We start from the raw sequence: 47,431 nt of genomic DNA on the forward strand, positions 1-47,431 counted from the left end.
TCTGCAGGATGAAGCCCGGCAGACCGATCAGCAGGTCGCCGTAGTCCGCGATGCCGCCCACTGCCAACCCGTAGGCGCCGCTCGCCTCCGAGCCGTAGCCCACCGCCGTCGCGAACGTCCCCGTCGCCGCGCTGAAGCTGCCCAGCGCGCTCGATCCGTCGGTCGCCGCCGTGCTGCTGTAGCCCAGCGCCGTCGCCTGCGTGCCCTCGGCCACGGCGTTCGCGCCGGTCGCCGTGCTGAACGCGCCCAGCGCCTGCGCGCCCGCGCCCACCGCGCTCGCGCCCACCGCGTCCGCCGTGGTGTAGCTGTCCAGCAGCACCTCGCCCGTCGTCTCGTCCTCGACGTACAGGTGCCCGCCCACCGCCGTCGCGCTGTCCTCCNTGCCCGTCGCCGCGGCGTTGTAGCCCGAGGCCGTGCTCGCGTCGCCGGTGGCGAAGGCGTTCACGCCGGTCGCCGTCGCGCCCGCGCCTTCCGCGAAGGCGTACGCGCCGGTCGCGGTGCTGTCGTCGCCCACCGCCTCGCTCGCTGCACCGGTCGCCGTCGCGTTCTCGCCGTGGGCGCTCGACCTCGCACCCGTCGCCGTCGCGTTGTCCGCCACGGCGCTGGCGTTGAAGCCGGTCGCCGTGCTGTGCTCGCCCAGCGCGAAAGCGCCGCTGCCCAGCGCCGTCGCGCCCTGCGCCAGCGCCAGGGCGTTGGCGCCGACGGCGGTCGAGCCGTCGCCCTCGGCGGAGGCGCCCGCACCCGCGGCGACGGCATCCTCGCCGTCGGCGGACGCCTCGCCCTCGCCCGTCGCGGTGAAGTGGCGCGCGGTCCGCTCCGCGATCTCGCCGACGGCGTTGAGCTGGGCGAGGTTCACCGCGTCGGTGTCCTCGGTGCCCGCGGCCACGTTGACGATCTGGCGCTCCGCGCCCGCCGCGCCCACCGACACCGTGTCCGCGCGGTCGGCGACCGAGCCGTGCCCGAGCGCGACGCCGCCGGCGGCCTCGACGCTGCTGCCGTGGCCGACGGCGGTGCCGCGGACGGCCGACACCGTCGCGCCGTTGCCGATGCCCACCGACTGGTTCGCGGTCACCGCGCTGTTGGTGCCGAGGGCGATCGCCGCGTTGCCCGAGGCCTCGCTCGCACGCCCGATGGCGATGGCGCCCGTGCCGGCGGCCACGCTGCCCGAGCCGACCGCGGTGCTGTTGTTGCCGTCGGCGCTGGCGAAGACGCCGAAGGCGACCCCGTTGTTGCCGAACACGCTCGCGCCGCGTCCCACCGCGGTGGCCGCCGAGGCCATCGCGGCGCTGCCGGCGCCGATGGCGGTCGCGTTGGTCTCCGTCGCCGACGCGCTGCGGCCCACGGCCGTGCTGTTGCCGCCGGTCGCGCGTGCGGCGCTGCCGTAGGCCGTGGCGCCGGCCGCCCCGGCCACCGCGCCCGTGCCGCAGGCGGTGCTGTTGTCGCCGGTCGCGCTGCCCACCGGGTTGCCGTCCGCGTCGTGGCAGACGACCTGCGCGGACGCCGGCGCCACCATGCCCGCGCCGGCGCCGAGCAGTACCGCCAGCGCCACGCCCGCCGCACTGCCCGCGCGCCGCGCGCCTGCGCCCTTGCCCGCGCTGCGCGCCAGCTCCGAGGCCACCACGATCGTGCCGAGCGACGCGTTCCAAACCTTGCTGTAGATCCTGTTCATCGGTGGTGTACCCCTTCGAAGTTCGTCGTTGCGCGGGCCGCCGTGGCTGCCGAGCTGCACGGTGTTGTTGGAGGCGGGATCGACTTGCGTGGCTGCCACGCCCACGCCGCGTCGGGCGTGCGGATGCGTGCGGCTGGTGACGGGCAACGTTGCATCGCCGTCAGAAAGCGGCGGTAGTCGCCGCGTGCCGGAATCCTTGTCAGCGCGAGCCAGACCGGACGGCGCGCGCGAAGGCCGCGCGCGGCGACGCGCCCGGCTCCGTGGGGCGGGGCCGGACGCGTGGATGGCGGGGGCGTCGGGAGGTCAGGCGGCCGTCGCGCCGCCTCCGGCGATCTCGCTCGGGCTCACCCCGAAGCGGCGCTTGAACAGCTTGCTGAAGGCCGGCAGGTCGGCGAAGCCGTGGGCGTAGGCGATGGCGCCGATGCGCACCTCGCGACCGCCGCCGCCGCGCTCGAGATCGCTGCGGCACTGCTGCAGGCGGACCTCGCGCAGATAGCCGGCGACCGTGAGCTGCTCCTTGCCGAAGATGCGATAGAGCTGGCGCCGCGAGCAGCCGACGGCGGCGGCCACGTCGTCCGGGTTCAGCTCGTGCGAGCGGTGGTGCCGCTCGATGTAGCGCTTGGCGGCGACCAGCAGGGCGTCGTGCGCCTCCTCGGGCGCTGCGTCCTCCCTGCGCAGGAAGCGGCGCAGCAGGAACAGGGCGAGCGCGCTCGCGTTCTGCAGGACCGAGGCGCAGTCCTCGGCGTCCATGCCCGTGCCGTGGCTGGCGAGCATGCGCATCTGGGTGGTGAGGAAGGGCGCGATGCCGCTGTTGGGCAGCATGCAGATCGGCGCGCCGCCCTTGAGCGGGTCGCTGCCGACCGCCTCGACCACGGCGCGACGCGGCAGCTTGAGGCAGAGGTCGTGGTGGGCGCTCCAGGTCGCGCGAGACACGGCGCCGGGATCGAGCAGGTAGAGCGAGCCCGCGCTCACGCAGTCGATGCCGGCGTCGGCGCGACGCTCGATCCGGGCCTGGCCTGCCGACATCAGGATCAGGCGCAGCTCGTCGCCGGCGTCGGCGGTGCGCGCCACGCGGCATTCGCCGCAGGACATGTCGACGAAGGACGCCTCGTCCCCCATCCAGTGGCGGAAGCGCGCCTGGAACCCGTTGCCCGGGTCGCGGCCCCGCAGGAGTTCCCAGTTGAAGTGCGCCCGGACGTGCTCGTGCCAGAACTCGTAGCGCTCGCGCCAGGGAACCGTGTCGGTCGACAACTCGGTGAAGACGCGTCGCTGCGCGCTGCGCGCTGCCGGAATCGCTTGTTCGATCACTACCCCACCCGTCCCGCTGGGGCCCGTCCGTCCTCCTTGACGGGCGAGCCATGACTGGATGGCTTCCCGCCTCGGGAAGCCGCCACGACCCTTCCGGATGCATCGGGCGTCCGCAGCACGCGCGGGAGCGACCCGATGAAGCGTGACCCGGTTCACCGAACCTGAGTCCTGGATGAATAACTACTCCAAAAAATTGACGCCTACAACAGCCGCAGTACGGTTCTGCGTGAAATCTGCGTCAATATGTGACGTTGCGCGTCACGCAAGCCGCTGACGCCGCTGGAAATTTGACGCTCGTCATCCGCCTGAAAAAGTTCCATGGCAGGCGCGCCCGTGCCGCGCCCCGGGAGGGGCGCGGCATCGTGGCGGTCGTGGAGAGGGGCCTTCGGGCGGCGCGTCCGCCCGGTGCGGTCAGCCGACCCAGCGCCTCGCGTTCCGGAACAGGCGCATCCAGGGCGAGTCCTCGCCCCAGTGGGCGGGATGCCAGCTGACCTGGACGCTGCGGAAGACCCGCTCCGGGTGGGGCATGAGCAGGGTGACCCTGCCGTCGGCGCTGGTCAGGCCGGCGATGCCCTCCGGCGAGCCGTTGGGATTGGCCGGGTACTGCGTCGCCGGCGCCCCCTGTCCGTCGACGAAGCGGAAGGCGACGTGCGCCCGCGCCGCGTCGGCGGGATCGGCGAAGGCGGCGCGGCCTTCCCCGTGCGCGACCGCCACCGGAATCCTGCTGCCGGCCATGCCCTGCAGCAGGACGGAGGGCGAATCCACCACCTCCAGCAGCGCCACGCGCGCCTCGTACTGCTCGCTGCGATTGCGCAGGAAGCGCGGCCAGGCCTCGGCGCCGGGGATGAGGTCCTTGAGCTGGCTGAGCATCTGGCAGCCGTTGCAGGCCCCCAGGCCGAAGGTGTCGCCGCGCTCGAAGAAGCGCGCGAACTGCTCGCGCAGCGCCGGGCGCTCGAGGATCGACAGCGCCCAGCCGCGCCCGGCGCCGAGCACGTCGCCGTAGGAGAAGCCGCCGCAGGCCGCGAGGCCGGTGAAGCCGTCGAGCCGGTGCCGGCCCTCGACGAGGTCGGTCATGTGCACGTCGACGGCCTCGAAGCCGGCGCGGGTGAAGGCCATGGCCATCTCGACCTGGCCGTTGATGCCCTGCTCGCGCAGGATCGCGACCCGCGGCCGGGCCCCGGCGTTGACGAAGGGCGCCGCGACGTCCTCGGCCGGATCGAAGGTCTCGACCGGCACCAGGCCCGGCGCCTCGAAGTCCAGGTGGGCCGCACGCTCCTCGTCGGCGCACTCGGGGTTGTCGCGCAGCCGCTGCATGGCGTGGCTGACCGACCACCAGGCCGAGAACGCCTCCTGCCAGGTCCACTCGACCACCGTGCGTTCGCCGTCCACCACGCGGATGCGCGGCGTGCGGGTGACGCGGCCGATGCGCTGCGCGCAGTGGGTCAGGTCGTAGCGGTTCACCAGGTCGGCGAACTCCGCCCGGTCCTCGCAGGCCACCTCGACCACCGCGCCCAGTTCCTCGGTGAACAGGGTGCGCACCGGGTCGTCGCCCCAGCTCCCGAGGTTCAGTTCGAGGCCGCGGTGCGAGGCGAAGGCCATCTCGCAGAGGGTGGCGAAGGCGCCGCCGTCGCTGCGGTCGTGGTAGGCCAGCAGCAGGTCCTGCGCGCGCGCGGCCTGGATCAGCTCGAACAGGTCGCGCAGCAGGCGCGGGTCGTCGAGGTCGGGCGACGGGCCGCCGAAGCAGCCGTAGCACTGCGCGACGATGGAGCCGCCCAGACGCCGCTGGCCCGCGCCGAGGCCGATCAGCCAGAGCTCGGTCCCGCCCTCGTGCTCGGCCTGGGACAGCAGCGGCGTCAGCGTGCGCCGCGCGTCCTCGACCCTGGCGAACGCGGAGACCACGAGCGACACCGGCGCGACCGAGGCCTGCTCGCCGTCCTCCGCCTGCCAGCGCGCCTGCATGGACAGCGAGTCCTTGCCGACGGGAATGCTCACCCCCAGCGCCGGGCACAGCTCCATGCCCACCGCCTGCACCGCCTCGAACAGGCGCGCGTCCTCGCCCGGCGTGCCGGCGGCGGCCATCCAGTTCGCGGAGAGCTTGACGTCGCCCAGGGACGCGACCGGCGCCGCGGCGAGGTTGGTCAGCGCCTCGCCGACCGCCATGCGCGCCGACGCCGCCGCATCCAGCAGCGCCAGGGGCGTGCGCTCGCCGATGGCCATGGCCTCGCCGGCATGGCCGTGGAAGTCGGCCAGGGTCACGGCGCAGTCGGCCACCGGGAGCTGCCAGGGCCCGACCATCTGGTCGCGCGCGTTGAGGCCGCCGACGGTGCGGTCGCCGATGGTGACCAGGAAGCTCTTCGAGGCGACGGTCGGATGCGCGAGCACGCGCAGGCCGGCCTCGTGCAGGTCGATGGCGGCGGTGTCGAGCACCGGCCAGCGCTCGGACGGCGTGCGCACCGCGTCGCGGTGCATCTTCGGCGGCTTGCCGAAGATCACGTCCATGGGAATGTCGATGGCGCGCGCGCCGCCGGGGCCGTCCTCCAGCACGAGGCGCTCCTCGGCGGTGGCGCGGCCGACCACGGCGAAGATGCAGCGCTCGCGGCGGCACAGCGCCTCGAAGGCCTCCAGCCGGTCCGCGGCCACGCCGAGCGCGTAGCGCTCCTGCGACTCGTTGCACCACAGCTGCATCGGCGACAGCGAGGGATCGTCGCTGGGGATGCGCCGCAGGTCGATCACGCCGCCGACCGCGGAGTCGTGCAGCAGCTCGGGAATGGCGTTGGACAGACCGCCGGCGCCGACGTCGTGCGCGGCGACGATGGGGTTGGCCTCGCCCATGGCCGCGCAGCGGTCGATGACCTCCTGGCAGCGCCGCTGCATCTCGGGGTTGTCGCGCTGCACCGAGGCGAAGTCCAGCGCCTCGGAGCTCTGGCCCGAGGCGACCGAACTCGCCGCGCCGCCGCCGAGGCCGATCAGCATCGCCGGCCCGCCCAGCACGACCACGGCGTCGCCCGGCGACAGCCGCAGCTTGGCGACCTGGCCGCGGTCGATGGCGCCCACGCCGCCGGCCAGCATGATCGGCTTGTCGTAGCCGCGCGTGGTGCCCGGGGTCGAGGTCGCCAGCTCGAAGCTGCGGAAATAGCCGGCCAGCGCCGGACGCCCGAACTCGTTGTTGAAGGCGGCCGCGCCGATCGGGCCGTCGAGCATGATCTCGAGCGCCGAGGCAGTGCGCGGGTTGAGGCTGCGCGGCCGTTCCCAGGGCTGCGGCAGGGTCGGGATGCGCAGGTGCGAGACCGAGAAGCCGGTGAGCCCGGCCTTGGGCTTGCCGCCGCGGCCGGTCGCGCCCTCGTCGCGGATCTCGCCGCCGGCACCGGTGGCCGCGCCGGGGAAGGGCGAGATCGCAGTGGGATGGTTGTGCGTCTCGACCTTGATCGCGAAGGCCGAGGGCTGCGGGTCCTCGGCGCGGTAGACGCCGTCGTCGCCGGGGCGGAAGCGGCGGGCCGTGTGCCCCTCGATCACCGCCGCGTTGTCGGCGTAGGCGGTGAGCGTGCCCTGCGGCGCCCTGGCGTGGGTGTTGCGGATCATCGCGAACAGGGAGCGCGGCTGCGCCGCGCCGTCGATGGTCCAGCTCGCGTTGAAGATCTTGTGCCGGCAGTGCTCGGAATTGGCCTGCGCGAACATCATCAGCTCGGCGTCGGACGGCGCGCGTCCGAGCGCGGCGTAGCGCTCGCGCAGGTAGGCGATCTCGTCCTCGGACAGCGCCAGGCCCAGGCGCGCGTTGGCCTCGTCCAGCGCGGCCAGCGGCACGAACTCGGTCTCGCCCTTGGCGGGGGTGGCGAACAGCGCCAGCGCGCCGTCGAGGTCGGGCAGCAGCGACTGCGTCATCGGGTCGTGCAGCGCGCGCAGCACGGCCTCGGCCTGCGCGCCGTCGAGCGCGTCGAGGCCGCTCAGGTCCAGGCGCAGGCCGCGCTCGACGCGGCGCACGCGCAGCCCGGCGCCGGCGAGGATGTCGGTGGCCTTGCTCGCCCAGGGCGACACCGTGCCCAGCCGCGGCACCACGAAGACGGTGCGGCCGCCCGCGGAGGGCGCGGACTCGAAGCCGGCGTCGAGGATGCGCGCGAGCGCCGCGCGGTCGATCTCCGCGCCGTTGCCGGCGTCGACGAAGTAGACGTGGTGGCCGTCGAGGATGCGGACCGCGGGCGCGATGCGGTCGAGACGGGCGTGGAGGCGGGCGATCTGGTGCGGCGAAAGGGCCGAGGGCCCCTCGAGGACGAGCATGTCCGGGACGTCTGTGCTGCGGGAGGTCGCCTATTGTAGCCGGCGCCGCCCCGGCCCTGCCCGGGGCGGCCCCACGGGCTCAGCCGGCGGAATCGCGCGACGCGGCCAGCGCGTCCAGGCGCTGGCGCATCTGCACGGGCGGGATGTAGCCGCCGATCTGGCGGCCGTCCTCGTTGAAGATGGCGGGCGTGCCCTCGACGCCGATGCGCTGCCCCGCGGCGAAGTCGTCCGCCACCGGGTTCTCGCAGGTGCGCTCGGGCACCGGCCGGCCAGCCTTGGCGGCAGTCATCGCCGCGCGGCGGTCGTCCGCGCACCACACCGACACCGCCTCGCGGTAGGCCTCGCCGTCGAGGCCGGAGCGCGGGAAGAACAGGTACTCCACCGCGATGCCCTGCGCGTTGTAGGCCTCGATCTCGCGATGGAGCTGGCGGCAGTAGCCGCACTCGATGTCGGTGAACACCGTCACCGTGTGCACCGGGTTCTCCGGCGCGAACACGATGCGCCGGTCGCGGTCCATGCCCGAGAGCACCTCGCGCCGCACCACGGCCTTGCTCGCCTCGGTGAGGTCGCGGCGCGCCTCGACGTCGAGCACGCTGCCCTGGATCAGGTACTTGCCGTCGTTCGAGACGTAGAGCAGCTGCCCGGCGATCATGACCTCCTGGAAGCCCGGCAGGGCGGCGTCGGCCACGCTGTCGACCGGCACCTGGGGCACCAGGCCCTCGACCACGGTACGCGCGCGCGCCGCGGCGTCGGCATCGCCGCCGGTCCGCGCCTGCGTCGTCCGGGCGGCGGCCGCGGGAGCATCGGCGGACGCCGGCTGCGGGCTGCGGTCTCCCTCGGCGGCACAGGCGGCGAGACTGAACACGCCGACCAGCGCGGCGACTACGGGACGACTCATGCGATGACCTCGTCGGAACAGGGAGGGAGCGGCCGCGCGCGGCCGCCTGGGGTCCATTCTACGGAAAGCGCCGGACCCGGCCCGCGCGCCGATCGGAGCGCGCGTTCAGCCACGGGGATGATGGGCCGCATGCAGGCGCTGGAGGCGGCCGCGGGCCACGTCGGTATAGATCTGGGTGGTGGACAGGCTGGCATGGCCGAGCAGCATCTGCAGGGCGCGCAGGTCGGCACCGTGGTTGAGCAGGTGGGTGGCGAAGCTGTGCCGCAGGCCGTGCGGGGTGACGCGCCTCGGATCGATGCCGGCGGCCGCGGCGCGACGCTTGACCAGCGTCCAGAAGCGCTGGCGGGTCAGGGCCCGGCCGCGTTCGTCCAGGAACAGGGCGAGCGCGGTCCCGCGCCGCGCCCGGGCGGCCTCGGCGAACAGCGGCCGCGCCTCGGTCAGGTAGCGTTGCAGCCAGTCCTGGGCGACCTCGCCGAGCGGCAGCAGGCGTTCCTTGCTGCCCTTGCCGGTCACCCGCAGCGTCCCCTGGCGCAGGTTCTGCGCACCGAACGGCAGGTCGACCAGCTCGCTCACGCGCAGGCCGGTGCCGTACATCAGCTCGAGCATGGCGCGGTCGCGCAGCCCGGCCGCGTCCGCGCCGTCGGCGGCCTGCAGCAGGGCCGCGACCTCGGATTCGGAGAGCGCCTTGGGCAGCGGCCTGCCCAGCCGCGGCTGCGCCAGGGCCGCGACCGGGTCCTGCGCCACTGCGCCGCGACGCACCTGCCAGGCATAGAAGGCCCGCAGGCTCGCAAGCAGCCGTGCGTCGCTGCGGGCGCTGTAGCCCAGCCGGCTGCGGGCGGCGAAGTGCGCGGACAGGTCCTCGCCGGACAGCCCCGACAGGCCGGGACAGGCGCGGGCGACGCCGACGAGGTCGCGGCGGTAGCTCGCCAGCGTGTGCCGCGCGAGCCCCAGTTCGGCCCAGGCGGCCTCGAGGAAGGCGTCGATCTGCGCGACGTCCTCGGGACGCGCCGGCGGCAGCGCCTGCGTGCGCAGGCGGCGGGCGGCGGCATCCGGCAGGGGCGCGGCCTGCGCTTCTCGGGCGTCGGACATGCGCCGCACTCTAAGTCGTCCGCGGTGCCAGCCGCTATCCTTGCCGGATGTCCGAAGAACAGCCCGTCGCCGCCAGCGCCCGTCCCGCCAACCTCCTGCTGCGGGTGCTCGCCCTGGTCTACGACCTCATGCCCGTGTTCGCCCTGTGGATGGTGGTCAGCCTGCTGGTGTACGCGCTGCACGGCGCCCGGCCGGTCGAGTCCGGCAGCCTCGGCGGCTGGCTCGAACTGCTGCTGATCGTGGCGGTCACCGGCCTCTACGCGGTCGAGTCCTGGCGCCGCGGCGGCCAGACCCTCGGCATGCGCGCCTGGCGCCTGCGGGTGGTCGACGCGACCGGCCGCACCGCCAGCCGCCGCGCGCTGTGGCTGCGCTTCGGGGTGAGCGTGGTCTCGCTCGCCGCCGTCGGGCTGGGCTTCCTGTGGTCGCTGATCGACCGGGAACGGCGCACCTGGCACGACATCGCGAGCGCCACGCTGATGGTGCGCCTGCCTGCCCCGCCGAAGCGGCGCGCCGCCGGGAAGTGAATGGGAGGAACGGGGAACGAGGCGTCGGCCGCCCTGGACGGCCCCTCGTTTCCCACGCATCCCACTCGCCCCCTCGCCCACGGTGACAGCCGTCATCCACCGCCGGTGACGTGCGCCCCTGGCGTGCGACGCTGCCGACCGGCACCTTTCGTGGGGCCATGAGCCGCGGCGATACTGCCGGCTCGACCAGGGGAACCGAGCCGAATCCGATGAGCGCATCGCCCGACCTGCTGAAGGAACTGCGCATCGAGCGACGTGCGCCCGCACCCGTCCCGCCGTCGCCGCGGCGCTGGCCGTGGCTGCTCGGCGCCGCCGTCGTCGTGCTGGCGGCGCTGTGGCTGGCGTTCGGGCGCGAGGCGCCCGTCACGGTGCGCACCGCCCAGGCCCAGGCGGTCTCGGCGCCGGGCGCGGCCGGCGGCGCGTCGGTCCTGGACGCGACCGGCTACGTCACCGCACGGCGCCAGGCGACGGTCTCGGCCAAGATCACCGGCAAGGTGGAGGACGTGCTGATCGAGGAAGGCCAGTACGTCGAGGAAGGCCAGATCCTCGCGCGCCTCGAACCCATCGATGCCGAGGCCCAGCAGGCGCTGGCGCGCGCCCAGCTCGCCTCGGCGCGCACCCAGGTGGACCAGGCCCGCGCCCAGCTCGCGCTGGCCGAGAAGACCCTGGTGCGCAGCCGCGACCTCGCCGGCCGCGGGCTGGTGGCGCAGGCGCAGCTCGACCAGGCCGAGGCCGAACGCGACGCGCTGGCGGCGCAGCTCGCCGCGGCCGAGCGCAACGTCGAGGTCGCGCAGGAATCCATGCGCGTGGCCGAGATCGGCGTCGAGAACACGGTGGTGCGCGCGCCCTTCTCCGGCGTGATCACGGTGAAGGCGGCGCAGCCCGGCGAGATCGTGTCGCCGATGTCGGCCGGCGGCGGCTTCACCCGGACCGGCATCGGCACGGTCGTGGACATGGACTCGCTCGAGGTGCAGGTGGACGTGGGCGAAGCCTTCATCGGCCGCGTGCAGCCGGAGCAGCGCGTCGCCGCCACGCTCAACGCCTACCCCGACTGGCGCATCCCGGGCTCGGTCATCGCCATCGTCCCGACCGCCGACCGCAGCAAGGCGACGGTGAAGGTGCGCATCCGCCTGGACGAGCGCGACGCGCGCATCGTGCCGGACATGGGCGTGCGCGTGTCCTTCCTGGAAGCCGAGCCCGCGGACGGCGCGGCCGAGGTGCCGCGCGGCGTGCGCGTGCCCGGCAACGCCATCGTCGGCCGCGACGGCCGCGAACTGGTCTACGTGGTGCGCGACGAGCGCGTCGCCGAGCGCGCGGTGCAGGCCGAGCCCGCCCGCGGCGGGCAGCGGGTGGTGACCTCCGGCCTGGCCATCGGGGAGCGCGTGGTCGTCGCGCCGCCGCAGGAACTGAGCGACGGCGCGCGCGTGCGCGAGGACGCGGGCGACAACTGAAACAAGCGATGCCGCGGCACCGCGGCGCTTCCATGGAGAGCACGACGATGTCCGACGTACTGGTGGAAATCCGCGGCCTGACCAAGGTCTACACCCGCGGCAAGCAGACGGTCGAGGTGCTGCACGGCATCGACCTGGACATCCCCGAGGGCGACTTCGTGGCGCTGATGGGCCCCTCTGGCTCGGGCAAGACCACGCTGCTCAACCTGATCGGCGGGCTCGACTCGCCGACCTCGGGCAGCCTCGCCATCGGCGGCCAGGCGATCGAGCGCTTCAACGACAAGGCGCTCGCGCGCTGGCGCGCCGAGCACGTCGGCTTCGTGTTCCAGTTCTACAACCTGCTGCCGGTGCTGTCGGCGCAGAAGAACGTCGAACTGCCCCTGCTGCTCAAGGACATGCCGGCCGCCGAGCGCACCCGCCGCGCCCGGATCGCGCTGGAACTGGTGGGGCTGGGCGAGCGCGGCAGCCACAAGCCGAAGGAACTCTCCGGCGGCCAGGAGCAACGCGTCGCCATCGCGCGCGCCCTGGTGTCCGATCCGACCCTCCTGGTCTGCGACGAACCCACCGGCGACCTCGACCGCGCCACGGCCGACGAGATCCTGACCCTGCTGCAGCGGCTCAACGCCGAGCACGGCAAGACCATCGTCATGGTCACGCACGATCCCAAGGCCGCCGAGTACGCGCGGCGCACCGTCCACCTGGACAAGGGCGTGCTGGTCGACGCCGCCAGCGCCCCCGCGCATTGACGACGCCCTCCGGCGCACGAGGAGCCTCGCGATGAAATACCTGCACCTGGTGTGGGCAAACCTGTTCCGCAGGAAGGTCCGCACGATCCTCACCCTGCTCTCGGTGGCCGTGGCCTTCCTGCTGTTCGGGCTGCTGCAGACCGTCAACCAGGCCTTCGCGGGCGCCGCCGACGCGGCGGCGGCCGACCGCCTGGTCACCTCCTCGCGCTACTCGCTGACCGAGCTGCTGCCGGTCAGCTACGAGCAGCGCATCCGCCAGGTGCCCGGCGTGCGCAACGTGGCGCACGCGACCTGGTTCGGCGGCGCCTACCGGGACACCCAGGCGGCCTTCGCGATCTTCCCGGTGGAGCCGGAGGCCTACCTGGACGTGGTCCCGGAGATCCGGCTCCCGCCCGAGCACATGGAGGCCTGGCGGCAGACCCGCACCGGCGCGGTGGTCGGGCAGTCGCTGGTCGACCGCCACGGCTGGAAGATCGGCGACCGCATCCCGGTGCAGGCCGACATCTGGCCGCTGCGCGACGGGTCCATGGCGTGGGAGTTCGACCTCGTCGGCGTGTACACCGACCCGGAGAACCCGGCCAACGAGAACTCCCTGATGTTCCGCTACGACTACTTCGACGAGGCGCGCCAGTTCGGCCAGGGCCGGGTCGGCTGGTTCTCGGTGGCGGTCGAGGACCCGGGGCAGGCGGACGCGGTCGCGCAGAGCATCGACGCGCTGTTCGCCAACTCCGAGTCCGAGACCAAGACCCAGACCGAGCGCGCCTTCACCCAGGGCTTCGTCAAGCAGTTCGGCGACATCGGCCTGATCGTGACCTCGATCCTCGGCGCGGTGTTCTTCACCCTGGTGGTGCTGACCGGCAACACGCTGGCGCAGGCGCTGCGCGAGCGCATTCCGGAGCTCGGCATCCTCAAGACCCTCGGCTTCCGCAACGAGGCGGTGCTGGGCTTCGTGCTCGCCGAATCGCTGCTCATGCTCCTGGTCGGCGGCCTCGTCGGCCTCGGCATCGCATGGCTGGCGCTGGAGGGGCTGAAGACCAGCATGAGCCAGTTCGGCATCACCGGCATGCAGCCGGCGGTGGTCCTGCAGGCGCTGGCGCTGATGGTGGGCGTCGGACTGCTGGTGGGCCTGATCCCGGCGCTGCAGGCCATGCGCCTGAAGATCGTCGACGCCCTCAACGCCTGATCGCACCGGAGCACCCACATGGCCCTGATCAAGCAGATCGTCGAAATCACCACCATGAACCTGCGCAACGTGCCGCAGCGCTGGGGCACCTCGATGGTGATCGTGGTGGGCATCGCCGGCGTCGTCGGCGTGCTGGTCTCCATCCTCGCGATGGGCGAGGGCTTCCGCGCCACGCTCGCCGGCACCGGCGGCGAGGACCGCGCCATCGTGCTGCGCGAGGGCGCCACCACGGAGCTCACCAGCGGCCTGTCGCGCGAGGCCGCCGACCTGGTCGCGGCCGCGCCGGGCATCGCCCGCGGCGCCGACGGCCGGCCGCTGGCCTCGCCGGAGCTGGGCGTGGTCGCGGACCTGGCGAAGGGCGGCACCGTGGCCAACGCGTCGATGCGGGGCGTCACGCCGGCGGCGTTCGCGGTGCGGCCGGAGGTCCGCATCGTCGAGGGGCGCATGTTCGAGTCCGGGCCGCGCGAGCTGATCGTGGGGCGCGGCGCGGCGGCGCAGTTCGACGACCTCGGCGTCGGCCGCCGCATCGCCTTCCGCGACAGCGACTGGACCGTCGTGGGCGTGTTCGAGGCAGGCGGCGGCGCCCACGAGTCCGAGCTGTGGGGCGATGCCGACACGGTGCAGTCGGCGTTCCGCCGCAACGGCTACTCGTCGATGACCGTGGTGCTGGAGACGCCCGGCGACACGGGCCCGCTCACCGAGGCCATCGCCGCCGACCCGCGGCTCACGCTCAAGGTGGAGACGCTCGCCGACTTCTACCGCAAGCAGTCGCAGGCGCTCACGACGCTGATCAACGTGGTCGGCTACTTCGTCGCGATCATCATGGCGATCGGCGCGGTGTTCGGTGCGCTGAACACCATGTACGCGGCGATCGGCACGCGCCAGCGCGAGATCGCGACCCTGCGCGCCATCGGCTTCGGCGGCCTGCCGGTGGTGGTCTCGGTCATGGTCGAGGCGATCGCGCTCGCCCTGCTGGGCGGCGTGCTGGGCGGGCTCGCGGCCTGGGCGATCTTCAACGGCTACACCGTGTCCACGCTCGGCGCGGGCTTCTCCCAGGTGGCCTTCGACTTCCGGGTCACCGGCAGCCTGCTCGCGCACGGCCTGCTGTGGGCGCTCCTCATCGGCCTGGTCGGCGGCCTCGTGCCCGCGCTGCGCGCGGCGCGCCTGCCGGTGACGACGGCCCTGCGCACGAGCTGACGTGCGCGCGCACCGGCCGCCCGCGGACGACACGCTGCGCCGCCTGTCCTCGCGCGCGCTCGCCGAGCGCTACCGCGCGCTGCACGCCGAGGCCCACCGGCTGTTCGCGGCGGCGGCGGAGATCGACGACGACGCGCGGCGCCAGCGTGCGCTCGCGCGGGCGGAGCGCGAGGCCGCGCCGCTGGTGGCTGAGGGCGCCGCGATCCAGCACGAGCGCGCGCGCCGGGCCCGGCGCTTCGCCGCCTGGATGCGCGGCTGCGCCCTCGCCGTCGCGCTCGCCGGCAGCGGCCTGGTGGCCTGGCTGGCGATGGGCCAGGGCTGATCCGCAACGCAGAAGTCCGCAAAGGGGGCAGGCGGGAGCGGCAGCAGGAGGCGTACCATTCCGGTCTTTCGCCGGACCGCCCGTGAGCTCTTCCTCCGCCCCCCTCGACCGCCGCGGCCTCGCCATCACCGCGGGCGCGTTCGTGATCTGGGGCCTGGTGCCCCTGTTCTGGGCGCTGCTCCAGCACGTCCCGCCCATGCAGATCCTCGGCCACCGGATGCTGTGGGGCGGCGTGCTGGTGATCGGCTGGCTGCTGCTGACCGGCGGCACCGCGTGGCTGCGCAACGTGTGGCGGCGGCCGCGGCTGGCGCTGATGCTCGCCGCGAGCGGGCTGTGCATCTCGGTGAACTGGGGCCTGTTCATCTGGGCCGTCACCAACGGCCACGTGGTGGAGACCAGCCTCGGCTACTTCATCAATCCGCTGATGAACGTCGTCATCGGCGTGCTCCTGCTGGGCGAGCGGCTGTCGCGGCCGCAGTGGCTCGCGGTCGGCGTCGCCGCCGCGGGGGTGGCGTGGTTGACCGTCGGCTACGGCGCGCTGCCGTGGATCGCGCTGACGCTGGCCTGCTCCTTCGCCCTCTACGGCCTGCTGCGCAAGCTGGCCGAGGTCGAGGCGGTGCAGGGGCTGGGCGTGGAGAGCCTCTACCTGTTCCTGCCGGCGCTGGCCCTGGTGCTCTGGGGCGAGGCCACCGGCAGCGGGCACTTCGTGGACGGCTGGGGCTGGCGCACCGACCTGCTGCTGGTGCTCGGCGGCGCGCTGACCGCCCTGCCCCTGATCGGCTTCGCCTACGGCGTACGCCGCATTCCCCTGGCCGTGGTCGGCCTGCTGCAGTACATCGCGCCGACGCTGTCGCTGGCCTGCGGCGTGTTCGTCTTCGGCGAGCCCTTCGGCATCGACCGCGCGATCGGCTTCGGCGCGATCTGGACGGCGCTGGCGATCTTCGCCGCCGACGGCCTGCACCGCAGCCGCCGCCGTGCCGCCGAGGAGGTCGCGAGCATGCCCGCGGAAGCGGCGCCGCTCTGCGACGAGGCGCCGCGGCGCTGACGGGGAACGGGAAGGCGCGCTGCCGCCCCCTGTGCCTCAGCCGCGCGCCCTGCCCCGCGCCAGGCTGATCGCCACGACGCCGGCGAGGATCACCGCCATCGCCGCGAGGTCGTGCATGCCGAAGCGCTCGCCGGCGAAGGCGGCGCCCAGCGCCACGGCGATCACCGGATTGACGTAGGCGTAGCTGCCCGCCAGCGCCGGGCGCACGTTGTGCAGCAGCCAGATGTAGGCGCTGAAGGCGAGGATCGACCCGAAGGCGGCGAGGTAGACCAGGGCCGCGGTCGCCTTCAGCGGCGGCACGCCGACGATGCGCTCGCCGAGGGCGAGCGCCAGCACCAGCAGGACCGCGCCGCCCGCCAGCATCTGGCCCGCCGCGGCCATGAAGGGCTGCGGCAGGTCGCGCCCGCGGCTCCAGACCGAGCCGAAGGCCCAGGCGATGGGCGCGATCAGCAGGGCGATCATCCCGCGCGGCGTGGCCGCGAGGCTGCTGCCGGCGTTGAGCCAGAGCACGCCGAGGAAGCCGATCGCCAGGCCGAACCACTCGCCGCGGCTCGGGCGCATGCCGCGCATCGCCGAGAACAGGCCGATCCACAGCGGCACCGAGGCCACCGCGACCGCGGCCAGACCGGAGGAGACGTCCTGCTCGGCCACGCACACCAGGCCGTTGCCCAGCAGCAGCAGGCAGATGCCCATGACCAGCAGGGTCCGCCACTGCGCGCGGGTCGGCGCCGGCACGCCGCGCAGCCGCAGCACCGCGAACAGCACGGCGCCCGCAGCGAGGAAGCGCAGGCCCGCCATCAGCAGCGGCGGATAGCCGTCGAGGGCGAACAGGATGCCGAGGTAGGTCGAGCCCCAGACGACGTAGACCGCCGCCAGCGCGAGCGCGACGAACAGGCCACGCGGCGCGGTCGCGTTCATGCGCGGCGCCCTGCGGCGGAGGGGACGGGACGGAGGACGGTCTCGATGGCGGCGGCTCCAAACGCACCGCGGGCGCCCGAGGGCGCCCGCGTCGACAGGATCCGATTGTAGTGGAAGCCGCTGCCGGGTGGCGGCCTCAGCGGTCCGCGCCGCCCGCCCACACCGTGCTGGTGCGGCCCGGGCGCAGGACGCGCGCCGCGAGCCGACCCTCGTCGGCCGCCAGCAGGTCCACCGCATCGACCAGGATCGCCGCCGACTCGCGCAGCAGCGGGTCGGGTCGGTCCTCGGCCGCCTTCTGGCGGGCGACGTCCTGCACCACGTTGCGCTCGTCGGCCTGCAGGCCGTCGTCGTCGAAGGCGCCCTCGTCCAGCGCCAGGCCCGCCGCCCGACGCTCGGCCTGCCGCTGTTCGCGCTGGGCCTCGTCGCGGGCGCGGTCGGCGCGGCGCTCGGCCTCGTTGAGCGACACGGTCTTCCTGGCGCGCTCGGCGCGGAACTTGGCGACGTCCTCGCTGAACCAGCGGAACTCCAGGTCCTCGGCCGCACGGGCGCGGTGGCGCGCGTCGAGCTCCGGCAACAGCGCGCTGAAATCGCCCAGCCGCTGGTAGGGCACCGCCTGGATCTCGGTGTAGGGCAGCGCGTTGTCGTAGGTGCTCTCGCCGTACTCGCTGGCGTCCAGCGTCACCGGGAAGCTGATGTCCGGCACCACGCCGCGGTGCTGGGTGCTGCCGCCGCTGATGCGGAAGAACTCCTGCACCGTGACCTTGAGCTGGCCGAAGCGCTGGTTCTCGTTGCGCGCGAAGCGGTCGAGGTCCACCAGGGTCTGCACGGTGCCCTTGCCGAAGGTCTGCTCGCCGATGACCAGACCGCGGCCGTAGTCCTGGATGGCGGCGGCAAAGATCTCGGAGGCCGAGGCCGAGGCGCGGTTGACCAGCACGGCGAGCGGGCCTTCCCAGGCCACAGCGCCGCTGCTGTCGCCGTGCACGGCGGTGCGCTTGGAGGCGTCGCGCACCTGCACCACGGGCCCCTGCTCGATGAACAGGCCGGTCAGCTCGATGGCCTCGTTGAGCGAGCCGCCGCCGTTGCTGCGCAGGTCCATGACCACGCCGTCCACGCCGTCGGCCTTGAACTGCTCGAGGATGCGCGCGACGTCGCGGGTCGCCGAGGCGTAGTCGGCGGCGTTGGTGCGGCGCCCCTCGAAGTCGAGGTAGAAGGTGGGTAGCTCGATCACGCCGATCCGGCGGTCCTCGATCTCGAGCACCTTGCTCTTGGCGGCCTGCTCCTCCATGCGCACGCGGTCGCGGGTGATGACCACCTGGCGCGGTGGCGCATCGACGCCGGCGTCGGCCGGCAGGTACTCGATGCGCACGTCGGTGCCCTTGCGCCCCCGGATGAGCTGCACGACCTCGTCGATGCGCCAGCCGACCACGTCGGTCATCGCGCCGTTGCGGCCCTGGCCGACTGCGGCGATGCGGTCGCCGACCTGCAGCTGGCCGGACCGCCCCGCGGGGCCGCCGGGGACGATCTCGCGGATCACCACGTACTCCTCCTGGCGCTGCAGGACGGCGCCGATGCCCTCGAGGGACAGCGACATCGCCTGCATGAAGTTGTCCGCGGCGCGCGGATTGAGGTACGAGGTGTGCGGGTCGAGCGCGCCGGCGTAGGCGTTCATGAATACCTGGAAGGCGTCGTCCGAGCGCAGCTCGCGCACGCGCCGCTCCAGGTTGGCGTAGCGCTTGTCGAGCGTGGTGCGGATCTGCTCGTCGTCGCGGCCGGCGAGTTTCAGGCGCAGCCAGTCGTTCTTGACCGACTTGGTCCAGAGCGCGTCGAGCTCGGCGGTGTCGGCGGCCCAGGGCGCCTCTTCGCGGCCGTAGCGCCACTCGTCGTCCTGGGTGAAGTCGAAGCCCGCGTCGAGCAGGCCGCGCGCGAACGCGACGCGCTCGCCGACGCGCTGCACGTAGACGTTGAAGATGTCGTAGGCCGGCTCCAGCCCCGCGCCCTTGATGGCCTCGGCCAGCTTGCCGGCGTAGCCCTCGAAGCGCGCGATGTCGCTGGCGACGAAGAACAGCTTCTCCCGGTCCAGCGCCTCGATGTAGCGGCGCAGGATGTCCTCCTCCAGCGCGGCGTCGAGCTGGCGCGGCGCGTAGGCATAGCGGCTGTCCGAGAGCAGGCCGTAGACCATGCGCGCGGTGACCGCCTGGTTGGCCTCGGGCGCGAGGGTGGCGGCGGGCTCGGTGCGCGCGGCGATGAGCGCGGGCGTCAGCGCGAGCAGGAGGACGGCGAAGCGTTTCAGGGACAGCGACATGGACGACCCTCTTGCGGCACGGCGCCCCGTCGGCGCCGCGCGTACGTGTTCGGACTGTAGCCTAGACCCCGCGGCCGCGTGATCGTTCCGTGCCGCCCGCGCACGCTGCGTTGCGGGCGTGCGCGGATCAGGCGACCTCGACGAAGCCCGCCTCCGCGGCCATGCGGTCGGCGTGGTACGAGGAGCGCACCATCGGCCCCGAGGCCACGTGCGTGAAGCCCATCTCGTAACCCAGCGTCTCCAGCGCCTTGAACTCGTCCGGCGTCCAGTAGCGGAGCACCGGATGGTGATGCGGGGTCGGCTGCAGGTACTGGCCGATGGTCACCATGTCCACGTCGTGGTCGCGCAGGTCCCGGAGGGTCTCCACCACCTGGTCCCAGGTCTCGCCCAGGCCCAGCATGATGCCGGACTTGGTCGGGACGCCCGGATGTTGCGCACGGAAGCGTTTGAGCAGGGTGAGCGACCACTGGTAGTCGGCGCCCGGACGCACGTCGCGATAGAGCGCCTTCGCGGTCTCGAGGTTGTGGTTGAACACGTCCGGCGGGTTGGTCGCCAGGATCTCGAGGGCGCGGTCCATGCGGCCCTTGCCGCGGAAGTCGGGGGTGAGGATCTCGATCCGGGTCGCCGGCGACAGCGCGCGCACCTGGGCGATGCAGTCGACGAAGTGCTGTGCGCCGCCGTCGCGCAGGTCGTCGCGGTCCACCGAGGTGATCACCACGTAGCGCAGGCGCATGTCGGCGATGGTGCGCGCCAGGTTCGCCGGCTCGGCGGGGTCCGGCGGCTTGGGCCGGCCGTGGGCGACGTCGCAGAACGAGCAGCGGCGCGTGCAGACCTCGCCGAGGATCATGAAGGTCGCGGTGCCGTGGCTGAAGCACTCGTGGATGTTCGGGCAGCTCGCCTCCTCGCACACGGTCACCAGGCGGTTCTCGCGCAGCTTGGACTTGAGGTTGGCCACGGCGTTGCCCGCAGGGATGCGCACGCGGATCCAGCTCGGCTTGCGCAGGGTCGGCGCGTCGGCGGCGAACTTCACCGGGCTGCGCGCGATCTTGTCCTCGCCGAGCAGCTTGCGGCCGGCTTCCAGCGGCGACGGCGCGGCGGGGTCGATCACCTGCAGGGCGATCGTCTTGGCGGCAGGCGTGGTTTCGCTCATGGGACCTAGGCTACGTGCGCGGGGCGCGGGCCGGATGCATCCGCGCCGGCGGGCGCCAGGAGTTCGGGAAGGCCGTCGACCGGCTGCGGCCGGAAGCCGAGCTGGCGGCCGAGCGCGGCCACCAGTGCCGCGGCGACCTCGTCGTGGCGGGACGGGCCGCCCAAGTCTACCAGCGAGGTGACCTGCAGGCCGGCGTAGCCGCAGGGGTTGATGCGGTGGTAGGGCGCCAGGTCCATGGCGACGTTGAAGGCGAGCCCGTGGAAGCTGCAGCCGCGCTTCACGCGCAGGCCGAGGGCCATGATCTTGGCGTCGCCCACGTACACGCCCGGCGCGCCCTCGCGGCGCGCGGCGGCGATGTCCCAGCCGGCGAGGACGTCGATGACGGCCTGCTCGATCCTGTGCACCAGCTCGCGCACCCCGAGGCCGAGCCGGCGCAGGTCCAGCAGCGGGTAGGCCACGAGCTGGCCGGGACCGTGGTAGGTGACCTGCCCGCCGCGGTCGACCTTGACCACGGGGATGTCGCCCGCGGCCAGCACGTGCTCCGGACGGCCCGCCTGGCCGAGCGTGAAGACCGGATCGTGCTCGACCAGCCACAGCTCGTCCGGCGTGCCGGCGTCGCGGGTCTCCGTGAAGCGCTGCATCGCCCGCCAGACCGGCTCGTACGGGCTGCGGCCGAGATCGCGCACCCGGCAGGCCGGGGCCTCGCGGGCGACGCGCGGCGTCAGAGCGTCCACTTCACCTCGGGACGGGCGCGCAGCGCGCCGTGGGCGGCGTCGTAGTCGGCGCGCGACTGCGCCTCGAACGCCACCGTCACCGAAACGTAGTTGCCCTTGGCCGAGGCCTTGATGCGCAGCGTCTCGTGGTGGACGGTCAGGCCGAGCGTCTCCAGCACCTCGGGCACCAGCGCGTGCAGGGCGTCGCTGGACGCGCCCATCGCGCTGAGCTCGAAGCGCCCCGGGAACTGGAAGCCGTGCTCGGGATTGTCGGAGTGGATCGTCATGGCGGGGATATGGCGACGCGGCGGCGGGCTTGCAACCCGACCGGCTCAGTAGCGGGGCACGCTCGGGTCGATCTCGGCCGACCAGGCCTCGATGCCGCCCTCGACGTTGTACACGTCGCGGAAGCCCAGCCCGCGGAAGTGCTCGGCGGCCTGCCGGCTGGCGTTGCCGTGGTGGCACAGGAAGGCCAGCGGCGTGGCCTTGTCCAGCGCGGCAAGGCGGTCGTGGCTGTCGGCGTCCAGCACCTCGGCCCCGGCGAAGGGCGCGAAGTCGCGGTCCTCCGGCGGGCGCACGTCGATCACGGTGACGTCGCCGGCGTCCAGGCGCGCCTTCAGCTCGGCCACCGACAGCGGCTTCACCGGGCCCGGCGCGTTGGGGTTGTGGATGGACAGGCCGGCGCCGCGCACGCCCTCGGTCCAGCCGATCTGCAGGCCGTTGGCGCGGGGGGCGCTGGCGAGGTCGAAGTGCACGCGGATGCCGTTGGACTCGGCGACCACCTCGTGGCCGGTCGCCTCGCCGAGGCGCAGGTCGGCGTTGAAGCGCGGGCCGATCGACAGGTGCAGCACCTGGCCCGGGTCGGCATCGGCCAGCGCCGTCCGGATCGCCTCGGCGGCCTCGTCCGAGATGGTGATGGCGGGCGGCGTGCGGTCGGGCTCGGGGAGGCCGAGCGCGGCGTGCAGCTCGCCGGTGTTGAGCATGTGCTCGATGATGTCGCTGCCGCCGACCAGCTCGCCGCCGATGTAGAGCTGCGGGATGGTCGGCCAGTTGCCGTAGACCTTGATGCCCTCGCGGATCTCGGCGTCGGCGAGCACGTTGACGTGGGCGTAGTCCACGCCCAGGCCGCCGAGGATGCCGCAGGCCTTGGCCGAGAAGCCGCACTGCGGCACCTGCGGCGAGCCCTTCATGAACAGGACGACGCGGTTGTCGGCGAGGAGGCTGTCGATGCGCGCGCGCACGGCGGGATCGAGGGACATGGCGGGACGACCTTGGGAGACGGCCGGGTATTCTAGCGCCCCGCCCCGGCCGCTTCCGGATCGCACCGTTCCCGTGACCGCACCCTCGTCCGACGCCGCCTCCGGCGGACGCCTCGACACGCTCACCATGACCCTGCTCCTGGTGAGCTACCCCGTGCTCGCGCACCTGGCGCTGCACTACCGCAGCATGCCGCTGACCGTGGCCGCCGGCCTGGCCCTGGCGGTGGCGGCGCTGTGGAAGCCGCTGGGCGAGCGCCGGCCGGCGGCGTGGGCGACGCTGGCGGCGGTGGCGGCGGCGCTGCTCTGGCTCGCCTCGCTGCGCCTGGCGGTGCTGCCGCTGTACCTGCCACCGGTCGCCGCCAACCTGTTCCTGGCCTGGCTGTTCGCGCGCACCCTGCGCCCGGGGGTGAAGCCGCTGATCGAACGCCTGGTCTGGCACCTGCACGGCCGCCCCGCCGCGCTCGAACCGGCGCTGCGCGACTACGCGCGCTGCCTCACCTGGCTGTGGACCGGCTTCTTCGGCGGCGTGGCGGCGGTCAGCGCCGTCCTCGCCCTGTTCGCCGACCCCGACGGCGTCCTCGCCCTGGCCGGGCTGCACAACCCGCTGCCGCTGCCGCAGCAGTGGTGGTTCTGGTTCACCAACGTCATCAACCTCGCACTGGCGGCGCTGATCATGGCCGTGGAGTTCGGCTACCGCCGGCGCCGCTTCCCCGAGCACCGCGCGCTCTACGGCTCGCTGTTCGGCTTCCTGCGCCGCATGCGCACGGCCGTGCCCGGCATCTGGCGCGACCTGCTCGCCTGATGCGCCGCCCCGCGCCCCCGCTGGCGGCCGCCGCGCCGGGACAGCGCCGGCGCCTGCTGCTGGCCGCCGCGGCGCACCTGCCGGCCGCGGCGCTGCTCGCCGGCGGCCTGCCGCTGGCGGCGTTCGCGGCGCTGCTGGCGCTCCACGCGGCGTGGCTGTGGGGCACCCTGCGGCCGAACTCGCCCCTGTTCGGCCCGGTCCGTTCGCGCCTGCCGGGCACCGCCGGCGTCTGGCTGACCATCGACGACGGCCCGTCCGAGGACACCCTGCCGATGCTGGCGGCGCTGGCCGCGGCGGGCGCACGGGCGACCTTCTTCCTGGTCGGCGAGCGGGCACGGGCGCGGCCGGACCTCGTCGCCGCGATCCGCGCCGCCGGCCACGACATCGGCAACCACAGCCACAGCCACCCCGCAGCCCGCTTCTGGATGCTCGGGCCGCGGCGCCTGCGGCACGAGGTCGCCGCCGCCCAGGCCGCGCTCGCCGCCCCCGACGGCACCGCGCCGCGCCACTTCCGCGCGGTGGTCGGCCATGCCAATCCCTTCCTGGCGCCGGTGCTGGCGGCCGCGGGACTCACCCGGATCGGCTGGAGCGCCCGCGGCTACGACGCGGTACGGGCGGACGTGGACGGCGTGCTCGAACGGATCGGCCGCGACCTCCGTCCCGGCGCCATCGTCCTGCTGCACGAGGGCGCGCCGCACGGGCGCTGCGTCGCGGTGCTGGAAGGCGTGCTGGCGATGCTGGCCGCGCGCGGGCTGCCGGTGGAGCCGCCGCCGGGCGGGGAGCACGCCCCCACGCACCCCGCCCCGGCAGGCGCGGCCGGGCGCTAGGCCCGCTCCGCCACCACCAGCCAGTTGTTGAAGGGCGTGCGCCCCCAGAGCGGGGCGAAGCGCGCGCGCAGGCCCAGGGCCTCCAGGCGCGCGGCCAGCTCCTCGCGCCGCGGCAGTTCGCCCGGCGCGCTGCGCATCCAGCGGATGAGGTGGGAGGCCATGTCGGCGGCACGGGTCATCCCCGCGCGCCAGCTCCCGTCGCGCAGGCCGGTGCGCAGCACCAGGCGCCCGCCGGGAGCGAGCCCGGCGGCGCAGTGCGCGAGCAGGCGGCCCTGGGCCTCGTGCGGGAGGAACTGCAGCACGTCGAGCACGACCACGCTGCCCCGGTGGGCCTCGGGAAAGGTGCGGGCGAGGTCCACCACCTCGAAGCGGGCCGCGGCCAGGCCGGTCCGCTCCGCGGCCGCGACGGCCTGCGCGATCTTGCCGGCGTCGTTGTCCACGCCGACGTAGTCCAGCGGCCGGCCGTGCGCCCGCGCGTAGTGGGCCAGCAGGCCGATCCCGCAGCCGAGGTCGAGCACCGGCATGGCCGCGCCGTCGAGCGCCTCCAGCACGCCGCCGTAGAGCGGGTCGCTGGCGAGCTTGCTGCGCGCGTAGTGGTAGTGCCAGCGGTCCGGGAGGAACGCGCGCGCGATGGAGGCCGGGGTGGCGGGCGATGCGGTGGCGGTGGACATGCGGGAAGGTCCGGCGGGGGCCGGCGACACCTTACCCGCGCCGCGCGCCGCTGTCCCGCGGTCCGCCCCCCGCTCAGTGCCGCATGTCGAGCACCACCCGCCCCTCGATGGTGCCGGCGTGCATGCGCTCGAAGACCGCGTTGACGTTCTCCAGCCGCTCGGTGGAGACGGTCGCCGCGACCTTGCCCTCGGCCGCGAACTGCAGCGCCTCCTGCAGGTCCAGCCGCGTGCCCACGATCGAGCCGCGCACGGTGATGCCGTTGAGCACGACGTCGAAGATCGGCAGCGGGAAGTCGCCCGGCGGCAGCCCGGTGAGCGAGACGGTGCCGCCGCGGCGGACCATGCCCAGGGCCTGTTCGAAGGCGCGGGTGGACACCGCGGTCACGAGGACGCCGTGGGCGCCGCCGATCTCCCTGCGCAGGACCGCCGCGGGATCGACCTGCGCGGCGTTGACCGTGACCGCCGCGCCGAGCCGGCGGGCCAGCGCCAGCTTGGCGTCGTCGACGTCGACGGCGGCCACGTTGAAGCCCATGGCGCGCGCGTACTGCACCGCCATGTGGCCGAGCCCGCCGACGCCGGAGATCGCGACCCAGTCGCCCGGCCGCGCCTCGGTGGTCTTCAGCCCCTTGTAGACGGTGACGCCGGCGCACAGCACGGGCGCCACCTCCACGAAGTCGAGCGAGGCCGGCAGGTGGCCGACGTAGGCCGCGTCCGCCAGCGCGTACTCGGCGAAGCCGCCGTTGACGGAGTAGCCGGTGTTCCGCTGCGCCGTGCACAGCGTCTCCCAGCCGCCGAGGCAGTGCGTGCAGTGCCCGCAGGCCGAGTACAGCCAGGGGATGCCGACCCGGTCGCCTTCCTTCACGTGGCGGACCCCGTCGCCGACCGCGACCACGTGGCCCACGCCCTCGTGACCCGGGATGAAGGGCGGCTCGGGCTTGACCGGCCAGTCCCCCTCCGCGGCGTGCAGGTCGGTGTGGCAGACGCCGCAGGCCGCGATCCGGACGAGCAGTTCGCCCGGCCCCGGGCGCGGCACCGGCACCTCGCGGAGTTCCAGCGGCTGTCCGAACGCGGTCACCACCGCGGCCTTCATCGTCGGGTTCATCGGGCTCTCCGGCCGGCGCCGCGGACTGCGGCGACGGCAGTGTCGGCGGGACCGGCGGCGGCCCGCCTTGATCCCGATCAATCCCGGCCGGCGACCTCCGCCGGGGCCCGTGGCGCCTGTGCGAAGGCCTCCAGCACCGCCGGCAGCGCCAGGTCCGCCCAAACGCCGTACTGCGCGGCGGACGGATGCAGGCCGTCCTCGACCACGGCATCGGGCTCGGCGCGGCTGGCCGCAGTCACGTCCACGAAGGCGACGCCGCGGGCGCGGCAGGCGGCCCCGGCGGCGGCGTTGAAGGCGTCCAGCTCCCGCGCGACGCGGGCGAGGTCGCGCCCGGAGGCGTGTCCGAACGGGGTCGCGCCCCAGTCCGGGATCGAGAGCGCCAGCACGCGCGCGCTGCGCCCGCCGGCGAACGCCAGGGCGCGTTCGAGCAGGGCGGCGAACTCTTCGGCATACGCGTCCAGCGGGCGCTCGCGGTACTGGTTGTTGACCCCGATCAGCAGGCTGACCAGGTCGTAGGGCGGGACCAGCGGGTCGGCCGCGTGCGCGGCATCGATGCCCGCGGCGAGCTCGTCGGTGGTCCAGCCGGTGGTGGCCACGATCCGCGGCGCGGCGAAGGGCAGGCCGTGCCGGCGCAGGCGCGCGGCGAGCTGCACGGGCCAGCGCCCGGCCTCGCGGACGCCCTCGCCGATGGTGTAGGAGTCGCCGAGCGCCAGGTAGCGCAGGCGCGGCGCGGCCTCAGGCGACATCGCGCGCGGGCAGGCGGGACACGTGGCGGTCGAGCGCGCGCTCGATCCTCCGGAACACCTCGCGCACCAGCTCCGCCTCCGGCAGCAGGGTGATGCGGAAGTGGTCGCGCCGGGCGATGTTGAAGCTCGACCCCGGCACGATCAGCACGCCCTCGTTCTCCAGCAGTTCCAGCGCGAAGGCGTGGTCGTCGAAGCCCTCGGCGGCCGCGCCGACCACCTGCGGGAAGGCGTACAGCGCCCCCTGCGGCGCGTGCAGCCGCAGCCAGGGGCTGGCGGCGCAGGCCTCGACCACGGCGCGGCGGGTCTCGTACAGGCGCCCGCCGGGCGCGCAGAGCGCGCCGATGGTGTCGGGCCCGCCGAGCGCGGCCTCGACCGCATGCTGGCCCGGCACGTTGGCGCACAGGCGCAGCGCGCCCAGCAGGTCCATGGCGTGGTGGTAGTCGCCGCCGCGCACCGGGTCGCCCGACAGCAGCGCCCAGCCCACGCGCCAGCCGCAGGCGCGGTGCACCTTGGAGAGGCCGCCGAACGAGACGCAGGGCACCTCGCCGGCGAGCGGCGCCAGCGGCTGGAACGCGGCGCCGTCGTAGAGGATGTCCTCGTAGATCTCGTCCGCCATCAGCACCAGGCCGTGGCGCGCGGCGATGTCGACCAGCCGCTCGAGCAGGGCGCGCGGGTAGCTCGCGCCGGTCGGGTTGTTGGGATTGATGACCACCAGCGCGCGCGTGCGCTCCGTGACCAGCGCCTCGATCGCCGCGGGATCGGGCAGGAAGCCGTCGTCGGCGGTGCAGGCGTAGTAGCGCGGCACACCGTCGTTGAGGATGGTCGCGGCGCTCCACAGCGGGTAGTCCGGCGCCGGCAGCAGGACCTCGTCGCCCGGGTTGAGCAGGGCGCGCAGGGCGATGTCGATCAGCTCGCTGACCCCGTTGCCGACGAAGACCTTCTCCGCACTCGCGCCGGCGACCCCGCGGCGGCGGTAGTGCGCGGCGACCGCGTCGCGCGCGGCGGGCATGCCCTGCTGATGGGTGTAGGGATCGCTCTCGGGCAGCCGCGCCGCGACCGCCGCCTGCAGGTGCTCCGGCGCGCGGAAGCCGAAGGCGCCGGGATTGCCGATGTGCAGCTTGATCAGCTCGCGCCCCTGCGCCTCCAGCTCGCGCGCGCGCCGCGCGAGCTCACCGCGGATCTCGTAGCGGACTTCGCGCAGGCGGGCGCGGGTGCTGATGGTGCTGGTCATGGCGGCTGGCGGCGGAGGGTCCGGCGAGCGTAGCCGATTCGCGCGGCCGGCGGCGCGCGGGCGGGACGTCGCGCACCAGGGCCAGCGCCAGCAGGGCGAGGAAGGCCACCCCGACCTCCCAGACCAGCAGGGCGAAGAACACCGGCGCATAGGGGCCGTCGAGGATGATCCCGAGCACGCGGGTCAGCGCCATGCCGCCGTGGGTGGCCAGGACCAGCCACAGGCCGGGGCGGCGGAAGGACCCCAGCAGCGCGCAGGCCAGCAGGAACACGCCCAGCGCGATCTGCAGTCCGGCGAGGTAGGTGCGCAGGTGGGTGGTGGCGATCTCGCCCTCGACGTGGATGCCGACCGCCGACAGCGCGCCGTGCAGGTCGAACGCGTACCACAGCCCGTAGGCGAGGAAGCTCGCACCGGTGATCGACAGCAGCAGCAACGGGACGCGGTGCATGGGCGCAGGGTGGACGCCGGGTGCGGCCCGGCCATGTGCCGAAGGTAGCAGCCGGCCATGTCGCGCCTTCGTCAGGCCGCCGAGCCCGTAGAATCCAGCGCGAATGCAGATCGACAACGACGCCCTGGCCCCCCTCCTCCCGCTCGGCTGGCCCGACGACGCGGAGGCGCGCGCGGCGCTGGCCGCCGCGCCGGGCGCGCGGCTGGCGCGGATCAGCGAGCAGCACCGCTCGGGCTACATCGCCTGTACCGCCGCCGGGAGCGGCTTCCCGGTGCAGGCGCCGGCGCCCTGGCTGCGCCCGCGCTTCCCGCCCGAGGAGCGCGCGGTGGTCGGCGACTGGGTGGCGCTGGAGGCCGACGCGGACCAGATCGTGGCCCTGCTGCCGCGCCGCTCGCTGCTCAAGCGTGCCGCGGCCGGCGAGCACTACCGGCAGCAGCTGATCGCCGCCAACGTCGATCACGTGCTGGTCGTCTCCGGGCTCGACGGCGACTTCAACCCGCGCCGCATCGAGCGCTACCTCGTGGTGGTCCAGGGCAGCGGCTCGCAGCCGGTGGTGGTGCTGACCAAGGCCGACCGCAACGTCGACGTGCGGGCGCACCTCGATGCGGTGGCCGAGCTGGCGCCGGGCGTGCCGGTGCACGCGCTGGACGCGCGCGACGCGGCCGAGGTCGCGGTGCTGGCGCGCTACCTCGGCCCCGGCCGCAGCGCCGTGGTGGTCGGCAGCTCCGGCGCCGGCAAGTCCACGCTCACCAACACCCTGCTCGGCACGGAGCGGATGCGCACCAGCGCGGTGCGCGAGACCGACTCGCGCGGCCGCCACACCACGACCTACCGCGCGCTCATCCCCCTGCCGCAGGGCGGCTGCCTGATCGACACGCCCGGGATGCGCGAGCTGAAGCTGAGCGGCGAGGAGGACCTCGCCGAGGGCGGCTTCGACGACGTGGAGGCGCTCGCGGCGGAATGCCGCTTCCGCGACTGCTCGCACGCCGCCGAGCCCGGCTGCGCGGTCCGCGCCGCGCTCGAGGCAGGGCGCCTGGACCGGGGACGCTTCGCCAACTACCTCAAGCTGCGCGCCGAGCTCGCCAGCGGCGCCGAGCAGCGCGCGCTGCGGCTGGCGCAGCGCGCCGAGGAGAAGATCCCCGGCAAGCCCAGGAAGCGCCCCTCGCAGAAGTACCCGAGGCGCTAGCGCCCGCCGGGGCGACCGGCGCTTGACGCCGCCGCGCGCGTGCGGGACAAGCCGTGCATGCCGCGCCCCTCCTCCATCGAACGCCTGGCCGCCCTCGACGCGCGGCTGGTCGCCGCCGCGCGCGGCATCCGCCTGCTCGACGCGATCAGCTGGCCGGCCCGCGTGCAGCAGGACTTCCTGGCGCGCTGGCGCCGCGGCGAGGCGCGGCTGCCCGCCGTGGCCTATCCGGAGCAGGACTTCGCCGACGTGCGCCGCGAACTCGGCGCCGTCGCGACCGCCGCCGACCCGGCGCATCCGCTGGGCGCCTACCTGCGCAGCACCGCGGAGAGCTGGCGGGTCGCCACCTGCCTGCTGGAGGCGCTCGGCACGCCGGCGGTCACCGCGCACGCGGTGCAGCTCTACGGCCGGCCCGGCGACCTCCTGCCGGGCGGCGACGAGAGCAACCTCGACGCCGCGCGGCACTTCCTCGAGATCGCCGACGAACTCGACGGCGCGCTGCCGGTGGACGAGGCGGAGTACTGCATCCCGGCGGCCGAGCTGCGCGACGAGATGCAGGCCGCGCTGGACCGCTTCTTCGTCGGCCACACGATCCGTGTCGAGCTGGACCCCGACCTCATCGCCAAGGCCGCGGCCGGGCCGACCCGCGTGCGCCTGCGCAGCGGCGCCGCCTTCACCGAGTACGACCGCCGCCAGCTGCTCGAACACGAGGCCTTCGTGCACTCGCTCACCGCGATCAACGGCGGCCGCCAGCCGTGGATCAGGTCGCTCGCGCGCGCGGCGCCGCGGGCGACGGCGACGCAGGAGGGCCTGGCGGTGTTCGCCGAGCAGATCAGCGGCGCCATCGACATCAACCGCTTCAAGCGCATCAGCCTGCGCGTGCTGGCCATCGAGATGGCCCTGGGCGGCGCCGACTTCATCGAGGTGTTCCGCTTCTTCCTCGACGCGGGGCAGACCGAGGCGGACAGCTTCGCCTCCGCCCAGCGCATATTCCGCGGCGCGCCGACCACCGGCGGCAGCGCCTTCACCAAGGACACCGTGTACCTGCACGGCCTGCTGTCGGTGCACACCTTCTTCCGCTGGGCGCTGCACCACCGGCGCCTGCGCGAGACGCGGCTGATCTTCGCGGGCAAGTTCGCGCTGCAGGACGTGCTCGCGCTGGCGCCCATGTTCGACGACGGCAGCCTGGCGGAGCCGCTCTACATCCCGCCGTGGGCGCAGCGCGCCAACGGCCTGGCCGGCATGCTCGCGTTCTCGCTGTTCGCCAACCGCATCCGCCTGAACCAGGTGGATGCCGACGACCTCATGCCGGAGCGCCGGGGCCGGCCGCCGGCGGCGTAGACTTGCGCCCCCGCCGCCCCGCCGCCCGCCATGTCCGCGCCCGCCATCGAGACCCGCGCCCTGACCAAGTGCTTCGGCGCGCAGCGCGCGGTGGACGGCATCGACCTCCACGTGGCGCGCGGCGTCGTCTACGGCGTGCTCGGCCCGAACGGGGCCGGCAAGACCACGACGGTGCGCATGCTGGCGACCCTGCTGCGGCCCGACGGCGGCGAGGCGCGCGTCCTCGGCCACGACCTGGTGCGCGACGCCGCCGCGGTGCGCGCCCGCATCAGCCTGACCGGGCAGTTCGCCTCGGTCGACGAGGACCTCACCGGGCGCGAGAACCTGCTCCTGCTGGCCCGCCTCCAGGGCCTGGGTAGGGCGGCGGCGCGGGCGCGCTGCGATGCCCTGCTGGCGGGCTTCGATCTCGCCGGGGCGGCCGGCAAGCAGGTGAAGGCCTATTCCGGCGGCATGCGCCGCCGGCTCGACATCGCCGCGAGCATCCTGCGCCGCCCGGACCTGCTGTTCCTGGACGAGCCGACCACCGGCCTCGACCCGCGCAGCCGCGGCGACGTGTGGGAGATCGTCCGCGCCCTGGTCGCCGGCGGCACCACCGTGCTGCTCACCACCCAGTACCTGGAGGAGGCGGACCAGCTCGCGGACCGCATCGCGGTGATCGACCACGGGCGCGTCATCGCAGAGGGCACCCCGGACGCGCTGAAGGCCTCGGTCGGGCGCGGCAGCCTGCGGCTGCGCCTGGTCGACCCGGGACAGCGGGCCGCGGCGCAGGCGGTCGTCGCCCGCGTGCTGGGCGTCGAGGCGCAGGGCGACGCCGACCCGCGCGCCCTCCACCTGCAACTGCCCGAGCCGGAACGCGCGGCCGCCGTGGTGGGGGCGCTGGACGCCGAGGGCATCGGCCTGGCCGCCTTCGACCTGGGCCAGCCCAGCCTCGACGACGTGTTCTTCGCGCTCACCGGCCACGCCGCGGCCGCGGAGACGCCCGACCCGGAACAGCCCGCATGACCGATCCCGTCCGCCCCGCCCCGGCCGCGCCCGCGCTCGCCGCGGTCCTGGCCGCGCCGGAGACCGGCGCCCGCAGCGGCGCCGTCGCCAACACCCTGACCTTCGCCTGGCGCGCCCTGCTCAAGATCAAGCACACGCCCGAGCAGCTGTTCGACGTCGTGGTGACGCCGATCATGTTCACGGTGATGTTCACCTACCTGTTCGGCGGCGCGCTGGCGGGCTCGACCACCGACTACCTCCAGTTCCTGCTGCCGGGCATGCTGGCCCAGACGGTCGTGTTCACCACGATCTATACCGGGTTCACGCTCAACACCGACATCACCCGCGGCGTCTACGACCGCTTCCGCTCGATGCCGATCTGGCGGCCCGCGCCCATCGTGGGGGCGATGCTCGGCGACACCGTGCGCTACACCATCTCCGCCCTGATCGTCGTGGCGATCGGGCTCGTGATGGGCTATCGCCCGGAGGCCGGCGCCGCCGGCGTCCTGCTGTCGATCCTGCTGCTCAACGTGTTCGCGGTCGGGATCGGCTGGGTCTTCACCACGGTCGCCCTGCTGGTGCGCACGCCGTCCACGGTGATGACGCTGAGCTGGCTGGTGCTGATGCCGCTGACCTTCGGCTCCAACATCTACGTCGACCCCGCGACCATGCCGGACTGGCTCCAGGCCTTCGTCGCGGTCAACCCGGTGGCCCTGCTGGTGACCGCGATCCGCGGCATCCTCGCCGGCGCCGCGGAGCCCGCGCAGATCGGCCTGGCCCTGCTCGCGCCGGCCCTGGTCACCCTGGTCTGCGCACCGCTCACCATGCGCCTGTACCGCCGCGAGCGCTGAGGACGCCGCCGGACCGGAGAGGATCGATGCCGTGGGCCGTCCGCGGTGCGCGGCCCGTGGCGGAGCGGCCCGGGCACGCCGATGCGGCGTTGCGCACCTTGCCAGGCGCCCGGGCTGCGCTGCGACGCACGCCTCGTCCCGGCGCGCCTCGCACTCGCCTCGAAGGGGATGGCCCGCTCTAGGGTACGGCGGTCGGGGGAGCTAGAATCGAGCGCTTTCCCGCCCGGCCTTCACCTTCCATGTCCGACACCGAGTCCTTCAAGCAAGCCGCCCTCGACTACCACCGCCAGGCGCCGGCGGGAAAGATCAAGGTCGCGCCGACCAAGGCCATGGTGACCCAGCGCGACCTGTCGCTGGCCTACTCGCCGGGCGTGGCGCACGCCTGCGAGGCCATCGTCGAGACGCCGCGCGCCGCCGCGGAGCTCACCGCGCGCGGCAACCTGGTGGCGGTGATCTCCAACGGCACCGCCGTGCTCGGGCTGGGCGACATCGGGCCGCTGGCCTCCAAGCCGGTGATGGAAGGCAAGGGCGTGCTGTTCCAGAAGTTCGCCGGCATCGACGTGTTCGACATCGAGATCGACGAGCGCGACCCGGACAAGCTGGTGGACATCATCGCCAGCCTGGAGCCCACCTTCGGCGGCATCAACCTGGAGGACATCAAGGCGCCGGAGTGCTTCATCGTCGAGAAGAAGCTGCGCGAGCGCATGCGCATCCCGGTCTTCCACGACGACCAGCACGGCACGGCGATCATCGTCGGCGCGGCGGTCATCAACGCGCTGCACGTGGCCGGCAAGAAGATCGAGGACGTGCGCCTGGTCACCACCGGCGCCGGCGCGGCGGGCATCGCCTGCCTGGACATGCTGGTGACCCTGGGGCTGAAGCCCGAGAACATCCTGGCCTTCGACCGGGAGGGCGTGATCCACACCGGCCGCACCGACCTCGACCCGGCCAAGCAGCGCTACGCCCGCGACACTCCGGCGCGCACGCTGGCGGAGATCGTCGCCGGGGCCGACGTGTTCCTGGGCCTGTCCGCCGGCGGCATCCTCAAGCCGGAGATGGTCGCCACGATGGCGGACAACCCCATCATCCTGGCGCTGGCCAACCCCTATCCCGAGATCCTGCCGGAACACGCCCACGCGGTGCGCCCGGACGTCATCATGGCCACCGGCCGCTCGGACTACCCGAACCAGGTCAACAACGCGCTCTGCTTCCCGTACATCTTCCGCGGCGCCCTCGACGTCGGCGCCACCGTCATCAACGAGGAGATGAAGACGGCCTGCGTGCACGCCATCGCGCAGCTCGCGCGGATGGAGGCGGCGGACCTGGGCTCGGCCTATTCCGGCGAGACCCCCTCCTTCGGCCGCGAGTACCTCATCCCGCGGCCGTTCGACCCGCGCCTGATGGTCATGCTGGCCCCCGCGGTGGCGGTGGCGGCGATGGAATCCGGCGTGGCCGAGCGCCCGCTGGAGAGCGTGGACGCCTACCGCGAGAAGCTCAGCCAGTTCGTGTTCCGCACCGGCCTGCTGATGAAGCCGGTGTTCGACCGCGCGCGCCGCGACCTCAAGCGGGTGGTCTACGCCGAGGGCGAGGAGGAGACCGTGCTGCGCGCGGTGCAGACCGTCGTCGACGAGAAGCTCGCGCGCCCGATCCTGGTGGGCCGCCCGGCGGTGATCGAGTCGCGCATCCGGCGCCTGGGCCTGCGCATCCGCGTGGGCGAGGACGTCGAGGTCACCAACATCGACGACGACCCGCGCTTCAACGAGTACTGGCAGCTCTACCACCAGATCATGGAGCGCCGCGGCGTCACCCCGGCCACCGCCAAGGCCGTGGTCCGCAGCCGCGCCACCGCGATCGCGGCGCTGATGGTCCGCCGCGGCGAGGCCGACGCCCTGCTCTGCGGCATCGTCGGCCGCTACCAGAAGAAACTCGCCTACATCGTCAACATCCTCGGCCGCGAGCCCGGGGTGAAGCGCACCTCGGCCATGAGCGCGGTGCTCAACGAGAAGGGCGTGTTCTTCTTCGCCGACACCCACGTGCAGTACGACCCCGACGCCGAGACCATCGCCGAGGCCGCCCTGCAGGCGAGCTACCGGCTCAAGCTGTTCGGCATCGAGCCGAAGGTCGCGCTGGTCTCGCATTCCAACTTCGGCAGCCACGACAACCCCAGCGCGCAGAAGATGCGCGAGGTGCTGCAGATCATCCGCCGCCGCGCGCCGCGCCTGGAGGCCGAGGGCGAGATGCACGTGGACGCCGCGCTCAACGCCGAGATCCGCAACCGCCTGTTCCCGAACTCGCAGCTCACCGGCCGCGCCAACCTGCTGATCTTCCCCAACCTCGACGCCTCCAACACCGCCTACAACCTGGTGCGGGCGATGACCGACGGCGTCGGCCTGGGCCCGATCCTGATGGGCGTGGCCAAGGCCGCCCACGTGCTCACCCCGTCGGCGACCGTGCGCCGCGTGGTCAACATGTCGGCCATCGCCGCGGTCGAGGCTCAGATCCGCGAGGAGCTCGGCTCCACCGCCAGCGGCCGCGGCGAGGCCCTGCCCTACCCCAACATCGATGACCACGGCTGATCCGGCGCCGCGCCGGGCGCTGGTCACCGGCGGCAGCGGCGACATCGGCAGCGCGGTCTGCCGCGCGCTCGCGGCCGACGGACGCGCGGTGATCGTGCACGCCAACAGCGGGCTCGACCGCGCCGAGGCGCTGGCCGCGACGCTGCGCGCAGCCGGCGCCGACGCGCGCGCGGTGGCCTTCGACGTCGCCGACCCCGAGGCGACCGGTGCCGCCCTGGCGCGCCTGCTCGAGGACGGCCCGATCCCCATCGTGGTCAACAACGCCGGCATCCACGACGACGCGCCCATGGCGGGGATGAGCCCGGCGCAGTGGCACCGCGTCATCGACGTCTCGCTGCACGGCTTCTTCAACGTCACCCAGCCGTTGCTGCTGCCGATGGCGCGCGCGCGCTTCGGGCGCATCGTCAGCGTGTCCTCGGTCGCGGCCGTGCTGGGCAACCGCGGGCAGACCAACTACGCCGCCGCCAAGGCCGCGCTGCACGGCGCCTCGAAGTCGCTGGCGCGCGAGATGGGCAGCCGCGGCGTCACCGTGAACGTGGTCGCGCCCGGCATCATCGCCGGGCGCATGACCGAGGGCGGCTTCACGCCCGAGCAGGTCAAGGCCATGGTCCCGGCCGCGCGCGCGGGCACGCCCGAGGAGGTCGCGGCCGTGGTGCGCTTCCTGTGCTCGGATGCGGCCGGCTACGTGAACGGCCAGGTGATCGGCGTCAACGGCGGCATGGGCTGAACTGAACGCGGCCCGGCCGGCTCACCCGCCACCGACGCGCGACGGCACTACCATCCTCCGCATCCCTCGTCCCCGGAGACGATCCATGGCCCTCTCCCGCTTCCTTCTCGCGGCCTTCGTCCTGCTCGCGCTGGCCGCCTGCACCACCTCGCACACCCTCGTCGGACAGCCGCGCCCGCCCATCGACCCCGCGCAGGTCCGGGTGTACTTCCAGGCCCCGACCGAGTACGAGGAGATCGCCCTGCTGGAGTCCAGCAGCCAGGCCTTCGGCGCCCAGAACCGCAACGACGCGGCGATCGACAAGCTGCGCCGCGAGGCCGCCAGCCTCGGCGCCAACGGCGTGCTGTTCCGCGGCGCGGGCGACGCCCCGGGCAATACCGGCGTCGGCCTGAGCGGGTTCAGCTTCGGCGGGCGCGGCGGCGTCGGCCTCGGGATCAGCGGCAGCCCGTCGCGACGCTATGCGCACGGCGTGGCGATCTGGGTGCCGCCGCACGCGCAGGTGCGCTACGACCAGCAGCCGCCCGCCGAGCCCGCGCCGGCGCGCTGACCCCGGTCACGCGACGCGGGTCGCGCGGCCGCGGGACCAGATCTCCGGCAACAGCGGGGCGGCCGTGCCGTCCGCCGCCTCGACGCCCAGTTCCGCGAGCGCCCGGCCGGCGCCCGGCGCCACCCGGCGCGCACGTTCCAGCAGCTCGGCGGCCAGCGTCTCCAGCAGCGCGACGTTGGCGCCGATCCGGGCGTCGAGGACCGCCCCCTCCACCGACTCCGCGAGCGCCCCGTTCAGGCGCACGAACCAGTCCAGCCGCGACTGGTTGAGCATGATCGCGGCGCCCTCCTCCGCCCCGCCGGGATCGGCGGCGTGCCAGTCCCGCAGCAGGGCCTGCACGCCCAGGTTGAGCGCCGCCGCGCGCGCCAGCGGGGTGCGCAGCCGCGACAGCAGCGCCAGGTCGGTCAGGCGCCCGCCCAGGGCCAGCGGGCACAGCACGCCCCAGTAGTAGGCGTAGTCCCAGAGCACCTTGGCCGGCATCACCCGCGGGTCGCCGAACAGCGCGTACTGGTCCTGGTAGAGCGCCAGCGTGCTGGCGTAGAACGAGAAGTACAGCCGCTGGTAGAGCTCGGCATGGGGGCCGATGTCGCCGCCCCCGCGCTCGCGGGCCACGAGGTCGACGATGTAGGTGTTGGCGATGGCGATGTAGTCGGAGCCGGGCGAGTAGAAGGGATCGAGGAACAGGCCCGCCTCGCCAGTGAGGGCCCAGCGCCGCGCGGAGAAGACCTGCCTGCAGCCGTAGGAGAAGTCGCGCAGGAACAGGAAGTCCTGCAGCCGCTCCCGTCCCGGCTCGAGCCTGCGCGCCAGCGCCGGCTGGTGCGCGTGCAGCCAGGCCATCGCGCGCTCGAAGGTGTTCATGGTCTCCAGCGGATGCATGCGCGCATCCGCCACGATCCCCACCGAATGCGCCCCCGAGCCGAGCGGGATCAGCCACACCCAGTAGCCGGGGCCGACCAGGTGGTTGGTCGAGCGCCAGCGGTGGGCATGGGCGCAGCGCCCGCGCCAGTCCGCGTCCTCGCTCCAGCCGTCGACCTCCAGCCACTGCCCGATGCGGAACCAGGCGGCGTTGGCCTCGTGGCCGTTGGCCTCGGCGAGCCCGAGCCGGCGCTTGAGCAGCCCGGCGCGGCCGGAGGCGTCCACGACCCAGCGCGTCGCCACCTCGTGGACGGCGTCGCCGCGCCGGTAGGCGACCCGGTGCGGCGCCGCGTCCTCGGACAGCGCGATCGTCTGCACGGTCGCGCCGTCCACGAACTCCACCCCGCACGCCTGCGCATGCCCGGCGAGGAAGTTCTCGAAGCGCCCGCGGTCGATCTGCCAGGTGGGCACCGCGAGGTAGTCCTCGACCCCCAGTTCGGTGCAGTCCTCGATCCGGCCCTGCCCGTGGGAGAAGAAGAAGCGGAACCCGAACTTGCGCAGGTGCGCGGCGTCGAGGTGCCCGCGCAGGCCCAGGGTCTCGGCGAAGTAGTGCGCCCCGATCTCCACCGTGGACTCGCCGACCTTGAAGGCGGCCTCGCGGACGGGGTGGCTGCGGCGCTCGACCACCAGGACCCGCAGGCCGGGATCGCGCTGGCGGAGCTGGATGGCCAGCGTGAGGCCGGCGAGGCCTCCGCCGAGGACGACGACATCGTGCACGTCGTTGGACATGGGCGTCGGGCGCGGCACGGGCCGCCGTGTGGGTTCACGGCAGGCTAGGCGACCCGGGATGAAGGCTGCGCGTCGTCGCGCAGCGCGGCTCAGGTACGGCCGCGCGAAGGATCCAGCACCGGCGCCGGGGCGTCCGCGGCCTCCGGCGTCTCCACCAGCAGCGCGGGGGAGGCGCGCGAGGCGCGGTAGTTGTCCCACAGGCAGCCGGCGCGGACGATCTTCATCACCACGTGGCGGGTGATGCGCAGGAAGTCCGGCAGCGAGCGGAAGTGGCTCCGGCGGAACTCCGCGTGGTAGCGGGACTCGATGGGCACCGCGGCCACGCGGACGCCGCGCCGCCACGCCGCCTCGATCAGGATGTCGCTCTCGAACACGAAGCCCTCGCTGGCGAGGTCGCCGCATTCCACCGCGGCGCGCGGGTAGTAGCGCTGCCCGCTCTGGGTGTCGATCAGCCGCTGGCCGCAGGCCCAGCCCACGCCCCAGTCGGCGAAGCCGTTCGCCACGCGCCGGTAGCGCGGCTGCCGGTGCCGGTTGACGATCCGCGCGCCGACCACGATGTGCCCGGGGTGGCGCGCCGCCGCGGCCAGGATGCGCGGGATGTCCGCGGCCACGTGCTGGCCGTCGGCGTCCATGGTGAGCACGCCGTCGTAGCCCTGCGCCAGCGCCTCGCGGAAGCCGGCGCGCAGCGCATTGCCCTTCCCGCCCCGCTGCGCGTGGCGGATCAGGGTCACCGGCCGCTCGGCCGCGATCTCCGCGGTGCGGTCCTCGGAGCCGTCGTCGATCATGATGATCGGCAGCCCCAGCGCCAGGACGCTGTCCAGCACCTGCGCGATGGAGCGCTCCTCGTTGAGCGCCGGGATGAGGACCACCACCCGTCCGGGTGCGGCCTGCTGCGGTGCGTCGGTCATGCGCTCAGCTCCACATGAAGGGACGAGGCGGGGCCGGCCGGCAGCGCCGCACGCCCGTGCCCGCCCGCGAGCAGTTCGACGAAGGGAAGCATCGGCGCCATGGCATTGGCCGCGTAGCGCGCCGCGAGCGCACCGGGCGCGGCCGCCGGTGCCGGCCCGGACAGCGCCAGGGACAGCGTCGGGACGCCCGGCGCCGGCGGCGCCAGCACGAAGGCGGCGGCCAGAAGGCCCTCGCTGCGGGCGACCTGCCCCAGCGCGCCGCGCGCCGGCGCGTCGTAGGCCACCAGCAGTACCGGCTCGCCGGCCGCGGCGACCTGCACCGCGGCCTCCAGCAGGCCCTGCGCGAAGGTGGCGGTGTAGGCCGAGAGGGCGGTCGCCGCGCGCAGGCAGCGGGTCCCGATGGTCCAGTAGCCGGCGGCGGCGTTGTGCACCGAGTTGTGGAAGCGGGTCGGCGACACGCCGAGCGGATCGTGCGCGAGCGCCTCGCAGAGGTGGTCGGTGATCGCCAGCTCGCCGTGGGTGGACGCGAAGACCGAGGGCAGCGCGGCGGGATCGCGCCCGGCGGCCGTGCAGGCGGCCTCGGCCACGACCAGCGCGAGCGCCACCGTGTCGGGCGCCCGGCGCCGCTCGTTCGGCGCGAGCATCCTCGGCGCCGGACGCCGTGGCGCCTCCGCCGGCAGCGTGCCGTCGGCGAGGAAACGGCGCGCCGCGTCCCAGTCCGGAATGCCGTCGCCCCAGAAGCCGACGCCCTCGATCCCTACCTGCATCGTCGTCATGCGTGGCCGAACACCAGTGCGCAGTTGTTGCCGCCGAACCCGAACGAGGTGCTGAGCGCGTAGCCGACCTGCGCGCGTGCGGCGCCGGTGCGGATCTGCGGGCCGCAGGCGGCGTCCAGGGTGCGTGCGTTGAGCGTGCCGGGCAGCTCGCCGTGCTCCAGCGCCAGGAGCGCGACGACCGCCTCCAGCGCGCCGGCGGCGCCGAGCGTGTGCCCGGTCCAGCCCTTGGTCGAACTGGCGTGCACGCTCTCCGGGAACATGCGGGCCACCACCGCCGCCTCGACCCGGTCGTTGGCCGGGGTCGCGGTGCCGTGGCAGTTGATGTAGCCGACGTCGGCGGGCGCGATGCCGGCCGCCTGGAGCGCCTCGCGCATCGCCAGCTCGGCGCCCAGCCCCTCCGGGTGCGGCGAGGACATGTGGTGCGCGTCGCTGGACTCGCCGCAGCCGGCCAGCCGCAGCGGAGCGTCGGCGAGGTCCGGGCGGACCAGCAGCGCGTAGCCGGCGGCCTCGCCCAGCGACAGGCCGCGACGCTCGGCGTCGAACGGCCGGCACGGCTCGCTCGACACCAGCTCCAGCGAGTTGAAGCCGTAGAGCACGCTGCCGCACAGGGTGTCCACGCCGCCCACCACCGCGGCGTCGACCACGCCGGCGCGGATCAGGCGCGCGGCCTGGGCGAACACCTTGGCGCTCGACGAGCAGGCGGTGGCGACGGTGATCGCCGGCCCCTCCAGCGCGAGCGCCCGCTGCACGAAGTCGCCGATCGAGTGCGGGGTGTGCACGATCGGCCGTGCGAGCGCCTCGGGGAACCGCCCGTCCGCGTCGAGTTCGCGATAGGCCTGCTCGGTCTCGCCGATGCTGGACGTCGAGGTGCCCATGACGGTCGCGACCCGCCGCGCGCCGACCCGCTCGCGCACGGCCGCCACCGCGTCGAGGAAGCCGTCCTGCTGCAGGCCCAGCCAGGCCAGCCGATTGTTGCGGCAGCTCCAATCGGCCAGGGCCGGCGGCAGCGCCACCGCTTCCACGCCCTCGACGCGGCCGATCCAGCAGGCCAGCGGTGCGTGCGGGAAATCGTTGGGACGCAGCCCGCTGCGGTTCTCCAGCAGCGCCCTGCGGTGGGCGTCGCGCCCGGCGCCGAGCGCGCTGGTCGCGGTGTGGGCGGCGATGGCGGGGGAGAAGGACGAACCCAAGCGGAACACGCGCGATTGGCAGGGTCCGGCAGTATAGGCACCGCTCCGCGGGAATTGCCCATGCGCGGCATGGCGACGACAATTCACGCCATGTCGACGCTGGACCCCCACCGCCACCTGGACATCGCCCACTCGCTGGCGGTGGCGGCGCTGGCGACCCTGGTCACCGGCGGCCTGCTCTACCTGGGCTACCTGCTGCGCGCGCTGCGCACGGCCTGGCGCGCTCCGCTGCACGCCGAGGGCGACGTGGTCCTGGTGTTCGGCAAGCGCCTGCGCGACGGCCGGCCCGACGCGGACTTCCGCGAGCGCCTGGCGCGCGCGCTGGCCCTGGTCGAGGCCCAGCCCGGGCGGACCCTGGTGCTCATGGGCGGCGGCCCGCCGGAAGCGCGCGAGGCCGACGTCGGCCACGCGGCCCTCATCGAGATGGGCCTGCACGAGAGCGCGGTGGTCCTGCGCGAGGCGGAGTCGCTCGACACCCTGGAGAACCTGCGCAACGCGCGCGCGCTGATGACGCAGGCCGGGCTGCGCCCGCGCGCGCTGCTGCTCTCCAACCGCTACCACCTGGCCCGCTGCGTGGCCCTCGCCGAGAGCCTCGGCTTCGAGGCGGTACCGGTGGCCGCGGACGAACGCTTCCGCTGGCACCCGCGCGCCCTGCTGCGCCTCTGCGGCGAAGCCGGCTACCTGTGCTGGCTCGACCTGGGAGGCCGCTGGGCGCGGCTGATCGGCCACCGGCGGATGCTCGCCCGGATCACCTGAGCCGGCACGCCTACTCGAACAGGGCCAGGATCGCCTCGCGCGGAAGCTTGCCCGTCTCGTTGCGCGGCAGGGCATCCACGAGCCGCAGCCGCCGCGGCAGGAACACCGGATCCACGCCGCCGCGCAGCGCATCCACGATGTCGCGCCGGCACAGGCCGGGCGCGACCGCGGCGGCGACGATGGGACGCACGCCGCGCGCGTCCACCCGGTCCTGCTGCAGCACGACGCCGTCGAGCACGCCCGGCACCGCCAGCAGCCGGCGGGTGAGGTCGGCGAGCGAGGCGCGCTTGCCCGCGACCTCGAGCAGGTCGGTGGCCCGGCCGTGCAGGCGGAAGCCGCCCCCGCAGACCGGCTCGACCAGGTCCTGCAGCACGACCGGCCGCTCCAGCCAGGTGGCCTCGACCTGCACGCCGTCCGGCTGCGGATGCAGGTTCACGCCCTCCCGCGGCGTCCACACCTCGGTGGCCGCGGTGCGGCGCTGGGCGATCACGCAGGTCTCGGTCGAGCCGAAGACCTCCACCACCGGTGCGCCCCAGGCCGCCTCGACCTCCACGGCCAGCGCCTGCGGCAGCGGCGCGGTCGCCGAGACGATCGCGGCCAGGGGCGGGAGGTCGATGCCGCTGGCGAGCAGGGCGCGCAGGTGGACCGGCGTCGATACCAGCACCCGCGTGCCGTCGGCGGCGGCAAGCCCCGCGCGCACGTCGTCGGGGAAGAAGGGCCGGCCGGCGTGGATGGAGAAGGGGCCGAGCATCGGCAGCAGGACCGACATCTCGACGCCATACATATGTTGCGGCGGCACCGTGGCGACCACGGCACCGCCCTCGGGCGCCCAGGGGCCGAGCCCGGCGAGGTTGCCGGCGTTGCTGCGCAGCAGGCCGCCCCAGGTCTTGGGCTGCGGCCGCGGCGCGCCGGTGCTGCCCGAGGTGAAGCCGATCGCCACCAGGCGCTCCAGCGGGACCCGCGGCATCGGCAGACCGGCGGCGCCGTCGGCCGGCGGCGCCGTGGCGAGGAGCCGGTCGATGCGCTGCAGCCCGCAGGCCGGCGCATGGCTGCGGGCGTCTCCCGCCGCCTGCGCGCCGGGATGGCGGGCGATGACGTCCGCCACCACCTCGGGCGCGCGCGAGGACGGCAGCAGATTGACCTGCCCGCGCAGGATTGCGGCCGCGAAGGTCACCAGGAAGGCGTAGCGGTCCTCGCAGAGGTTGACGAGCCAGCGCGACTCGGGGAGGGCCGCAGCGACCCTGCGGGCGTCGCGGATGAAGCGCCCGGCGGTGATGGGGGCGCCGCCCCCGAAGGCGAAGACGCGCCCGGCAGCGCCCTGCACCAGCGGTGTGGACGGCTGCATGGGCGCCAGGGAATCAGCGGCTACCGCCATGGTGCTCCGGAGCGTGTTGTGCACCTTGGAGTGAGATACGTGGACCGTCGGCGGTGCGTGATGTCGCCGGGCGCGGCCCGGCCGGCCACCAGGACGGCCCGAGGCCCGGAACGAAGCGACCGGGTCGCTCCGCACCGCCTCGAGGTCCACATGACGCGCTCGACGTCGGGCGCCCCCTGCGCCCGTCGTGGGCATAGGGTCACCGATGCGCCCCCGTGCGGACAAGCCGCGGCGTCAGAGGTCGTGCACGACCCAGGCGCGCGGATCCAGCGGCGCGCCGCTGGCAAGCACCGCATCGGCCACCTGCTCCGGGGACTGCCCGGAGGACCACGCGGCGGCCAGCGCCCCCAGACGCTCGCGGGTCGCCCGGGTGTAGCCGCCCTCCAGCTCGTTCTGGGCGTCGGCGGCCAGCTTCTGCGGGTAGAGGCTGCGGGCCTCGTCGCTGCGGTTGAACAGGGAGATCAACTGGCTCATGGCGCGCCGGAACACGGGCGCCCCCAGCTCCTGCCGCTGGGTCCGCTGGAGATGCCAGACCGTGAGGTATTCCACCGGCCCCAGCGACCGCCGCGGCGCGGCACCGAAGAAGCGCCCGGAGAAGGCGCTGGCGGCGAGCGGCGAGCCGCCCTCGGGGAGGCGCGCCGCCCCCCAGGAACTCAGCGCCCCGCCGGGCAGGTCCATGCGCCGCAGGGCCACGCCGAAGGTGTCGGCGACCAGCCGCTGCGCGGCCGCATCGTCGCTCTCGGCGATCACGTTCAGCACGCGCAGGAAGGTCGGATAGCCGTCCTCGCCCAGGCGGCGGGCGACGCGCTTGAGCACGGCCAGCCTGTATTCCGGGTCCGGATGCGCCGCCAGGGCGGCGAGCAGCCGTGTCGCGGCCTGCCGCAGGGCCTCCGGCGTGGGGACCTGGCTGCTCATGGCGGGAACCGCGCTCAGCCCAGCGCGGCGAAGATGGCGTCGGCCGCGCGCTCGGCCGCGGCCGCCAGCGGCAGCCCGGCCAGCTCGGCGCCGAGGGCCGCGTCGGCGTGGAACAGCCGCGTCCCGGGCGCGCCGTCCCAGGCGGGCGCGGCAAGGACGTCCTCGCCCGGATCGGTCGCCGGCGCCGCCGGCGCGACCTCCGCCTCGCGCAGCGCTTCCACGCCCACCTGCCCCAGCGCATCGTGGCGCCGCTGCAGGTCGTCCAGCCCGAGCTGCCCCGAGTAGGGCGCCAGGCTGGAACTGTCGAAGCGTGGATCGGTGATGCTCATGGCGGCGATGCGGGTCCTCTGACGGCGGCAGGCGCGCGGGGCGGATTGCCACGGGAACGGACTCTAGTCCCGGGGCAGGATGGCGTCGACCTCGGGAAGCCCCTAGGTCGCGGGGACCGTTCAGCGCGGTGGCCGCCATGTTAGCCTCGCCGGCGCCTCGCATGCGGAGACGCGACCGCCCATGGCGTCGAAGGACCAGGGCGCTGACAAGACCGAGAAGCCGACCCCGAAGAAGATCCGGGACGCGCGCAAGGAAGGCAATGTCAGCAAGAGCCGCGAACTCACCAGCACCGTGCTGGTGCTGGCCTGGCTGGTCGCGGGCTGGCTCATGCTGGACTACATGAACGCCCGCCTGCAGGCCTTCACCAACCAGAGCCTGGCCGCGATCAACCGCCCCTTCGGCGAGGCCCTGCACGACCTCGCCTGGAGCGCGCTCGACCTCATCGTCTGGCTGACCCTCCCGCTGCTGCTGATGGCGGTGTTCATCGGGCTCCTGGTCGAGTTCCTGCAGGTGGGCCCGCTGCTGGCGTTCAAGAAGCTCAAGCCCGACCTGTCCAAGCTCAATCCCGCCGAGGGCATCAAGAAGATGTTCTCGATGGACAACGTGGTCGAGCTGGCCAAGTCCATCTTCAAGAGCGTGGCCCTGATCGGCATCGGCGTCATCGTGGCGCTGCGCATGCTCGACGACCTGCTGATCCTGCCGCAGGCGCCGCCCACGGCGATGGGCGACGCGATCTGGTACGGCCTCGTGCGCATCGGCGTGTGGACGATCTTCGTGTTCTTCTTCGTCTCCGCGCTCGACGCGGCGTACCAGAAGTTCTCCTACATGAAGCAGCTGCGCATGAGCCGGCGCGACATCAAGCAGGAGGTCAAGGAGAACGAGGGCGACCCCTACGTCAAGAGCCGGCGCAAGCAGTTGCACGAGGAATGGTCGCAGCAGAACATGCTGCAGGCCGTCCGCGGGTCCAACGTCGTCGTGACCAATCCCACCCACATCGCCATCGCGCTGCGCTACGAGGACGGGGTGACCGACCTGCCGATGGTCGTCGCCAAGGGCGAGGACGCCGACGCCGAGCTGATCAAGCGCACCGCCGAGGAGGCCGGGGTACCGATCATGCAGAACATCCCGCTCGCGCGCGGGCTGCACGAGCGCGTGGAGCTGGACGAGTACATCACCAACGAGTTCTTCGAGGCCGTGGCCGAGGTGCTGATGTGGGCCGAGACGGTCCGCCCGCGCAACGGCTGAGGAGCCCGCGCCCGGGCTACCCGCCGAAGGTGCGGTCGAGCAGGTCCAGCAGGCCGCGGTTGGCGAACAGGCGGTCGAGCACGAACTCGACGATGACGCCCAGCATCAGCAGGATGATCCACGTCGACAGCCAGGACTTGATCGGCAGGGTCAGCGCGAACACGTTGAGCTGCGGCGCGTAGCGGTTGACCAGGCCCATCGACAGGTCGACCAGGGCCATGATCACCAGCGCCGGGGCCGCGATCACCAGCATCGCCGTGGCCAGGAAGCTGAACTGCCCGATGAAGGTGTGCATGCCTGCGGGCCGCAGGTCGGGCATGAACGAGGTGACCGGCCACAGCACGTAGCTCGACATCAGGATGTCGAGGAACACCAGGAACGCGCCGCTCGCCATGAACAGCCAGGCCGCGAGCTGCGAGAGGAAGTCGCCGGTGAGCGAGGTCTGGTGGCCCTGGATGGGGTCGAACACCTGCGCAAGCGTCGCGCCGACCTTGGTGTCGATCACGTTGCCGGCCGCGCCCAGCGCCCAGAACACGATGCCGAAGCAGAAGCCGATGGCGATGCCGATGAAGAGCTCCTTGACCAGCAGCAGCGGCCACAGCGCGTGCCCCATGCCCTGCACCGGCGCCGCCGCCGCGGCGATCGGCAGCGCGACGATGGCCAGGCTCACGAAGAAGCTGTTGCGCACCGTCGCCGGCACCGTCTCCGCCGTCATCAGCGGCAGCATCAGGAAGGCGCCGATGATGCGCGGCGTGGTCAGCGCGAGCGCGAGGATGATGTTGGCGACGCTGTCGAACTGCATCCGCCGTCAGCGCCGGATCAACGTGGGGAAGTCCAGGAACAGGCGGTCCGAGAACGTGTAGAGCGTGCCGCCGAGGAGCGCGGCGGTCACGAACAGGGTGATCACGATGGCGACGAACTTCACCGTGTAGGCGAAGGTCTGCTCCTGCATCTGCGTGGCCGCCTGCAGGAAGGCGACCAGCAGGCCCATCACCGAGGCCGCCACGATGGGCGGCGCGGACAGCAGCAGCACCAGCCAGAGCGCCTGGCGGGTCAGTTCGAGGACGTCGGTCATCATGCGCGGCGTCCTCGCTAGGCCGTGCCGTAGGTGAGCACGAGGCCGTGCACCAGCTTCGCCCAGCCGTCGATCAGCACGAACAGCAGCAGCTTGAAGGGCAGCGACACCGTCGTCGGCGAGAGCATCATCATGCCGAGCGCGAGCAGGATGTTCGACACCACCAGGTCGATGATCAGGAACGGCAGGAAGATCAGGAAGCCGATCTGGAACGCGGCGGTGAGCTCGCTCACGGTGAAGGCCGGCACGATCACGATGAAGTCGTCCGCGGTGACGTCGGCGGCGCGCTCGGCGGGCAGCAGGCGCTGCGCGCTCCTGAGGAAGAACGCGCGCTCGGCGTCGCTGGAGTGGCGGATGAGGAAGCCGCGCAGCGGTTCGCGCCCGGCGTGCACCAGGTCCATCAGCCGCGCCACGCTCATGCTGCGGTCGCCCTCGCCCTGCGGCACCTCGCCCTGGGTGGTCTGCAGCGGCGCGCCGGCCTCCTGCTCCGCCAGCCGCGCGGTGACCGCATCGTGGGTGTCCAGCACGACCGGGTACATCACGTAGATCGACAGCACGATGGCCAGGCCGTTGATGACCACGTTGGGCGGCACCTGCTGCAGGCCCAGGGCGTTCCGCAGCAGGCTGAGCACGACCACGATCTTGGTGAACGAGGTCACCATCACCGCGACGAAGGGCGCCAGCGCGAGGCTGACGACCGTGACGAGGATGAGGGCCGGCGAGAAGCTATTGAAGTCCATGCGCGGGTCCGAGCCAGTTCAACAGGCGCACGCCGAGCGTCTCCCCGACCGCGACCACCTCGCCCCGCGCCACCTCGCGCCCGTTGGCGCGCACCACCACGTTGGCGCCCTCCGCCGGCAGCGGCAGGGGGAACACGTAGCCGGGCTGCAGCGCCCCCAGCTCGCCCAGCGTCATCGCACAGCGGCCGAGCTCGAACTCGAGCTGCACCGGCAACGCGGCGGCCACCGCCGCGGCATCGGGGGCCGCGGGGGCCTCGGCACCCTCGGGTGCGGGGTTCTGCACGTCGTCCATCACGGTCTCCACGGGAAAGGGATCCTCGGTCGCCGCCTGCGCGCGCCAGCCTTCGGCGACGGGTTCGACCAGCCAGTGCGCGCCGCCGTGCAGGGGCACGGCGCGGACG

At 73.8% G+C, this 47,431-nt stretch carries 45 protein-coding genes; 18 read left to right on the plus strand and 27 right to left on the minus strand.

Translation table 11 applies throughout. The features are described from left to right. The 5 genes from ACFO3Q_RS06005 to xerD all read right to left on the minus strand — a co-directional run. On the minus strand, positions 1-1,669 hold a 1,669-nt coding region (locus ACFO3Q_RS06005), incomplete at its 3' end, for an ESPR domain-containing protein (protein WP_465251328.1). A 303-nt stretch (positions 1,670-1,972) separates the two neighbouring features. Next, positions 1,973-2,977: an AraC family transcriptional regulator gene (locus ACFO3Q_RS06010; RefSeq protein ID WP_377003733.1), complete on the minus strand. Its 1,005-nt coding sequence runs from the start codon at positions 2,975-2,977 to the stop codon at positions 1,973-1,975. Positions 2,978-3,388: 411 nt separating this feature from the next. Beyond that, a complete protein-coding gene (gene purL / locus ACFO3Q_RS06015) occupies positions 3,389-7,249 on the minus strand; it encodes a phosphoribosylformylglycinamidine synthase (protein WP_377003734.1) in 3,861 nt (1,286 codons plus the stop codon). Positions 7,250-7,328: 79 nt separating this feature from the next. Further along, positions 7,329-8,147, minus strand: a complete 819-nt coding sequence (locus ACFO3Q_RS06020; RefSeq protein ID WP_377003735.1) for a DsbC family protein — start codon at positions 8,145-8,147, stop codon at positions 7,329-7,331. Positions 8,148-8,252: 105 nt separating this feature from the next. Then, the gene (gene xerD / locus ACFO3Q_RS06025; protein WP_377003736.1) at positions 8,253-9,236 is read right to left on the minus strand and encodes a site-specific tyrosine recombinase XerD; all 984 of its coding nucleotides are present in this window, start codon (positions 9,234-9,236) and stop codon (positions 8,253-8,255) included. A gap of 47 nt (positions 9,237-9,283) precedes the next feature. Between xerD and ACFO3Q_RS06030 the strand changes: the two genes are divergently transcribed. From ACFO3Q_RS06030 to rarD, 7 genes are all read left to right on the plus strand, one after another. Next, a complete protein-coding gene (locus ACFO3Q_RS06030; protein ID WP_377003737.1) occupies positions 9,284-9,760 on the plus strand; it encodes an RDD family protein in 477 nt (158 codons plus the stop codon). Positions 9,761-9,969: 209 nt separating this feature from the next. After that, positions 9,970-11,211, plus strand: coding sequence for an efflux RND transporter periplasmic adaptor subunit (locus tag ACFO3Q_RS06035; protein WP_377003738.1), 1,242 nt, complete (start codon positions 9,970-9,972; stop codon positions 11,209-11,211). Positions 11,212-11,258: 47 nt separating this feature from the next. Then, positions 11,259-11,957 carry an ABC transporter ATP-binding protein gene (locus ACFO3Q_RS06040; RefSeq protein ID WP_377003739.1) on the plus strand — a complete coding sequence of 233 codons (699 nt, stop codon included), beginning with the start codon at positions 11,259-11,261 and terminating at the stop codon, positions 11,955-11,957. Positions 11,958-11,988: 31 nt separating this feature from the next. Continuing rightward, positions 11,989-13,140 (plus strand): ABC transporter permease, encoded by a 1,152-nt coding sequence (locus ACFO3Q_RS06045; RefSeq protein WP_377003740.1) that lies wholly within the window; start codon positions 11,989-11,991, stop codon positions 13,138-13,140. 18 nt (positions 13,141-13,158) lie between these two features. Continuing rightward, a complete protein-coding gene (locus tag ACFO3Q_RS06050; RefSeq protein ID WP_377003741.1) occupies positions 13,159-14,337 on the plus strand; it encodes an ABC transporter permease in 1,179 nt (392 codons plus the stop codon). A gap of 1 nt (position 14,338) precedes the next feature. After that, positions 14,339-14,659, plus strand: coding sequence for a hypothetical protein (locus ACFO3Q_RS06055; RefSeq protein WP_377003742.1), 321 nt, complete (start codon positions 14,339-14,341; stop codon positions 14,657-14,659). Between the two features lie 82 nt (positions 14,660-14,741). Next, positions 14,742-15,704 carry an EamA family transporter RarD gene (rarD, locus tag ACFO3Q_RS06060; protein ID WP_377003743.1) on the plus strand — a complete coding sequence of 321 codons (963 nt, stop codon included), beginning with the start codon at positions 14,742-14,744 and terminating at the stop codon, positions 15,702-15,704. Positions 15,705-15,740: 36 nt separating this feature from the next. Here the strand turns inward: rarD and yedA are convergent, their stop codons facing one another. From yedA to grxD, 6 genes are all read right to left on the minus strand, one after another. Then, positions 15,741-16,622: a drug/metabolite exporter YedA gene (yedA, locus tag ACFO3Q_RS06065; protein WP_377003744.1), complete on the minus strand. Its 882-nt coding sequence runs from the start codon at positions 16,620-16,622 to the stop codon at positions 15,741-15,743. A 136-nt stretch (positions 16,623-16,758) separates the two neighbouring features. Continuing rightward, a complete protein-coding gene (locus ACFO3Q_RS06070; RefSeq protein ID WP_377003745.1) occupies positions 16,759-18,924 on the minus strand; it encodes a carboxy terminal-processing peptidase in 2,166 nt (721 codons plus the stop codon). A 127-nt stretch (positions 18,925-19,051) separates the two neighbouring features. Continuing rightward, positions 19,052-20,074, minus strand: coding sequence for a lipoyl synthase (gene lipA, locus ACFO3Q_RS06075; RefSeq protein WP_377003746.1), 1,023 nt, complete (start codon positions 20,072-20,074; stop codon positions 19,052-19,054). A gap of 5 nt (positions 20,075-20,079) precedes the next feature. Then, positions 20,080-20,808 (minus strand): lipoyl(octanoyl) transferase LipB, encoded by a 729-nt coding sequence (gene lipB / locus ACFO3Q_RS06080; protein WP_377003747.1) that lies wholly within the window; start codon positions 20,806-20,808, stop codon positions 20,080-20,082. Beyond that, the gene (locus ACFO3Q_RS06085) at positions 20,796-21,074 is read right to left on the minus strand and encodes a DUF493 family protein (protein ID WP_377003748.1); all 279 of its coding nucleotides are present in this window, start codon (positions 21,072-21,074) and stop codon (positions 20,796-20,798) included. Before ACFO3Q_RS06085 ends, lipB begins: the two co-directional genes overlap by 13 nt. 45 nt (positions 21,075-21,119) lie before the next feature. Continuing rightward, the gene (gene grxD, locus ACFO3Q_RS06090; protein WP_377003749.1) at positions 21,120-22,046 is read right to left on the minus strand and encodes a Grx4 family monothiol glutaredoxin; all 927 of its coding nucleotides are present in this window, start codon (positions 22,044-22,046) and stop codon (positions 21,120-21,122) included. A 73-nt stretch (positions 22,047-22,119) separates the two neighbouring features. Here grxD and ACFO3Q_RS06095 point away from each other — a divergent pair, with 73 nt between their 5' ends. Together ACFO3Q_RS06095 and ACFO3Q_RS06100 are read left to right on the plus strand one after the other, a co-directional pair. Next, entirely contained in the window at positions 22,120-22,848 is a 729-nt protein-coding gene (locus ACFO3Q_RS06095) for a COG4648 family protein (RefSeq protein WP_377003750.1), read from the plus strand. Continuing rightward, complete coding sequence (locus ACFO3Q_RS06100; protein WP_377003752.1) at positions 22,848-23,675, plus strand: polysaccharide deacetylase family protein; 828 nt, start codon at positions 22,848-22,850, stop codon at positions 23,673-23,675. Before ACFO3Q_RS06095 ends, ACFO3Q_RS06100 begins: the two co-directional genes overlap by 1 nt. Here the strand turns inward: ACFO3Q_RS06100 and ACFO3Q_RS06105 are convergent. The 5 genes from ACFO3Q_RS06105 to ACFO3Q_RS06125 form a co-directional block, all read right to left on the minus strand. Continuing rightward, positions 23,672-24,346: a methyltransferase domain-containing protein gene (locus ACFO3Q_RS06105; protein WP_377003753.1), complete on the minus strand. Its 675-nt coding sequence runs from the start codon at positions 24,344-24,346 to the stop codon at positions 23,672-23,674. The two genes, ACFO3Q_RS06100 and ACFO3Q_RS06105, sit on opposite strands and share 4 nt — an antisense overlap. Positions 24,347-24,419: 73 nt before the next feature. Then, a complete protein-coding gene (gene adhP / locus ACFO3Q_RS06110; RefSeq protein WP_377003754.1) occupies positions 24,420-25,448 on the minus strand; it encodes an alcohol dehydrogenase AdhP in 1,029 nt (342 codons plus the stop codon). 77 nt (positions 25,449-25,525) lie between these two features. Beyond that, complete coding sequence (locus ACFO3Q_RS06115; protein WP_377003755.1) at positions 25,526-26,194, minus strand: SGNH/GDSL hydrolase family protein; 669 nt, start codon at positions 26,192-26,194, stop codon at positions 25,526-25,528. After that, positions 26,184-27,425, minus strand: coding sequence for an aminotransferase class I/II-fold pyridoxal phosphate-dependent enzyme (locus ACFO3Q_RS06120; protein WP_377003757.1), 1,242 nt, complete (start codon positions 27,423-27,425; stop codon positions 26,184-26,186). Before ACFO3Q_RS06120 ends, ACFO3Q_RS06115 begins: the two co-directional genes overlap by 11 nt. Then, complete coding sequence (locus ACFO3Q_RS06125) at positions 27,364-27,873, minus strand: DUF4345 family protein (protein WP_377003759.1); 510 nt, start codon at positions 27,871-27,873, stop codon at positions 27,364-27,366. The genes ACFO3Q_RS06120 and ACFO3Q_RS06125 overlap by 62 nt, the downstream gene beginning before the upstream one ends. Positions 27,874-27,976: 103 nt before the next feature. On the opposite strand from ACFO3Q_RS06125, the gene rsgA reads away from it, so the two are divergent. From rsgA to ACFO3Q_RS06160, 7 genes are all read left to right on the plus strand, one after another. Next, positions 27,977-29,059: a ribosome small subunit-dependent GTPase A gene (gene rsgA / locus ACFO3Q_RS06130; protein WP_377003760.1), complete on the plus strand. Its 1,083-nt coding sequence runs from the start codon at positions 27,977-27,979 to the stop codon at positions 29,057-29,059. Between the two features lie 57 nt (positions 29,060-29,116). Beyond that, positions 29,117-30,397, plus strand: coding sequence for a flavohemoglobin expression-modulating QEGLA motif protein (locus tag ACFO3Q_RS06135; protein ID WP_377003762.1), 1,281 nt, complete (start codon positions 29,117-29,119; stop codon positions 30,395-30,397). Between the two features lie 30 nt (positions 30,398-30,427). Beyond that, complete coding sequence (locus ACFO3Q_RS06140; protein WP_377003763.1) at positions 30,428-31,399, plus strand: ATP-binding cassette domain-containing protein; 972 nt, start codon at positions 30,428-30,430, stop codon at positions 31,397-31,399. After that, positions 31,396-32,229 (plus strand): ABC transporter permease, encoded by an 834-nt coding sequence (locus ACFO3Q_RS06145; RefSeq protein ID WP_377003764.1) that lies wholly within the window; start codon positions 31,396-31,398, stop codon positions 32,227-32,229. Before ACFO3Q_RS06140 ends, ACFO3Q_RS06145 begins: the two co-directional genes overlap by 4 nt. A 239-nt stretch (positions 32,230-32,468) precedes the next feature. Next, positions 32,469-34,805 carry an NADP-dependent malic enzyme gene (locus ACFO3Q_RS06150; protein WP_377003765.1) on the plus strand — a complete coding sequence of 779 codons (2,337 nt, stop codon included), beginning with the start codon at positions 32,469-32,471 and terminating at the stop codon, positions 34,803-34,805. Beyond that, positions 34,792-35,532, plus strand: a complete 741-nt coding sequence (fabG, locus tag ACFO3Q_RS06155) for a 3-oxoacyl-ACP reductase FabG (RefSeq protein WP_377003766.1) — start codon at positions 34,792-34,794, stop codon at positions 35,530-35,532. Before ACFO3Q_RS06150 ends, fabG begins: the two co-directional genes overlap by 14 nt. Positions 35,533-35,617: 85 nt before the next feature. Continuing rightward, positions 35,618-36,079 (plus strand): hypothetical protein, encoded by a 462-nt coding sequence (locus ACFO3Q_RS06160; protein ID WP_377003767.1) that lies wholly within the window; start codon positions 35,618-35,620, stop codon positions 36,077-36,079. Positions 36,080-36,085: 6 nt separating this feature from the next. Here the strand turns inward: ACFO3Q_RS06160 and ACFO3Q_RS06165 are convergent, their stop codons facing one another. The 4 genes from ACFO3Q_RS06165 to ACFO3Q_RS06180 form a co-directional block, all read right to left on the minus strand. Continuing rightward, entirely contained in the window at positions 36,086-37,723 is a 1,638-nt protein-coding gene (locus ACFO3Q_RS06165; RefSeq protein WP_377003768.1) for an NAD(P)/FAD-dependent oxidoreductase, read from the minus strand. An 89-nt stretch (positions 37,724-37,812) separates the two neighbouring features. Next, the gene (locus ACFO3Q_RS06170) at positions 37,813-38,631 is read right to left on the minus strand and encodes a glycosyltransferase family 2 protein (protein ID WP_377003769.1); all 819 of its coding nucleotides are present in this window, start codon (positions 38,629-38,631) and stop codon (positions 37,813-37,815) included. Continuing rightward, a complete protein-coding gene (locus ACFO3Q_RS06175; protein WP_377003780.1) occupies positions 38,628-39,398 on the minus strand; it encodes a beta-ketoacyl synthase chain length factor in 771 nt (256 codons plus the stop codon). The genes ACFO3Q_RS06170 and ACFO3Q_RS06175 overlap by 4 nt, the downstream gene beginning before the upstream one ends. A gap of 5 nt (positions 39,399-39,403) precedes the next feature. Further along, positions 39,404-40,594 carry a beta-ketoacyl-[acyl-carrier-protein] synthase family protein gene (locus ACFO3Q_RS06180; RefSeq protein WP_377003770.1) on the minus strand — a complete coding sequence of 397 codons (1,191 nt, stop codon included), beginning with the start codon at positions 40,592-40,594 and terminating at the stop codon, positions 39,404-39,406. 90 nt (positions 40,595-40,684) lie between these two features. Here ACFO3Q_RS06180 and ACFO3Q_RS06185 point away from each other — a divergent pair, with 90 nt between their 5' ends. Next, positions 40,685-41,350 (plus strand): YdcF family protein, encoded by a 666-nt coding sequence (locus ACFO3Q_RS06185; RefSeq protein ID WP_377003771.1) that lies wholly within the window; start codon positions 40,685-40,687, stop codon positions 41,348-41,350. Positions 41,351-41,360: 10 nt separating this feature from the next. On the opposite strand, the gene ACFO3Q_RS06190 is transcribed toward ACFO3Q_RS06185, so the two are convergent. The 3 genes from ACFO3Q_RS06190 to ACFO3Q_RS06200 all read right to left on the minus strand — a co-directional run bounded on the left by ACFO3Q_RS06190 (position 41,361) and on the right by ACFO3Q_RS06200 (position 43,969). Further along, positions 41,361-42,725, minus strand: a complete 1,365-nt coding sequence (locus ACFO3Q_RS06190; protein WP_377003772.1) for an AMP-binding protein — start codon at positions 42,723-42,725, stop codon at positions 41,361-41,363. 234 nt (positions 42,726-42,959) lie between these two features. Next, on the minus strand, positions 42,960-43,640 hold the full coding sequence (locus ACFO3Q_RS06195; protein ID WP_377003773.1) for a hypothetical protein: 681 nt from the start codon (positions 43,638-43,640) through the stop codon (positions 42,960-42,962). 14 nt (positions 43,641-43,654) lie between these two features. Further along, positions 43,655-43,969, minus strand: coding sequence for a hypothetical protein (locus ACFO3Q_RS06200; RefSeq protein ID WP_377003774.1), 315 nt, complete (start codon positions 43,967-43,969; stop codon positions 43,655-43,657). Between the two features lie 181 nt (positions 43,970-44,150). Here ACFO3Q_RS06200 and sctU point away from each other — a divergent pair, with 181 nt between their 5' ends. Next, a complete protein-coding gene (gene sctU, locus ACFO3Q_RS06205) occupies positions 44,151-45,215 on the plus strand; it encodes a type III secretion system export apparatus subunit SctU (protein WP_377003775.1) in 1,065 nt (354 codons plus the stop codon). Positions 45,216-45,231: 16 nt separating this feature from the next. Here sctU and sctT read toward each other — a convergent pair whose 3' ends face one another. The 4 genes from sctT to sctQ form a co-directional block, all read right to left on the minus strand. After that, positions 45,232-46,017, minus strand: coding sequence for a type III secretion system export apparatus subunit SctT (gene sctT, locus ACFO3Q_RS06210; protein ID WP_377003776.1), 786 nt, complete (start codon positions 46,015-46,017; stop codon positions 45,232-45,234). 6 nt (positions 46,018-46,023) lie between these two features. Beyond that, positions 46,024-46,293, minus strand: a complete 270-nt coding sequence (gene sctS / locus ACFO3Q_RS06215) for a type III secretion system export apparatus subunit SctS (protein ID WP_377003777.1) — start codon at positions 46,291-46,293, stop codon at positions 46,024-46,026. Positions 46,294-46,307: 14 nt separating this feature from the next. Then, positions 46,308-47,030, minus strand: coding sequence for an EscR/YscR/HrcR family type III secretion system export apparatus protein (locus ACFO3Q_RS06220; protein WP_377003778.1), 723 nt, complete (start codon positions 47,028-47,030; stop codon positions 46,308-46,310). After that, positions 47,017-47,431, minus strand: a 415-nt coding sequence (gene sctQ, locus ACFO3Q_RS06225) for a type III secretion system cytoplasmic ring protein SctQ (protein ID WP_377003779.1), incomplete at its 5' end; no start/stop codon positions are given. The genes sctQ and ACFO3Q_RS06220, both read right to left, overlap by 14 nt.

Source organism: Coralloluteibacterium thermophilum (assembly GCF_042654365.1).
Taxonomy (GTDB): Bacteria; Pseudomonadota; Gammaproteobacteria; order Xanthomonadales; family Xanthomonadaceae; genus Coralloluteibacterium; species Coralloluteibacterium thermophilum.

What these genes read in the sequence shown, in the direction of transcription:
- purL (WP_377003734.1), bottom strand. Translation starts at nt 7,249, where the DNA reads ATGCTCGTCCTCGAGGGGCCCTCGGCCCTTTCGCCGCACCAGATCGCC.
- ACFO3Q_RS06020 (WP_377003735.1), bottom strand. Translation starts at nt 8,147, where the DNA reads ATGAGTCGTCCCGTAGTCGCCGCGCTGGTCGGCGTGTTCAGTCTCGCC.
- xerD (WP_377003736.1), bottom strand. Translation starts at nt 9,236, where the DNA reads ATGTCCGACGCCCGAGAAGCGCAGGCCGCGCCCCTGCCGGATGCCGCC.
- ACFO3Q_RS06030 (WP_377003737.1), top strand. Translation starts at nt 9,284, where the DNA reads ATGTCCGAAGAACAGCCCGTCGCCGCCAGCGCCCGTCCCGCCAACCTC.
- ACFO3Q_RS06035 (WP_377003738.1), top strand. Translation starts at nt 9,970, where the DNA reads ATGAGCGCATCGCCCGACCTGCTGAAGGAACTGCGCATCGAGCGACGT.
- ACFO3Q_RS06040 (WP_377003739.1), top strand. Translation starts at nt 11,259, where the DNA reads ATGTCCGACGTACTGGTGGAAATCCGCGGCCTGACCAAGGTCTACACC.
- ACFO3Q_RS06045 (WP_377003740.1), top strand. Translation starts at nt 11,989, where the DNA reads ATGAAATACCTGCACCTGGTGTGGGCAAACCTGTTCCGCAGGAAGGTC.
- ACFO3Q_RS06050 (WP_377003741.1), top strand. Translation starts at nt 13,159, where the DNA reads ATGGCCCTGATCAAGCAGATCGTCGAAATCACCACCATGAACCTGCGC.
- yedA (WP_377003744.1), bottom strand. Translation starts at nt 16,622, where the DNA reads ATGAACGCGACCGCGCCGCGTGGCCTGTTCGTCGCGCTCGCGCTGGCG.
- ACFO3Q_RS06070 (WP_377003745.1), bottom strand. Translation starts at nt 18,924, where the DNA reads ATGTCGCTGTCCCTGAAACGCTTCGCCGTCCTCCTGCTCGCGCTGACG.
- lipA (WP_377003746.1), bottom strand. Translation starts at nt 20,074, where the DNA reads ATGAGCGAAACCACGCCTGCCGCCAAGACGATCGCCCTGCAGGTGATC.
- ACFO3Q_RS06085 (WP_377003748.1), bottom strand. Translation starts at nt 21,074, where the DNA reads ATGACGATCCACTCCGACAATCCCGAGCACGGCTTCCAGTTCCCGGGG.
- grxD (WP_377003749.1), bottom strand. Translation starts at nt 22,046, where the DNA reads ATGTCCCTCGATCCCGCCGTGCGCGCGCGCATCGACAGCCTCCTCGCC.
- ACFO3Q_RS06100 (WP_377003752.1), top strand. Translation starts at nt 22,848, where the DNA reads ATGCGCCGCCCCGCGCCCCCGCTGGCGGCCGCCGCGCCGGGACAGCGC.
- ACFO3Q_RS06105 (WP_377003753.1), bottom strand. Translation starts at nt 24,346, where the DNA reads ATGTCCACCGCCACCGCATCGCCCGCCACCCCGGCCTCCATCGCGCGC.
- adhP (WP_377003754.1), bottom strand. Translation starts at nt 25,448, where the DNA reads ATGAACCCGACGATGAAGGCCGCGGTGGTGACCGCGTTCGGACAGCCG.
- ACFO3Q_RS06115 (WP_377003755.1), bottom strand. Translation starts at nt 26,194, where the DNA reads ATGTCGCCTGAGGCCGCGCCGCGCCTGCGCTACCTGGCGCTCGGCGAC.
- ACFO3Q_RS06120 (WP_377003757.1), bottom strand. Translation starts at nt 27,425, where the DNA reads ATGACCAGCACCATCAGCACCCGCGCCCGCCTGCGCGAAGTCCGCTAC.
- ACFO3Q_RS06125 (WP_377003759.1), bottom strand. Translation starts at nt 27,873, where the DNA reads ATGCACCGCGTCCCGTTGCTGCTGCTGTCGATCACCGGTGCGAGCTTC.
- rsgA (WP_377003760.1), top strand. Translation starts at nt 27,977, where the DNA reads ATGCAGATCGACAACGACGCCCTGGCCCCCCTCCTCCCGCTCGGCTGG.
- ACFO3Q_RS06135 (WP_377003762.1), top strand. Translation starts at nt 29,117, where the DNA reads ATGCCGCGCCCCTCCTCCATCGAACGCCTGGCCGCCCTCGACGCGCGG.
- ACFO3Q_RS06140 (WP_377003763.1), top strand. Translation starts at nt 30,428, where the DNA reads ATGTCCGCGCCCGCCATCGAGACCCGCGCCCTGACCAAGTGCTTCGGC.
- ACFO3Q_RS06145 (WP_377003764.1), top strand. Translation starts at nt 31,396, where the DNA reads ATGACCGATCCCGTCCGCCCCGCCCCGGCCGCGCCCGCGCTCGCCGCG.
- ACFO3Q_RS06150 (WP_377003765.1), top strand. Translation starts at nt 32,469, where the DNA reads ATGTCCGACACCGAGTCCTTCAAGCAAGCCGCCCTCGACTACCACCGC.
- fabG (WP_377003766.1), top strand. Translation starts at nt 34,792, where the DNA reads ATGACCACGGCTGATCCGGCGCCGCGCCGGGCGCTGGTCACCGGCGGC.
- ACFO3Q_RS06160 (WP_377003767.1), top strand. Translation starts at nt 35,618, where the DNA reads ATGGCCCTCTCCCGCTTCCTTCTCGCGGCCTTCGTCCTGCTCGCGCTG.
- ACFO3Q_RS06165 (WP_377003768.1), bottom strand. Translation starts at nt 37,723, where the DNA reads ATGTCCAACGACGTGCACGATGTCGTCGTCCTCGGCGGAGGCCTCGCC.
- ACFO3Q_RS06170 (WP_377003769.1), bottom strand. Translation starts at nt 38,631, where the DNA reads ATGACCGACGCACCGCAGCAGGCCGCACCCGGACGGGTGGTGGTCCTC.
- ACFO3Q_RS06175 (WP_377003780.1), bottom strand. Translation starts at nt 39,398, where the DNA reads ATGCAGGTAGGGATCGAGGGCGTCGGCTTCTGGGGCGACGGCATTCCG.
- ACFO3Q_RS06185 (WP_377003771.1), top strand. Translation starts at nt 40,685, where the DNA reads ATGTCGACGCTGGACCCCCACCGCCACCTGGACATCGCCCACTCGCTG.
- ACFO3Q_RS06190 (WP_377003772.1), bottom strand. Translation starts at nt 42,725, where the DNA reads ATGGCGGTAGCCGCTGATTCCCTGGCGCCCATGCAGCCGTCCACACCG.
- ACFO3Q_RS06195 (WP_377003773.1), bottom strand. Translation starts at nt 43,640, where the DNA reads ATGAGCAGCCAGGTCCCCACGCCGGAGGCCCTGCGGCAGGCCGCGACA.
- ACFO3Q_RS06200 (WP_377003774.1), bottom strand. Translation starts at nt 43,969, where the DNA reads ATGAGCATCACCGATCCACGCTTCGACAGTTCCAGCCTGGCGCCCTAC.
- sctU (WP_377003775.1), top strand. Translation starts at nt 44,151, where the DNA reads ATGGCGTCGAAGGACCAGGGCGCTGACAAGACCGAGAAGCCGACCCCG.
- sctT (WP_377003776.1), bottom strand. Translation starts at nt 46,017, where the DNA reads ATGCAGTTCGACAGCGTCGCCAACATCATCCTCGCGCTCGCGCTGACC.
- sctS (WP_377003777.1), bottom strand. Translation starts at nt 46,293, where the DNA reads ATGATGACCGACGTCCTCGAACTGACCCGCCAGGCGCTCTGGCTGGTG.
- ACFO3Q_RS06220 (WP_377003778.1), bottom strand. Translation starts at nt 47,030, where the DNA reads ATGGACTTCAATAGCTTCTCGCCGGCCCTCATCCTCGTCACGGTCGTC.